Source organism: Microbacterium sp. Ag1 (assembly GCF_001005635.1).
Classification (GTDB): domain Bacteria; phylum Actinomycetota; class Actinomycetes; order Actinomycetales; family Microbacteriaceae; genus Microbacterium; species Microbacterium oxydans.
On record NZ_LBCR01000020.1, the window covers coordinates 1 to 57,671 of the forward strand.

Below are 57,671 nucleotides of genomic sequence, written 5' to 3' on the forward strand. Positions count from 1 at the left end.
CTGCTCGCGCCTCTGTCGTTCCCGGACTGATCAGGCCCGGTGATGTCTGGGGGCTACCCCCGGCCGAACTGCGCCACTGCCGGGCAGTCGAAGGGATCGGCTCCGGCGGAGAGACCGACCCGGTTCAGGTACTCGATGACGATCATGTAGGACCGACCGAGGCTGGTCTCCGTGTAGGGCACGTCGTTCGCCGCGCAGTAGTCGCGAACGATCTCCCGCGCCTTCGCGAGGTGCGGTCGCGGCATGCTCGGGAAGAGGTGGTGCTCCACCTGGTAGTTGAGGCCGCCCATGAGCCAGGTCGTCCACCATCCACCGCTGATGTTACGGGAGGTGCGCACCTGCTTGGTGAAGAAGTCGAGACGGGCGCCGGGCTCGATGATCGGCATCCCCTTGTGGTTAGGCGCGAACGCGGCCCCCATGTAGACGCCGAAGACCGCGAACTGCACCCCCATGAAGGCGAAAGCCATACCGAGGGGGAGCATCATGAACACGGGCACCAGGATGAGGCCGAACCGAAGCGCAATGATGCTCAGCTCGGTCCAGCGTCCCTTGACGTTCTTCGTCGTCATGAGGTACTTCAGGCCGAGGAAGTGGAGGTTCAGCCCCTCGAGGGTGAGGAGCGGGAAGAAGAGCCAGCCCTGCTTGCGGGTGATCAGCTTGATCAGGCCCTTGGACTTGGCGGCATCCTCCTCGAGGAACGAGATCGTGTCGACTTCGATATCGGGGTCCTTGCCGACCTGGTTCGGGTTCCCGTGGTGCTTGGTGTGCTTCGAGTCCCACCACGAGTAGCTCATGCCGATGCTGGCGATCACGATGCGGGCGAGCTTGAAGTTCGCCGGCCCGGTGGAGAGGATCTGGCGGTGCGCGGCCTCATGCCCGAGGAACGCGATCTGCGTCAGGACGATGCCGAGCCCTGCGGCGATGAGCAGCTGGAACCAGCTGTCGCCGAGCAGGATGAAGCCGGTGATGAGACCGCCGAGCGCGACAGCGATGCCGGTGGCCACGAAGATGTAGAACCACTGGGTCCGCTGCAGCAGCCCGGTCTCCTTGACCACCTGCGAAACCTGCTTGTACGCCTTCGCCATGGGAGGGAAGTCTGCGTTGCCGGAATACGTCTGACGAATCGGACCCAGCGTTGCCGCGGTCGGTTCGATCTGTGTGAGGGAGATGATCTTCTCCTGACGATCGGAGCCCTTGAGCTGTGAAAGCCCAAGGCAGCTGCCCAACGCTTACCTCACAGTAGCCCTAGCTCTATACGCGTCAGGGAATACATCGGAACCTCTCGCCGACCCTTCAGCCGAGCCCGGCTGCGGATGTCCGAGGCGGCTCAGGCCCGCGCGCGTCGGGTCCGGCGTCGCCACGCTCGCGGAAGGATCGAGGGGAAGTCGGGGGTCGACCGAGAGGGTCGGTTCGCGTCTTCGAGGGCGCGGAAGGCGGCATCGAGCGAATCGAAGACTCCGAGTTCGGTGCCGTGATTGTCGCGCACGAGGTGCGCGCTGCCGTCGAACTCGACGAAGCCGGCGAACTCGCCGCCGCGCGTCGCGACGTGCACATCGACGTCGGCCTGTTTCCAGGTCAACGGGTCGGAAGGGGGAAGTGTGGTGCTGCTCATGGTCATACTCATTGCTGTGTGGCGGACACGCGTGGCGCTCCGCAAGATGTGAGACCGAGGGCGGATTCCGCACGCATCGATGTGCGCGGTCCGTGATGGCCCTGATCAGTGGCGACGTGGCGGCCGAGAGGGGCGATGCACACACGTTGCTCGACAAGCATAGCAGATCTCCCCTCTCGACCTCAGGAGCCCCGATGTGGCTCAGCTCGACGGCCGGCCGCCGCCTGGCCCGCCCTGACCTCCGCCCGCGGCGGGAGCTGTCTCGGTATCGATGCCGACCACGAGCGTCGCCGTATACCCGCCCTGCACGCCGCCCGTGACCGTGGCCAGTTGCAGCGCTCCGGAATCGTCGCCGAAGACGTTGTCGCTCGCCAGCGTGATCTGCGACAGATTCCTCGCGGATCCGTCGTAGGCCGACTCGGCGTAGACGTCCGCGCATGCCGCTTCCGGAAGTGCCAGCTGCGAGGTGGCGATGGCCGCCGTCGAGTCGGTGATCGAGCCGACATCCGGATACACCTCGAAGTGGATGTGCGGCCAGCGGCCCGAGTAGCACCCGGGGAACACAGAGGTGAACGAGACCCTGCCGTCGGCGTCCGCCACCTGCACACCCCTCAGGTAGGTGACGTCCTCCAGCCCCGAGGAATACATCGAGTACTCTCCCTGGGCGGTGCAGTGCCACGCGTAGACGGCGACACCGGCGAAAGGCAGGCCTCCGTTCGCCAGATCGATGACCCGCAGCTCGAAGGTGAGGGGCACTCCCTCCGCCGTCGCTCCGCCGTCGATCGAGGACCGGATGTCCTGACGCACGATGCCGGCGTCCTCGAGCACATCGGGCCCGTTCGACCCGTCCCCCGGATACGGCCCCGCCGTCTCGTCGGGGATCTCATCGACGCTCACGGACTCGCCATCCGATGTCGACGTCGTGCTGGGCATCGGTGTCGACGTCGCAGCTCCGACCGAGTCGGACGGCGTGCAGGCCGCGAGGACCACGGCTCCGATACCGAGCCCCGCGAGGCCGAGCACACCGCGCCGGCTCAGCAGGGTGCGGATGTCGAAGGCCGCCCCCTGGTCGACGACCTCCTCGTCGACACGATCGAGCAGCCTCCCCTCGTACGCGGGACCATCGGGGGTCTGGGTGGGTTCCGGAATGCTCATGATGCTCTCCTCCTCGACGAACTGTTGGTGATGACCACCAGCGTCGCGGAGCTTCCGATCAGGCGCTCCTGCGCCCGCTATGCCTTCTCTATGTGTGAGGAATCGACCGGCGGACGCAGCACCAGCACCACCACGACTCCGACGAGGATGAGGGCGGTGAGCGTCACCGGAACCGGCAGCACGGGGTCGAGCAGCACCAGCACCGCCGCGACCGGGACGACCGTGTTCACGACACGATCCGCGTTCTCACGGATGGCGATCCACCAGATGCCCACCAGGAAGATCGCGATCGGGATGGTGACCGTGAACGATGCGGCGATGTTCGACAGATGGCTCTTCCCGGTCAGGACGTCGAGCTCCACCTCGATGCCCGCCGAGAAGGCGGCCGCCGCCGCGAAGACGAAGTAGTGCGTGTATCCGTAGCGCAGCGACCGCGCGAAGCTCGAGATGGCACGGTGATGCGGCGGCCAGAAATAGATCCACCAGAGAGACGCCGTCACGACGAGCGTCAACACCGAGATCGCGATCAGCGGCCCGAGACTCTCGACCTTGTCGAGTGCATCGATGATCGCGTTCGCCGAGGCCAGCAGGCTCTCGCCGAGCACGATCAGCGTGAAGAGTCCGTAGCGCTCGGTGATGTGATGCGGATGCCACGGATTCTGCTTGCGGAACTCGGCGAACACCGGGACGCTGATCTCGATCAGGGCGAACAGCACGAACGCGGCGAGCTGCAGGGGGCCGGTCGGTATGAGGAGGAACAGGATCCACAGCACCTGGACGGCAGCGATGCCGAACGCGTACCGTCGCGCCACCGACCGCAGCTGACCGGCCGACCGCGACGCCCGCAGCCACTGCGCCACCATCGCCACGCGCATCACAACGTACCCGAGCACGGGAACGGTGAAGTCCCCCTCGTTGAACGCTCGGGGGATGCCGGCGGCGAAGACGAGGACGCCGCCCATCTGCACGAAGGTCGTGACGCGGTAGAGCCAGTCGTCCGTGTCGAACGATGTGGCGAACCAGGTGAAGTTCATCCAGGCCCACCAGATCGCGAAGAACAGCATCGCGTAGGAGGTGATGCCGTGCAGGAACTCTCCTTCGCTGAGGGCGTGGTGCAGCTGAGCGGAGGCGATGCTCACCGCCACCACGAAGACGAGGTCGAAGAAGAGCTCGAGCGGACTAGCGGTGCGATGCGGCTGCGCCGGGTCGCGCGGCAGCATGGTTCGAAGCTGGAAGCGTGGACGGTCGATGTTCGCGGTCACCGCGACAGGATAGCCCTCCGGCGGCCGCCTCCCGCAGCCGCCGTTCATCCAATCAACAGAATTACCTTCCGGTGGAGCCCGTGTTCCGCTAGACTAGCTCGAGTCTGCAGTGCCTGCTGTCAGCGATCACCGTGTGGGACGGTGAGAACGCACTCCGTGATGTGGGAATCATGGGGAGTCTCAGCAGGACCCGAGGGGTCGGGACGCAGACGAAAGCCGTGAACGTGGGGTTCATGGTCTGGGGAAACTGGGGAAACACATGTCGCACTGGGGATTTCTGCGTACATTCACGGCTCATGGGGCCTCGGCATGACTTCCGTCGAGGATGCCCTGAGCATCGCTCGTACGGGCTTCGTGCCGGTCGCGGCTCCGCGAGCCACGAAGTCGGTGACGCGCACGGTGGTCACGCCGCGCGCTTCGGCGACTCTGGAACGGCGCCGTCAGTGGGAACGTCGCTATCGGATGCAGCTGCGGATCACGGATGCGGCCGTCATCCTGTTCGCACTCGGTCTGACAGCAACGATCCAGCTGGCGAACGGCGTCTCCGGGCCTGAGGTCCTGCGCGACGGCATTCCGCTCGCCGCGCTGTGGTACCTCCTGCTGAGCGCGCTACACACGCGGGACGCCGCGTTGTTCCGCGCCAGCGCCACCGAGTACCGCGGCGTCGTGCACGCCACGGGACTCGCGTTCGGGATCATCGCCATCGTGGCGGTGCTGCTCGCCTGGAAGACGATGCAACTGACGCTGCTGCTGGGGCTGCCCGTCGGTGTGCTGACTCTCCTGGTGACCAGGTGGCTGTGGCGTCACTGGCTGCAGAAGCAGCGATCCCAGGGAAGGTTCGCCTCCCGCACCCTCGTCGTCGGCAATAGGGACGACGTGGAGTATGTGGTCCGGACGCTGCACCCGATCGGCGCATCCGGCTACCAGGTGGTCGGCGCGACGCTGCTCGACGGCAACGCTCGCGACATCGTGATCGACGACACGCGGTTCCCGGTCCTGGGGAACGTGAACTCCGTGTCGTCGGTCGCGGCCGAGGTCGGTGCCGACACGATCATCGTGGCGAGCCGCCCCGAGGGCGAGCCCGAGTTCGTGAAGCAGCTCAGCTGGCAGCTGGAAGGGACCGCCGCCGAGCTCGTGCTCTCGAGTCGCCTCACCGACGTCGCGGGTCCGCGGATCTCCTTCGCGCCGGTGGAGGGACTGCCACTGATCCAGGTGCAGATCCCCACCTATGAAGGTGGCCAGCACCTGCTCAAGCGCGCCCTCGACATCGCCGTGGCCACGGTCGCGCTGATTCCGATCGCGCTGCTGGCTCCCGTGCTCGCGCTGCTGATCAAGCTGGACTCCCCCGGTCCGGTCTTCTTCTTCCAGGAGCGGGTCGGCCGCGACGGTCGACGGTTCAAGATGGTCAAGTTCCGGTCGATGAAGACGGACGCCGAGCAGCAGCTCGCCCTGCTCAAGGAGCAGAACCAGGGCGCCGGACTCCTGTTCAAGATGAAGGACGACCCCCGCGTCACCCGGGTCGGCCGAGTGCTGCGCAAGCTCTCTCTCGACGAGCTGCCGCAGTTCTGGAACGTCCTCATCGGCGACATGAGCGTGGTGGGGCCTCGGCCGCCGCTGCCCAGCGAGGTCACCGCCTACGACGGCACCGTCTTCCGTCGCCTGTACATCAAGCCGGGGATCACGGGGCTGTGGCAGGTCTCCGGTCGGAGCGACCTCTCCTGGGACGAGAGTGTCCGGCTCGACCTGCGCTACGTCGAGAACTGGTCCGTGATGAACGACCTGCAGATCATGTGGCGCACCGCCAAGGTCATGGTGCAGCCCAGCGGGGCATACTGATCGGATGAGCAATTCGAACCGCCTCACCATCGCGATGGTGGGGACCAGAGGAGTGCCCGCAGCATACGGCGGCTTCGAGACCGCCATCGAAGAGGTCGGACGCCGTCTCGCCGACCGCGGACACGATGTCGTCGTGTACACCCGCGGCTCCGAGCGGCGCGAGAAGGAGTACCTCGGTATGAGGGTCGTGCACCTTCCCGCGATCCCGGTGAAGCAGATCGAGACGCTGAGCCACACGGGGCTGTCGGCTCTGCACCTCATGTTCCGGCGGCGGCCGGATGCGACCTTCGTCTTCAACGCGGCGAACTCCCCGTTCCTGCCCCTGCTGCGATTGCGCCGCGCGCCGGTCGCCCTGCACATGGATGGACTGGAATGGCGACGCTCGAAGTGGGGTCCGCGCGGCAAGGCGTACTACCGCTGGGCTGAGCAGTTCGGGGTGCGCACGGCCGATGCGCTGATCGCGGATGCGCCCGGAATCGCCGACTACTACCGGCACCAGTTCGACGTTCCGACCGAGCTCATCCGCTACGGCGCCCCGATCCTCGACCAGCTCCCGGAACGTGGCGTCGCCGAGATGGACCTCACTCCTGAGGGGTATCACCTGGTCGTCGCACGGTTCGAACCGGAGAACCATGTGCTCGAGATCGTCCGGGGTTACCGCGACAGCGACGCGAAGCTCCCGCTCGTCGTCGTCGGCTCGGCGCCCTACAGTGCGGGTTACACCCAGGAGATCCAGCGTGTGGCGGACGGCGACGACCGCATCCGTCTCGTGGGGGGCGTCTACGACCAAGAGCTGCTCGATGCGCTCTATGCGAATGCGCTCGCGTATCTGCACGGCCACTCTGTGGGCGGCACCAACCCCTCGCTCCTGCGCGCCATGGGGGCCGGGACCGCTGTCATCGGCTTCGACGTCCCCTTCAACCGCGAGGTACTCGACGGCAACGGGTGGTTCTTCGCGGATGCCGCCCAGGTCGCCGAGCAGGTGATGGCCGCCGAGTCCGACCCGGCAGCGACCGCGGCCAAGGGCACCGCCGTGCAGGAGATCGCCCGCACCCGCTTCCGCTGGGATGATGTCGCGGACGAGTACGAGGCACTCGCGCAGCGGATCTCCGAAGGCGCGACCATTCACCCCTCCGCCAGGCGGGCACGCCGACGGTCGACGGACTGGGCGCCCGTTCGCGCCGAATCGAGCACTTCGTGAGCAACGAGTCGAAGCGACCGACCGTCCTCCTCGTCCACCCCGGCGCCGAGATGTTCGGGTCCGATCGCATGCTCCTGGAGAGTGCCATCGGCCTCGTCGAATCGGGCGCGCGCGTCATCGTCGCTCTGCCGAGTTCCGGCCTTCTCGTGAACGAGTTGCGTGCGGCCGGCGCAGAGGTCGTCATCCTGCCGATGCTCGTGCTCCGCAAAGTGCTGCTCACCCCGCGCGGACTGCCGAGGCTGTTCCGAGACACGTTCCGAGGGCTGGGCGCTGCCTGGCGGCTGATCGGCCGGCTGCGTCCCGACGTCGTGTACGTCTCGACGATCATCATCCCCGAGTGGCCGCTGATCGCCCGGCTGCGCGGAGTCCGCACCGTGAGCCACGTGCATGAAGCCGAGGCCTCGGGCAACAGGATCGTCAATGCTCTCCTCTACTCCCCCCATCTGGCCTCCCATCAGACCCTCGTGAACAGCCGGTTCAGTCTGGACACCATCCGCACCGCGCTCCCCGCCCTGGCCCGGCGCTCGCACGTGGTGTACAACGGCGTCGCTTCTCCCCCGCACCCGCTGTCTCCCCGTCCCCGCACAGAGGGCCCCCTCCGCGTGCTCTACATCGGGCGTCTCTCCCCCCGCAAGGGCCCCGATCTCGTGATCGCAGCGGCCTCACGACTCCACTCCGCCGGGCGCGCAGTGGAGGTCACCCTCCTCGGCGCGGTGTTCGAGGGCTACGAGTGGTTCGAACGCGACCTTCGTGCGCAGGCGTCCGAGGCCGGGGTCACCGTCGACTTCGCCGGATTCCACACCGACATCTGGCCGTTCCTCGAGAAGGCCGATGTGCTGCTCGTGCCATCGCGCGTCGACGAACCCTTCGGGAACACCGCCGTCGAAGGCGTCCTCGCCCTGCGACCGGTGATCGCGAGCGACAGCAGCGGACTCCGGGAAGCAGCAGGCGGTTACGGCACGGCGAGGCTGGTCGCGGCCGGCGACGCGGAGGCGATCGCTTCCGCGCTGACCGACATCGACGCCCGGTGGGATGAGATCGTCTCGACCGTCGCAGACAGCCGCGCCGAGGCCCTGCGCAGGCACGCGCCTCAGGTCTACCGCTCGAGCATCTCGACGCATCTCCTGGGCTGACCCGCACCCCGGTCTGCCACACCCGCCGGCGGGTCAGCGCTCTCGCTACACCTGTTCCAGCTCGCCCACGGTGAGCCGCTTCTTGTTCCGGACGATGTAGATCGAGAACGGGATCAGCTGGCACACCACGAGGGCGAAGGCGACGCCGATCAGGGGTCCGGCGATGCCCAGCACAGGAGTGAGCACGAACGAGAGGGTGATGCCCACGGCCGCCATGCTGAGCGTGGGGATCACCTGGAAGCGGATTCCCGGCTTGTCCATGATGAACATCCCCAGGGGGTACACGGCCGCAGTCATCATGATCATCAGACCGAAGGCGAAGATCGTGCTCGTGCGCACCGTCAGCTCACCCTGGGTGATGAACCCGAACAGCCACGGGCCGACGAGCCACACCATCACAGTCGCGACGCCGATCGCCGCAGCGAACAAGACCGACAGCAGGAACGGCCCACGCCGGAGGTCACCGTCGTGGCGGCTCTTCGCGAAGTGCGGCCAGAGCGCGAGTCCACCGGCCATCACGAGTCCGTTGAGGGCGAAGAACACCTGGCCCGCCACGCCGTACTCGGCGACGTCGGTGGGTCCGCCCAGCTGAGCGATCACGTAGCGCTGCGAGCCGACGGCGATCGGATACGTCACCATCTGGGCGAGCATCGGCCACCCGACGTCCATCACCCGCACGCCCGGGTAGCGGCGAGGATGCAGGACCATCCGGGCGGCCGAGGGGATCAGCGGCGAAGTCGTGCGAGCCGTGATGAGGATGCCGAGCACGGATACCAGGAAAGACGCGCCGAAGGAGGCGATCGCCACGAAGGAATGGAGATTCTCGCCACCGAAGGTGAGCATCAGCCAGACGCCCGTCATCGTGAGCGGCGAGATCAGCCCCTGGAGGAGGATCACGATGTGGTTGCGACGCTGGCCCAGCATGATCCGCGCCCACACCCCGAGCGGGATGCCGAGACAGAAGATCGTGACGCAGTAGAAAGCGGCCAACGAGGCACCCGGTCGCCCTCCGGCTTCACCGAACACCAGCTCCCAGGCACCCGTGAGCACGAGCACCGTGTTGATCGCCATCGCCGTGGCGGCGAAGGTGAGCAGCACCCGGCCGACGGAGGTGAGCTGGTACCGCAGCTTCTCGTCGGTGCGCACGTTCGTGCTGGTCGCGACAGCGTTGACGAGGACCGCGCCGCTGCCGAGGTCTGTGAACGTCAGCAGCGAGGGGATGGTCGTCAACAACGTGTACAGGGCGAAGCTGTCGACGCCGGCGCCGCCGATGATCATCCGGGTCGTGATGACGCCGCAGACAAGCGCGATGACCATCGTCAGCGCACGCGCGCCGACAGCGAGAAGAGAACCCATGTTTACATCGTCACCGGGGCAGGGCTCCCAGTGTCGTGCTGCTGCCGGGGAGTCGCGATACTGAGGCGATGTCGGACGGCACCGGCACCGCCACCGACGCCTGCGTCGCGGCGAACTGCGGCAGCAGGGCGAAGCCGGCGTCGACCACCGGGGCTCCCTCGACGAACTGCGACCGTCGATCCTGCCCCGTGGCCGCGGTGAACGCGGCCAGCGTATCCGTCACCGCGGGGTCTCTCGAGACGGAGCCCTTCGACCACGCGGAGAACCAGCGGGGGGTGCCCGGTGACGTGCGGTGATAGAGGTTTCCGTTGACGCTCGACATCATCTGCGAACCCGTGTACTGCAAGGAGAAGTCCTGGACGCAGACCAGGCAGTTGCCCGCGCTCTCGGCCACGATGTTGTTCGATGCCACGATGTTCCTCGTGATCCAGGACGCCTCGGGTGCGTACCGCGTCTGCGGGTCGTGCCCCGGCGTGTTCGGGTCGGAGGCGCGGCGGGCGTCCATCGCGATGCTGATGTTCCGGTTCCCGTTGCCGACCAGCGTGTTGTTCCAGATCTTGACGCTGCCGGAGTTCAGCACCCACAGGCCGAACTCTCCGTTTCGGGCGATGACGTTGTCGGCGATGACCGCACGTTCCGACAGCTCCACCATCACGCCATGCCCGGTGTTGCCGATCACATCGTTCCCGGTGAACGCGATATCGAGGACGGACTCGTCGAACCATGGTCCGCGGCCGTCGTTCCCGGTGAACGCGCTGTCCGTGACGGTCACCCCCCTGGTGCGGGTGACCTTGAACGCGCCGGACACCGGTGCGTCGTTGAAGTGCTCCATGTTGTTGCCCACGGAGAGCATCTGCGTCACGGTCAGTCCGTCGGCCTGCGATGCGCCGCCGCCCAGCAGACCGTTGCCGATCAGGGAGACACGGGTCAGCGTGGTCGCCGGCGCCCACGAGTAGAAGCCTGTGGTCGAGTTGTCGCGGATCGTCACATCGGTGAGCGACACGTGCGGTGCAGCGGCGATGACCGTGCCCATCTGCGGGACACTGGTGGCGTATCGGCGCACTCCGATCCCGCGCACCTCGGTCCCTGCGGAGCGGATGGAGAGCGCCTGCGTGAGCACGCTCGCCTCGACCGACTTGCCCGAGGGGTTCGTTCCGATCACCAGACGCTTGGCGGAATCGTCGACGAAGAAAGTGCCTTCCGCGACCTGGGCGACGGATGCGACCTCGCGCAGCTGGACTCCTGCCACCCAGACCTGATCCGGGTGCGCGGCCATCGGGTGCGCCGGATCGACGAATCTCCACTCCGCCGCCGTGTTGTCGGGCGCGCCCTTCGTGTAGGTCGGACTCGCATCGAGGGCTGTGTTCCAGCCGTCGACGAACCAGGTGCTTCCCGAGGCCTTCCAGCCGGTGACCGGCTCGGCGCCGTCGAACCACACGGACTCGTTGGGTGCCGGCTGGATGGTGACCCGCTTCTGCGCGGGCACCACGACCTCTTCGTGGTACGAGCCGCCACGCAGGACGATCGTCCCCCCGTTAGGGACGATGCGGAGCGCGGCAGCGACCGACTTGACCGGTGCGTTCCTGGTGCCGGAGGCTCCGTCGAACCCTGCGGGTGAGACGTAGACGGCCGTCGCCGGAGCTTCGTACACGAGCGTCCCTGGGGCTTTGGCCCCTGGTTCGCCGCGCAGGCCCTCAGGCGTCACGGGAGGTACCGGCTCGGGTTCAGGGGCCGGGGTCGGGGTGGGCTCCGGAGACGGGGTCGGTGTGGGCTCGGGAGCCGGCGTGGGCTCAGGTGACGGCGTCGGGGTCGGCTCCGGAGACGGGTTCGGGGTCGGGGTGGGCTCCGGATCCGGAGTGGGCTCGGGGGTCGGAGTGGGCTCAGGAGCCGGAGTGGGCTCCGGTGTGGGCTCCGGGGACGGCGCGAGCGCGGTCACCGCGAAGTCGTCGATTCCGACCGGAACAGCAGCCCTGGCCCCGGAGGACGTGTAGAGCGCGAAGCCGTATCCGCCTGCGGACTGAATCCGCGCGTTCGAGTCGTCGGAGTACGTCACCTGCCAATCCGCCGGCTCCGCGGCGTTCGATTCCCAGGCCTTGGCCGCCAGTGCCACCGGACTCGTGCCGGCGACGCTGAACGCCACCGTCAGCGTGTCACCGCCCGTCACGGTGAGGGGAAGCCGACGCTCGGCCAGATGCTGCACGCGCATGAGGTCGGTGAGCCGCACGACCGATACGTAGGCCGAGCCGTCGGGGTGGACGCGCACGCGCACCCCGTACGAGTCGGCGCCGGACACCCGGACCGCCTGGGAGAGGTAGAGCGGCCCTCCCACGGGCAGCTCGGGAACGGTCAGCGAGAACCGGCTGTCCACATCAGCGGCGACGGCACCGTCGATGGTGGCCCTGGCGGTGATACCCGGCTTGCGACTCGCGAGCAGCGCCTGCTCGCCGGTCACGCTCGCCGTCGCTTCCACGACACGCCATGGGCCGTCGGGCGAAGACCCCCACCCCGAGTCGACCGTGCGATCCATGTCGTCGGCGATGACAGGAGCGTCCGTGGCATCCGCGGACTGTGCGAGGAGCGGAGCGTCGTCGGCCAGTGCCGACGCAGGAACGGCTGTCAGCGCCGTCGTGAGCGCGACGGCAGCTGTCAGCGCTCCTGCGAGCATCGTGCGGGTGCGTCGCCGGGGCGGACTCGAAGTCTCGCGTGAGGTGCGGTCGAGGAGCGGAGTGGGCACGGTGTCACCGTCTTCTGGGGCAGATTCATGATCACCCCGCAGCTCCGCCGCAGTTTCAACCCCGGGCAGCAAAGTGCGAGTCCCCCTCGCAACTCATGAAGAATACCCCGGCCATCCCGGCGAAGACAAACGAAAACGGCGAGGCACCGATATACTCCGCCGCATCCGCGACCCGAGGGGCCGTCGGATGTCGCCTCAGTCGCTGTAGTACTCGCTGCGGTGACGATCCGGCCGGGCGCGGTTCAGAACCGTGCCGAGGATGCGGGCACCGCCCGACTCGAGCGACTTGATGCTCTTGGCGAGCGCGGCGCGGCGCGTCTTCGTCGCGTCGACCACGAGGATCACGCCGTCGGTCTGGGTGGCGAAGAGGTTGGCGTCGGCCACGCTGAGGATCGGCGGGGAATCGATGACCACGTAGTCGTACTCCGCTGCGGCGAAGTCGAGGAGCTGGTTCATGCGCGCCGACGTCAGGAGCTCCGCCGGATTCGGCGGGATGGTACCTGCGGGCAGGATGTCGAGCGTGCTGTCGGCGACACTGTGCTTGGCGACCTCGAACTCGACTTCGTCCAGCAGCACGCTGGTCAGACCGATCGAGCCGTCGATGCCCGCGTGCTCGTGCGCCCGCGGCCGCCGCATGTCGGCGTCGATCAGCAGCACCGAGTTGCGCAGACCGGCCAGGGTCATGGCCAGGTTGACCGAGATGGTCGACTTGCCCTCCGCCGGCATGCCCGACGTCACCAGCAGCACCTTCACCCGCGAGGAGACGTTCGCGTAGGCCAGAGCCGAACGGATACGGCGGAACTCCTCCGAGGTGTGGCCGAGCGGCTCCTGCGCGACGGCGATGCCCCGCATGGCCAGGAGAGGCGACTTCGAGACGACGCCCAGAACAGGGTCGCCGCCCGCCTCCGTCAGCGTCTCCTCGTTGCGCATACGGGTGTCGAGCACTCCGATGAGCACCGCGATGGCGAGGCCCAGGACGCCCCCGAGGAAGCCTCCGAGAAGGGCATCGCGCGGCTTGCTCGGCGTGAACTGGAACTCAGGCACGACAGCGTCGTCGATGACCTGCGCCGTGATCGTCGATTCGCCCTGCGGGTCCTTGGGCGCCACGTCCTTGACCACGATGATGAGCTGGTCCGCCACGGCATCGGCCAGCTCGGCCGCTGCCTTCGGATCGTCCGTGATCCCCGTGATCCGCAACGTGACCGTGCTCTGGGGGATCGTGACCTCGATGTCCCTTGCGAGGGCTCGCGGAGTCGTGTCGAGCCCCAGCTCCTCGATGACGGGGTCGAGCACCCGCGAACTGGTCGCCAACTGGGCGAACGACAGCATCTGGCTCTGCGTGTACACAGAGCCCTGGTTGAGGTCAGAGGCGCTGGTTCCCTGGTTCAGGGCGAAGTACAACGAGGTCGTCGCCTGGAACAGGGGGGTCTGCAACGAGGCGTACCCGAAGGACCCTGCAGCCCCGACGACGGCGCAGAGCACGATCGCCCACCAGAACTTGCGCAACGAGCTGGCGATCACGCGCAGACTCACCCGGCTCTCGCCCATGACTCCCCATTCCCCCTGAGACTTCGATTCTAGAGGTGTTCGTTCCTGCGACCTCATGATTGTGCAGGGGGCTTCCCGACGAGGCGCTGCCGGTGCACGGGTCCGAGCGCGTCTTGGAGTGCTTCCTCTGACTGCTGCTTCCCTCTGCCGATCACGTCCGCGTCGCGCGCCCACGTGATCGCCAGGCCCACGCAGAACCAGAGGAACATGCTGTACTGCGTGATCAACGCCACCACCACGAGGCTCGGCAGCTGTCCGACGACGGCGATCGACGCCGGGCTCCTGGTCGAGCGTCGTACGGTCATGATCGCCGCGCAGACCAGGGCGGCCATGATCAGCAGTGTGGGGACGTACCCGTACCGGAGCAGAGTGAGGACGAGCGCGTTGTCGACGGAGCGCGCGAAGTAGCCGAGGTAGTAGTCCCCCGAGACGAGCGAGTGCCAGTCCCCCGGGTTGCCGAAGAGCTGCACCTGCTGGAGGAGCACCAGGAGATCGGTCCGGTAGTCCGCGCTGCCGCCCGCCTCGTCACCCGCCGCCCCGAAGACGGAGTCGATGATCGGGATGGCGATCGCGGTGCCGATGACACCGGCCGTGACGACGGCGACCCGGAACCGCGTGGACACCCCGACGATGAGGAACGTGGACAGCACCAGCGTGAGCACGAGGGTGAGCTGTCCGGCGCGGCTGAACGTCAGCACCGTCGCCACCGCGACGATCACCACGCCGCCGATCTTCGGGATCAGCCGCCACTTCGTCGCCACGATGAACGCCGACGACATCGCCAGCGCCGCTCCAAGGGCGATCGAGTGGCCGAACGCGCCCTCGACCCTCAGCACCCCGCCGCGTTCCTGGAGAGGACTCCAGGTGTCGTAGACCACGCCGGATCCGGGGATCAGGACGAAGGGATTGAAGGAGGTGAAGAACTCGATGATGCCGAGGACGGCTGCCACGATGGCGACGACCGCGATCGTCGACGTGACCCATTCCGGCGCGACCCGGGCGAGCACCACGCGTCCCCAGAGATAGGGGATGACCCATTCGAGCAGAGCGGCGACGAGCGACGGGAGATCGACCGTTCCGAAGCCGTACAGCCCGACGATCACGATGACGAATGCCACGACCCAGGCGTCTGCGGCGCGCAGCGGGACGACCGACCAGTTGACGATGATCATCAGGGCGGTCAGCAGCGTGATCGCGGCCCAGTAGAAGCCGATGTTGACGCCGACCCAGAGCGGCACGAAGAAGAGGACGCAGGCCCAGCCCACGAACGCCGTGCGCGGCAGCAGCCTGAGCACGAAAACGACGATGGCCACTGCTGCGATTCCTCCGACGGCGAGGAGCGCGATCGGAACAGCAGTGGCCATGCGTCAGGATCTTACTGGGGCGCGGTGACGCGGAACGAATCGAACGAGACGTTCAGGGGCGCCGTGGAGCTGCCCGACCGGTTGCCGCTGAGACCGACGGAACCCGCAGCGAGCGGAGTCGTGTCCGTCGCGTTGATCTGCCAGTTCGCGGGCTCTGTCGTGCCGGTCGCCCAGATCTTAGCCGAGATGGCGGTGGAGGCCGATCCGGTGACGGAGACCTTGAGGCTGTACGACGTGTTCGCCGCCCACACGAGTCCGGGTACCGCCTGCGTCAGCAGCACCGTTCCCTCGCGGTGGACCACGAGCCAGACGGTTCCGTCAGGACGGAGCCACGCACGGGCGAAGTACTTCCCGGCAGCGGTCTGCCTCGCGATCACGCCGACGTAGGCGCCGCCAGCGGCAGGAGCCTGGTCGACGCGGAACTGCGTCTCGAGGATCGCGTCGCCGATCGAGGTCGAGTTGAGCGTGGCGTGGCGGGTGTCCCCCGCGACCAGACTCAGCTTGCCCTGGCCGTCGGCGACGGTCGCCGCCGCCTGCGAACCGCCGGCGATCGTCCACGCTCCGCCCGTGACCGCGGTTCCCCAGCCGGGCCCCGCCGTGCGGTCGAACTCATCGCTCGCGAGCGCGGCCGGGTTGGGCTGAGGCTGCGGGTCGACCGGCGGTGCCGTGACCGTGACCTGCTGGGTCGCGGTGTGGGTGGCCCCCTTGTCGTCCGTCACCGTGAGGGTCACCGTGTAGGTGCCCGCCGCGGTGTACGCCCGGGAGCTGGTCGCCCCCGTGCCCGTCGATCCGTCTCCGAAGTCCCAGGCATAGGACGCGATGGTGCCGTCCGAGTCGGTCGATGCCCCACCGTTGACGTTCACGGTCAGCCCGGTGGTCGACGCCGTGAAGGTCGCGGTCGGCGGCACGTTCGGCTGCGGCTGCGGCTCCGGCTGCGGCTGCGGCTCGGGCTGCGGTGTCGCCGCCCCGAGGTTCTTCAGCGTGAAGTCGTCGAAGCTCGCCAGGTTGGTGCCGGTCGCGCTGCCTGCGCGGTAGGAGAAGACCGTCGGCGCTCCCGCGACCTGCAAGGCGGGCGTCGTGTCCGTCGTGGAGAGCTGCCAGTTGGCGGGCTCCGCAGCTCCGGCAGCCCACAGCTTCGCGCGGATGGTCGTCGTTCCGGACCCCGTCGTCTCCATGGCGAGGTTGAACGTGCTTCCCGCGGTCCAGGTGAGACCGGCGACGGCGGTGCTGGCGATCGCGGTTCCGTTGCGGTGGATCACGAGCCACGTGGTCCCGTCCGCCCGGTGCCACGCGAGTGCGCGGTACCCGTTGGAGCCGGAGCGACGTGCACCGAGTCCTTCGTAGGCCACACCCGTCGACGGGCCGGAGGCCAGCGTGTAGGTGATGCGCGCGGACGTGTCGAGGAGAGACGTTCCCTGCAGCAGCATCTCGCGCGTCTCACCCGGCGTGAGGTTCACCTTGCCGACGCCGTCTCCGACGGAGGTGACGGCGGCCGAACCGCTCATCGGCGCCCAGGTGCCGCCGATGTCGGCCGCGCCCCATCCGCTCGACACGACACGACCGAAGGAGTCGGACGCGGCGAACACCTGAGCCTGGACGGTCACGGACTTCGTGACGCTGGCCGATCCGCCGAGGCTGTCGGTCACCGTGAGCGTGATGTCGTGCGCACCGGGCTGGGCGTAGGTGTGACCGGCGGTCGCACCGCTGCCTGCGGCCGTGCCGTCACCCCAGTTCCAGGAGTACGACAGCGTCGCGCCGTCGGAGGCGCTCGAGCCCGCGGCCGAGACGTCCACGTTCATCCCCGACGCCGTCGCGGTGAAGGTGGCGACCGGGTTCGCGTGGGTCGTGACGGACTCCCGCGTCGTCGTCGCCGTGCCACCGCGGTTGTCGGTGACCGTCAAAGTGACCGTGCGCGTGCCCGCCGAGGCGTACACGTGGCTGGCGACCTGGCCGGAGGACGTCGAACCGTCGCCCCAGTTCCAGTCGTACGAGGCGATCGTGCCGTCCGAATCGGTCGATGCCGAGGCGTCGGCCGAGACCGAGAGCCCGGTGCCCGACAGCTCGAAGGACGCGGTCGGAAGGACGTTGGCCGCCTGCACCGTGACGGGGTTCTCCGTCGTGGTGGCCAGGCCGTTGCTGTCGGTCACGGTGAGCTTGACGGTGTACGTGCCCGCCGCCGTGTAGGTGTGCGACACCGTCTTACCCGTCGCGGTGGCCGAGTCGTCCCCGAAGTCCCAGCGGTAGCCGGTGATCGTGGCCGAGCCGGTCGGCGCGGACGTGCTGGCGTCGAATGCCACGGCGAGATCCGTCGGCGTCGAGGTGAAGGCCGCGGTCGGCGGCTGGAAGCCCTTGCCGATGCCGTAGTGGGTCTGCACCTGCGCGGCGGTGAGCGCGTAGGGGTACACCGCGACCTCGTCGAGAGCTCCCTTGAAGTTGCTCGAGCTCGGGGCGGAGGGCCAGCTGTTGATGTTGTCCCCGCCGACACGCCAGTACCCGACGTAGTTCTCGGCGGTGGTCGCGCCGGCCGCGGACGAGACGAGCACGCCGTCGATGTACAGCTTCATGCCGTCAGCGCTCTGCGTGGCCACCGCATGGTGCCAGGCGTTGTTGTTCAGCGCCGTGGTGTTCTGGATCGTCTGTGTGCTGCCGTTGTAGGTGCCGAACACAAGACGCCCGTTGTTCGTCATGTAAAGATGACGGTCGTAGCTCGTGGAGTCACCCGAGGCCGCCGACCCGTAGCCGAGCAGCTTGCCACCGGTGGTGGTGTTGGTCTTGAACCACAGCTCCGTGGAGAACTCCGTCGATGCGGCGATCTTGTCGGTCGAAGAGGCTCGCCCCGACGAGGTTCCGCTGAACGTCGATGCGCCGGTCGCGGTGTTCTCCACGCCCGAAGCCGACGACGTCACGCCGGAGCCGAACACGGGAGGGTTCGCGCCCGCCCAGTCCTGCGCCGCGGTGCCCAGCGGGTAGTAGAGCTGCGGGTTGTCGGCCGAGATCGCGTTCGTGTAGCTCGAGACCGTTCCCGATGCGACCGTGACGCTCATGGCCTGGCTGCTGACGGTGTTTCCCGCGCTGTCCTTGGCGCTGACCGTGTACTCCTGCTGCGATCCCGGTGTCGCCGTCTTGTCCTCGAGGGTGACGGACGGCCGGTTCCACCACGTGCCGTTGGCTGTGGTCGTGGCGACCGGCGTGGCCGTGCCGGTGCGACGGAGCTCGTACGTGAGCGTCAGATCGTCGCGGTCCCAGTTGGCCGGGATCGACACCCGGACGCGACCGGGGATGAACGACTGCGCCGTGCCGGTCCAGTTCGCCGCCGCGAGACGGGGACCGTCCTTGGCTCCGCCAGGGGGGTTCGTCGAGAAGCGCACGAGTCCCTCGAAGCGGCCGTTGTTCACGGACCGGAACTCACCGCCGATCGAGATCATGTTGCCTGCGCCCGTGATCGACAGACCGGCCTGTCCCATGCCCGTCGTCACACCGACGGCCCAGTCGGGCGTCCAGGCGTAGGGCGACGGTGCAGGAGTGCCCGCCCAGTTCTTGTAGGTGCCGCCGGCTGCGGGCTGGTTGCCCAGCGAGCCGCGAGCATCCGCCGTGTACGCCTCCGAGTAGCGGTGCGTGCGCGGGTTCTGCTCCGGGTGCAGGCTCATCGTGCCGCACGCGTGCGTGTGGCTGGTCGTATAGACGACCTTGCCGGTGGAGTACACGCCGTAGTGGTCACCGAGGCAGTCGGCGATCCAGCGGACCTGGCCCGTCCCTGCTTCTGCCGCGAAGGTCCCCTCCAGGTTTCCCGTGGCGGCGTCGGCGTAGACCCAGCCGGTGCCGTACACGGCCTTGTCGTCGGCCGCGAGACCGAAGATGCCGGCCTTGCCGGAGTTCGAGCCCGTGTTCGAGCCGTTCTTTACCGTCTGCGGGAGTGCCCAGGACGTGTCGACCGCGCCGGTCGCCTTGTCCAGTGCCACGGTTCCGCGCATCGTCAGGTCGCCGTTGACCTGCGAGAAGCGCCCGGCGGCGATGACGTTCTGCCCCGCGGGGTCCATGACCATCGCGTCGACCTGGAGGTCGGTCTGCGGCGCCCAGCTCAACAGGGCTCCGTTGGCGGCGTTGAAGCCGGCGAGGTTCTTGCGGGCGGTGCCGTTGCCCTGCGTGAACAGCCCGCCCACGTAGACGCTGGTGCCGGAGGTTGCGAGGGCGTAGACACCGCTGCCGCCGATCGACGGGTTGAAGCCGGCCACGAGCTGGCCGGTCACGGCATCGAGGGCCGCGAAGTTCCAGCGGGCCTGACCGTTGACGGAGTTGAACGATCCGCCGATGTAGATGCGGCTGCCGTCCGGCGACGCGGCGACGGCCTTGATCACACCGTTCACCTGCGGCGCGAACGAGAGCAGCTGACCCGTGTTGATGTCGTAGGCGAGCACGTTGGAGCGGGCCGTCAGGCTCGTTCCCGGCGTGGCGAGCGGGGCCCTGGCGTTGTCGAACTTGCCGACCGCATAGACGGTCGACCCGATCATCGTCTGCGCCCAGACGTAGCCGTTGTCGATCTGCACCGTCGGAATCGGATCCGAGGTGACGACGTTGTCGTCACGCTGCAGCAGAGGCGGTGGGGTCGAGGGGACGTCTGCTGACGCCGCCTGCGCTCCCAGTGTCGTCATGCCTGCGACGAGCAACGCCGCCGTCACGACAGACGCGAGTGCGCTCAGCGCTCGCCTCGTGGTCGATGTGTTCCCCATAGTGACTCCCCAGCCGCCAGTTTTCTTCTTCGAAAATGAGTTAGTGCAAATGAAAAACGAGAGTGATGCGAGTGATTACGCGCGCGTCAGGACAGCTGGCCGGCGAAGGTGGCCACCGGCTCGCCTGCGGCGTAGTTGACGCTGATCTTCACCGAGCGCCCCTGCGTCGGATCGAGCATGAAGACGTAGGTGCCGGTGGTCTTCGCGCCCGCGGCGACCTCACCCTGCAGGGGTTCGTTCGGGCCGGCGGTCGTGGAGACCCCGATGTCGCCGTCGTCCGTGACGAGACTGACGACCGCGGAGTCGACGCTCTGCGCACGCTTCGAGTCGTTGGCCACGGTCAGCGTGACGACCACCGCGGGTCCGGCGTACTCGCCGGGCGTCTCGGGCTTGATCGTCGTGGTCGAGATCTTGTCGATCGTGACGACCATGTCGGTGGAGAGGGAGATGGGCGCGTCGAGCGCTCCGTTCTCCTCTGTGAGCGCCGGGCCTTCCGTGGGCCCCTGGGCCTCGGTGTCGGCGGGCGGCGTCCAGTCGGTGGTGCTGGTGCCTGCCGGCGCCGGCGATTCCGAAGCGCTCGGCGCGGCAGCGGTGCAACCGGCCGTCACGAGTGCCAGCGCAACCAGAGGCGCGACGAAGATCGCGCGTCGTGAGCGCGAAGTGCCGTCCCCAGAACGGCATGATGAAACGTTGAACACTGCAGCTCCCCAGAACCCAGATTCCTCAATCCCGAAGCCCCCTCGGCTTCAGGTCCCCTTCAACCGCGCGGAACGCGGCGTCGGCTAATCATAGTGTGAGGTCTGGAAAACCACAAGTGCCCGGTCAGGACGCGTGTCGACGATGGCCCGTGAGCTGTGCGAGGACCGTCGCGATGGCGGCATCGACCTCGTGGATCGTCTCCAGGTGACCGCGACTCCCGTGCCGATCGGCGATGCTCGTCGGATCGACGGTCCCCCGGGCCTGGAACAGCTGACGCAGGCGTGCCCCGGGGCCCCCAGGCGGTGTCAGCGGGACGGCGCGGGAACGTGCACGGTCGAGGTGCGCCACGTACTCCACCACGCGGTCGGAGGCGGAGGACGAGAAGCCCTCCCCCAGATGGGCGGCTTCCTTGATCGTGAACATCCAGTCACGCGAACGCGGTGCCATCCTCACCAGTTCGCCACGGATGTCGCGCGATGCGGTCAGCACGATGCTCGCCTGCTCGACCTGCTCGATCGTCACCGGCTGCGCCCGATGCTCCTGCGCCCAGGCCTGCCATTCCTCGTCCTCATGGACCGAGGCCACCGCCGCGCAGATCGGGTCGCCGGCGTTCGCCCGCACACCGGCACTGCTCACGGTGATGGGGGAATCCGCGCCGAGCCCGCGACGAAGAGCCAGCTCGGCCAACGGCGACCGGCACACGTTAGCCGCGCACACGACCAGGATCTTCTCGTCCCTCATGCGGAGGCACCGAGCCTTCCGATCTCGCGGAACCACTTCACCGCGGCGAGCGCGAGGAACAGGACAGCGGCCAGGCACAGAGCGCCGTAGCCGACGAGGAATGCCGGCGTCCATCCCCACAGCACGAACACGAGGCACACCAGCCCGAAGTCCGTCGGCAGCAGGATGAGCGAGCGCAGCAGGGTCCCGCCTCCTCGCTCGTGGGTCGACGCCACCGCGTGCTTGCCCTTGAGTAGATCGTTCAGGAGCATTCCCGAGAACGTGGTCGTGGCGACGATGCTGAACACGATCGGGATCAGCAGGAGAAGAGGCGTGTCGGGAAGCACCCGATAGAGCCCGATCAGCACGGCGAGGTGGAGGGAGGCGATCTTGAGCGTGTCGATGAAGTGATCGAGCCACTCGCCCTGGGGGCTTCCCCCGCCGCGCAGACGCGCCACCTGACCGTCGGCCGAGTCCCAGGCGTAGCCGAGCACCAGCAGCAGAGCGATCAGGAGGCCCATGGGCACGTTCACGGGGCCGAACGCGATGAGGCCGATCGCGATGAAGGAGTGCACCGCGCTGATGATCGACACCTGGTTCGGGGTGAGACCGATCCGATACGCGACGGCGGCGAGCACCCGACCGATGCGCCGATTGACGTACACCGAGTAGGCGGGCGCCCCACGAGCGTGCCCCTTCTGCGCGCGTGCGAGACGGTGATAGGCGTCTACGACCATTTCCTGCCCTTCTGGCCCGAGGTGTGCGTCCGCGCGATCCGTCGGGCTTCGCGCACACCGCGAAGATAGGCCCGGATCGGAGCGGGCGACTGGATCAGCTGTCGTCGGCCACCGCGGAGGATGACCTCCCTGGCGGTGCGCGGGATGGACCGGCGCCAGCGCTGCACAGCCTCGTCATCGAGATGGCGCACGGCGTAGAGCATCCGATTGCGGATGTTGTAGTAGTAGTAGCCCTCGGACTTGGCGCGTGAGGTCTCGGGCTCCGCGCGCTGCGTGCCTCCCTCGTCGTGCACGGCCCTGGCGTCCTCGACGAGGGCCAGCGATCCGCCGGCCGACACGACACGACGCGAGAAGTCGACGTCCTCCCAGTAGAGGAAGTAATCGTCGTCGAACCCGCCGGCGAGATCCCAGACCTCGCGCGTGATCCACAGGCAGGCCCCACTCAACCATGGTTCGAACGGCTGGGTGTCCCCGGCGTCGCGCTTGCGGCGTGCGCGCATGGTGCCGTCGGCGAGCAGGAGATCGATCCCGGCGAACCAGGTCTTGCCGTCCGAGTCCGTGATGACCGGCGAGGCGAGGGTCGTGCGCTCGGCGTCGGTGGCTGCGGCCAGTCGGCGCAGCGACGCGCGATCGATGTGCGCGTCCGGATTGATCACGAGGACGTCGGTGGCACCCTCGGCGAGCGCGCGCGTCACCCCGATGTTGACCCCGCCGCCGAAGCCCGAGTTGGATCGCGGTTCGATCAGGAGCCAGCCCTGCGCGTCGGCGATCGTCGCGGCAGCGCGCCGTTCTTCGGCGTTCGACCAGTTGTCGACGACGATGACGAGCGCATGCTGATCGATCGCGCGCGCCTCGCGCTCCACCATCACCAGGTTGCGCTCGAGCAACCCCGCCGAGGCGTAGTTGACCACGACCACGGCAAGCCGTCCGTGCTCGATTGACACGCGATCCTCCCCCCGGATCCGGATCACGGATCGCCTCGGGTCGCCGGTCGAATTCCCCAGAGTCGCGACCGACGTCGACTCCCAGGTGAACGACTATACGCGAGAGCTTCCTCGACGAGCGGCTTCAGGGGTTCACGATACGATGAGCCGGCGTCGGAGTCGAGGCGCGTTACTGCCATGGGGATGGGGCGGATGACCAGGGGACCGGAATCGAACGACATGATCAGGGTGACGATCGGCGTACCCACGTACCGGAGGCCGGAGCTGCTCCGAGCGCTGCTGCGCACGCTTCCCGAGCGGATCGCCGAGTGCGCAGACCTCGGGGTCACGGTGGACGTGCTGGTGGTGGACAACGATCCCGCCGGCTCCGCCAGGGAGGTGGCCGAGGGTGCGAGCGTCCCGGTCCGCTACGTCGTCGAACCCGAGCCGGGGATCGTCGCCGCTCGCAACCGCCTCCTGGACGAGTGCGCCGACTGCGACCTGCTGGCCTTCATCGACGACGACGAGGTCCCGCGAGAGCGGTGGCTCTCCGCGCTCATCGAGGTGTGGCGCGAACACGGCGCCGATGCCGTGATGGGGCGTGTGATCTCCGTCTTCGACGAGGACGTCGACCCGTGGCTCCTCGCATCCGGCACCTTCCGACGGCCGCCAAGGCAGACGGGCACCGTGCTCCAGGTGGCAGCTGCGGGCAACCTGCTGCTGGACCTCCGCTCCATCCGGCGGCTCGGTCTGCGGTTCGACCCTTCGCTCGGTCTCGGCGGCGGCGAGGACACACTCTTCTCCCGGCAGCTCGCCAGCCGAGGCGGCTTGATCGTGTGGTGCAACGAGTCCGAGACGGAAGACCTCGTCGTCGCCGCGCGCCTGAGCCGCGCCTGGGCGGCACAGCGTGCCTTCAGCTCGGCGAACGCGGGCACCCGCATCCAGCTCCAGCTCACCGACGGGAAGATCCGCCGCGGGGTGCTGCGACTGCGGGCGCTGGTCGGAGGCGTGGCCCGTATCGTCGTCGGCGCCCTGCGGAGAGCCTTCGGCGCCCTGACCTCGAGCATCACCCATCACGCCAGGGGAACCCGGCTCATGCACCGCGGACGGGGCACGATCGCCGCCGCCCTCGGTCGACGCTACGACGAGTACCGACGCCCATCGGAGGATGACGCCACCATGACCGTTCCCGGATCGACCATCCGCGTGATGCAGTCGTTGGGCGCTCCCCGTCCGACGACGAACCCGTACAACAAGATGCTCGACGAAGCACTGGGCTCGACCGAGGGCCTCACGCGTCTGCGGTTCTCGTGGGGCACGGCGCTGTTCGGGCGCTACGATGCCTTCCACTGGCACTGGCCGGAGGCGAAGCTGCACGGATCCACCTGGTGGAAGTCCACGGGCAAGTATCTGCTCACCGCCGCGCTCGTCTTCCGTCACCGCCTGTCGCGTCGGATCGCCGTGGTGCGCACGGTGCACAACATCGAGCTGCCGGACGACAACGCGCCGCGCCTGTGGCTGCTGCGTTTCATCGACCGCCACACCGACTACCGGATCGTCATCAACGAGACCACCCCGCTCGCGCCCGGCACGCCGCACAGCTTGATCCTGCACGGCGACTACCGCGGCTGGTACGCGAAGTTCCCCGCTGCGGAGAAGGTTCGGGGCCAGCTCGGCTCCTTCGGCGGGATCCGCCGCTACAAGGGCCTCGAGGGGTTCATCGACGCCTATGCGGAGGCCGTCGCGGTGGAACCGGCTTTGAGCCTGCGGATCGGCGGACGCCCGTCCACCCTCGAGCTCGGCGATGACCTCCGTGCACGGACGGCAGACCTCCCCGGAGTGAGCCTGCACCTCGACTTCCTGAGCGATGCCGAGCTCGTGCAGCTCGCGACGTCTTCCGACCTCATCGTGCTGGCCTACCGGTTCATGCACAACTCGGGCAGCGTGCTCGCCGCCCTGTCGATGGACCGACCCGTGCTCGTGCCCCGCAACGAGGCGAACGAAGCGCTCGGACGCGAAGTCGGTCAGGAGTGGGTGCTCATGTACGACGGAGACCTCGATGCTCCGACCGTGGTGGAGGCGTGGCGGGCGGCGACCACGCTGACGGGTTCGCCCGACCTCTCCCGAAGGGACTGGGCCGATGCAGGCCGTGCCCACGCCGACGCGTTCCGCGCGGCCGTGCGAGTGAAGCGACGCGGCGCGAAGCGCTAGACGACGGTGGGCCGCGACGCGGTCACCTCGGGGTCAGCAGCCCCCGCACCAGGGCGGCGACCATCACTTGCGTGGTGAACTGCCGCTCGACCTCGATGCGCCCGTTCCGCCCGAGCTCGGCGGCGCGCTCGGGGTGATCGAGAAGACGGAGCAGCGCGAGGGCGAGCTCGGCGGGATCCTCAGCGGGAACGAGGTGACCGGTACGCCCCTCACCGACGTACTGGCGCATCCCCGGGGTATCGGAGACCACGACCGGACGGGCCGTCGCGAGGGCTTCGAGCGCGACAGTCATCCCGGATGCGTGGAGGTTCTCCCTGGTCGGAACGACCACGACGCTCGCCGTGGCATAGAGGTCACGCAGCTCGGCGTGCGGCAGATGGCGGACGACCCGCACCCCCTCCGGCGGGTCGAGGTCCGAACGGGTCTGCACGACCACGTCCGTCTCCGGACGGATGGCGAGCACACGCGCGAGCGCCGCGAAGAGAGTCGCCGGGTCGCGGTCTCTGTCGTTGCCGGCGCTGACGATGCACGGCCGCGCCGGGTAGGGCCTCGCGACGAAGAAGGAGGTGTCGATGCCGAAGGGCACCGCGAACACCCGCGTCTCCGTTCCCTCCAGCATCGTGCGCAGCGGCTCGACCTGCGCCTCGCTGAGCACCCAGGCGGCCTCCGCCCTGCGCAGCATCGCCAGCATCCGCTCCGGTGCTCCGTCTGTCTCGGCCATGTCGGTGAGCCAGATCACGCCGGTGGCGAAGCGATCCCGCGGGTGCGTGGTCTGCATCCGATAGGCCGTGTTCTCATCCCAGGTGAGCGCAAGACCGCGGGCGGGACGCGGCCCCAGGGAGAGTCGCGAGCGAGCCCGTGCGATTCTGCTCGGCGGGGCGAGGTCGACCACCTCCACGGCCGCGTGGTCGCGTAGCGCATCGAAGCCGTACGGCCAGACACTGGGCACCTCTCCCCTGGCGTGGCTCTGCTCCCAGGCGCGCGCCGACTGTTCGGCTCGATGCGCCCAGGTGAGAGTCAGGGAGGGACCGCCCTCGGATTCCACGAGCCAACTATGGACCTCGCCGCGGATCCTGGCAAGAGAGAAGTTCCGGAGATCGCTTCGCTCTGCCTTCGAGCCCCGCCTTCACGCTCCGGCGCTAGAGCTCGCCGGGCTTCATCACCTCGGCGTCGATCGCCCTGATCACGCGTTGCGCCGCGGTGTCGGTGGGTGGCTCGGCGCCGACCGCATGGTCCTTGCTCCGACGCTTCGGCGCGTACACGACGAGCGAGTGGAACAGGAACCGGGCGAAGAACGCCACGATGAGCGAGAGGCCTGTCGCGACGACGCTCGAGATGTGCCACGACTCGACCATCAGCGCCATCACCGGGATGCGCAGAGCCGCCTCGACGTTGTTGAAGGCGAAGGAGCTGGCGAAGCGGATACCGAGACCGCGGGCATCCGTGCGCATGTCGGCGAACACGAACCGCTCCTGCAGCAGGAAGTTGCCGATGATCGTGACCTCGGCTCCGATGATCGCCGCCCAGATGTACGGCACGCCCGCGGCCGTCAGCACCCACATGATGCCGAGGTTCGCTGCTGCTCCGATCACGCCGATCAGTGCGAACAGCGACATCTTGCCGAAGCGCAGTCGCGCGAGGTGCTCGAGGAACATCGTCCCCTGACGCAGGCTCGCCTTCGAGGTGCCGTGGCGACGCTCGGCGAACTCCATCGGCACCTCGGCGATGCGCATGTCGTTGCGGGCCAGGATCTCCAAGAGGATCTTGAAACCGCGAGGCTGGAGCGTGGAGAGGTCGAGACGCGCGCGGTCGACGAGGAAGAAACCGGTCATCGGGTCGGTGCTGTGGGCCAGGCGGATCGGGAACATGGCCCTGGTGAGCCAGGTCGCCACGCGGGAGACGCCGAAGCGCACCGCCGTGCCGAGACCGCTCGTATCCCCTCCGCCGACGTAGCGCGACGCGGCGACGACATCGGCGTCCCCCTGCGCATACCGGGCGAGGAGGGCGGGGAGGAGCTCGGGCGGATGCTGGAGATCGCCGTCCATCACGATGCAGACGTCGGCCGCGGCAGCCCCGAGCCCGACGACGACCGCGCCGCCCAGACCCCCGGTGTTCTCGGAGCGGTGGAGCACGCGCACGGGGATCGGCGCGTCCGCCGCGACCCTGGCGATCTCGACTGCCGTATCGTCCGTGCTGTCGTCGACGAACAGGATCTCCGCGTCCCACCCGTCGAGCGCTGCGGCCGTGCGCGCCACGAGCTCGGCGACGTTGTCGCGCTCGTTGAACGTCGGCACGATGACCGTGACCCGTGCCCCCACGTCCGCCCCCTGTCCCTCACGCGCATCGCGTGCGGCCTCCATCGTTCCACGGGTTCCTATGCGGAAGGAAACCCGAACCTGCTAGACTCTCGAACCGCGGCTGTGGGAGTCGCGGAGCGGATGGGGATCCGCTTACTGGGGAATTACTGATCTGGGGAGATCATGGGGACGCGTATCGGCTATGCCGTTGGTGCTTTCGACCTGTTTCACGTCGGGCATCTGAATCTACTTCGTCACGCCAAGCAGCACTGCGACATTCTGATCGCCGGTGTCGTCAGCGACGAGATGCTGCGTCAGGTGAAGGGCATCGAGCCCGTCATCCCGACCGCGGAGCGTGCGGAGATCGTGAAGCACATCTCGTTCGTCGACGACGTCTACGTCGAGACGACGCCTTCGAAGATGGACTCGTGGCGCGACGTGCAGTTCACGCACTTCTTCAAGGGCGACGACTGGCGCGGCACCGACAAGGGCCTGCGCTTGGAGCGCGAGTTCGCCGAGGTCGGGGTCGAGGTCGTGTACTTCCCGTACACGGCGCACACGTCGAGTTCGTCGCTGCGCCGCGCCCTCGACGCGATCACCGCCGGGGCGAACGCTCCCGCCGTCGCCTCGGTGCGCTGAGCGCCTGAGCGGTCACCGGGGTCACCCGGACGATCCGCCTGGTCTGCCTTCGCGCGGCTCTGTCGGCCCTCGCGCAGCTCAATTGGCCCTCGCGCAGCTCAATTGGCGACGCCGAGGAGGCTCCGCGCCATGCGGGCCACGTGCGGTGGCGTGTGCGGCCCGAGCCAGACCGTCCACTGCGAAGGCGGCTCGCTGCAGGCCCATTCGACACACCAGGCATGCACCGCGTTCGCAAGCCTCTCTCCTCGCGTGTGGGCCCTGGTACCGTCTCCGCGAACCAGCCACCGCACCGACACCCCGTCAGGGACGTCGATGTGTCGGAACTGGATACGCGCCGCCGCCTCGAGGATGACGACCCCCTGGGCGTCCCACGGCAGCCGCGCGGCGATGCGTGCGATGAACCCGGCATCGGCCGCATCGCCGGCGATGAGCACGGCACCCTCGATGTCGTCCCAGTCGGGGTCTTCCAGGTGTTCGCATGCGCCCATGCCCCCAGTGTAAGTAAGGGCACCCTTACTTACAAGAGATGGATCCGATGCGGCGCTCCGTCTCGGCGCTAGCGCGCTCTCCCTCACCTCGTCAACCACCTGTGCCGTGGCGCTCAGCGGGAGCATCCTGCTGGCGTGAACAGACCATCGTCACGCCGCGAACGCTTCCAGCCGCGGGCGGCCTCGATCCTCGGCGCCCTGCTCCTGGCGACCTCGCTCAGCGGCTGCGGCGTCACCGTGCCCGCCGACCCGGACGGAACGCTGAGCACCGTGTCGGGCGGCGAACTGCGCGTCGGAACCGCGCCGGACGGCGACCTCGTCCATGTCGACGGGGGTGCGCCGAGCGGGAGCATCGTCGACCTGGTGGATGAGTTCGCCTCGAGCATCGACGCAGAGACCGACTGGACGGTCGCCTCGGAGGAGACGCTGGTGTCGATGCTCGAGGACGGCGAGCTCGACCTCATCGCCGGAGGTATCACCTCAGACACCCCGTGGGTGGACAAGGCCGGCGTGAGCCGTGGATACACGCAGATCCAGGGGGCGAACGGTCGCGAGATCGTCATGCTCGTCCCGCTCGGCGAGAACGCGTTCCTGACGAAGCTCGAGACCTTCCTCGACGAGGAGGTCGGCGGATGACCGAGACCGGGCAGTTCGGGCGCACCACCCTGCCGCCGAAGCAGCAGCGCGCGCTCCGCAGCGCGGTGAAGTGGGAGATCTTCACGATCGTCTACACGTCGATCACGATCGCCGTCATCGCTCTCGTGGTCGGGGAGTCGCAGGCGATGCGGACCGCGTGGATCGAGGACATGCTGTCGCTGATCCCGCAGATCGCGTTCCTCACGGCTCTGCTCCTCGTGCGGCGTCGACCGACAGGGAAACACCCGTACGGCCTGCATCGCGCCATGGGCGTCGGCCACCTCGTCGCGGGTGTCGCGCTCCTGGCCGTCGGTCTGAACCTCGCCGTCGAGGCCATCACCGGACTGGTCGCCGCCGAGCACCCGACGATCGGCACGGTGCAGTTGTTCGGGCAGACCGTCTGGCTGGGTTGGCTCATGGTCGCCGTGATGGTCGTCGTCATCATCGGCCCCGTGTTCATGTACGGCCCGGCCAAGTCGAAGCTCGCCCCCGTGCTGCACAACAAACTCCTCTTCGCCGACGCCGACATGGCGAAGGCCGACTGGCAGACCACGGTGGCATCGATCGTCGGGGTGCTCGGCGTGGGTGTCGGGCTCTGGTGGCTGGACGGCGTGGCGGCGCTCTTCATCTCGCTCGGGATCATCTGGGACGGCTTCCGCAACACGAGGACGGCCGTGGTCGATCTGATGGATCAGCGCGCGCGCACCTACGACAGCAAGCACCCGCATCCCCTCGCCGCCGACATCGTGTCGTATCTGCGCAGTCGCCCGTGGATCGCCGAGGCAGGGGTGCGCATGCGCGATCAGGGTCAGGTCTTCCACATCGAGGCCTTCGTCGTGCCGCACCGACGCAAGGTCGCGCTGCATGATCTGACCGCGGTCGCCGAGGGGATCACCGACATCGACTGGAAGATGCAGGACGTCGTGGTGGTGCCGGTGGAGAGACTGCCCGACGAAGCGGACACCGGTCGATGAACGCCCAGCCGCCACTCAGCGCCAGCCCCTCCGGGCGGCCGTAGGCTGGGTGCATGACTTCTCCTGCCTCCGACACCATCACGATGTTCGGCGCCGACTGGTGCCGCGACTGCATCCGCACCAAGAAGCAGCTCGACGCGCTCGGGGTGGAGTACACGTACGTCGACCTCGTCGCCGAGCCCGCGGCCGCAGACGTCGCGAAGGAGATCTCGGGCCGTACCAACATCCCCGTCGTCGTGTACCCCGATGCCTCGCACCACGTGGAGCCGTCGAACGCCGACGTCGAGTCGAAGCTGCGCGAGCTCTCGCTGATCTGATCCGGGCGCATCGCGCCGCTACACTGGCGCGATGAGCACCGAGGCTCGGCCCGAACGAGCATCAGTCCGCCTGTCTCCCCGCACGATCGTGCTGTACGCGATCGGCTCGCTCGGCACCGGCGGCTATGCCACGTTGCCCGGGCTGGTGCTGACCTACTTCCTCACGGACAACCTCGGCGTCGCCGCGCTCGCTGCGGGGATGATCGTGACGGCCGCGAAGATCTGGGATGTGCTGATCGATCCGCTGATCGGCGCCGCATCCGACCGTCAGCTCGCCCGCACCGGATCGCGTCGCGGTTTCATGGTCACCGGCGCGCTCGCACTCCCCGTCTTCTTCGCCCTCACGTTCGCGGTACCGCCGTCGTGGGGTCCGACCGCCGGAGCGATCAGCGTACTGCCGGCCTTCCTCGCGACCGCGACGGCCTTCAGCCTCTTCCAGGTGCCGTACGTCGCTCTGCCGGCTGAACTGACCGGCGATTACGACGAGCGCACACGTCTGCTCGGGTGGCGCGTGGTCGTGCTCACGGCGGCCATCCTGCTGTTCGGCGCCGGCGGCCCGGCGTTGCGCAACGCCGGTGACGACCCCGTCATGGGCTACCTCCTGATGGGCATCGCCTCCGGGCTCGTGATCGGCATCGGGATGCTCATCGCCTCCCGCACAGCGGGCGTCGCCGCCGAACGCGGCGCGGTCACGCCCGGCGCGGCCGTCGCCGCATCCACATGGCGTGATCAGTACATGTCGGGCTTCCGGGCACTCGGACGCAGCCAGCCCTTCCGCGCGCTGCTGGGCACCTTCGTCCTGCAGGCCCTCGCGACCGGGACGATGCTCGCCGGCGCGCAGTACGTCGCCACGTGGGTGCTGCGCTCGGAGGATGCGGTGACGTTCGTGTTCGTCGCGCTCGTGGGCCCGGCGCTGCTCGCGACCCCGGGGTGGACGGTCATCGCCCGACGCGTGGGCAAGGAGCGGGCCTTCGCGATGGCCAGCGCGCTGTTCACGGCTGCTGCCGCATCGCTCGTCGTGGCCGTGTGGTCGCCCGGCCTCTGGATCTACGCCTCGGTCGCCGTCGCCGGCATCGCGTACGCGGGGCTGCAGTCGCTGCCGATGGCGATGCTTCCCGATGTGATCTCGCACGACGAGCGTACGAGCGGGGCAGGGCAGGCCGGCACGTTCACCGGCATCTGGACCGCCGGGGAGACGGTGGGGTTCGCCCTGGGCGCGACGGCGGTGTCCCTGACCCTTGCAGCGACCGGCTACGTCTCGACCGTCGCCGGCACCACCGTCGAGCAACCGGCGGCCGCGGTGACGGGCATCGTCCTCAGCTTCAGCATCCTGCCCGCCGTGTTGATGGCCGGCAGCCTGGTGACGCTCCGCCGCTACCGACTGCGCCGCGCGGACATCGATGCCCTCGAGACCTCCGACGCCTAAGCTGGGATCCCGTCCGAAGGAGACGTCGATGACTTCTGCGAGCACAACCGCCACCTCCCCAGCGGCCGCCGCTGCCACGTCGAAGGGTGCGCCGAAGGGTGCGCCGAAGAACGAAGCGCCGGGGCTGGGCGAAGGCGAACGGGAGCGGCTCGACACCGCTGTCGACGCCCTCCAGGTCGGAGCGCGCACGTGGTCGGCGCTCACGGTCGCCCAGCGGGTGACGCTGCTGCGGGCGGTTCGGACGAGCGTGGCCTCGGCGGCGGAGGACTGGGCGAATACGGCCGCGTCCTCGAAGGGCCTGGACGCGCGCCATCCCCTCCGCGGCGAGGAGTGGCTGAGCGGTCCCTACAGTGTGCTCGGCGCTCTCGACGCCTACATCGAGACGCTCTCCCGCCTCGCGAACGGCGCCAACCCCCTCGACGGGATCTCCATCGATCGCGCACCGGGCGGACGCACCCGCGTACACGCCTTCCCCCTCACCGGCATCGACAGGTTCCTACTGTCCGGATTCACGGGCGAGGTCTGGCTGGAACCGGGGATCACCCCGGGAGCGGCACGCGCATCAGCCGGTCTCGCGCAGCGCACGCCCACCGAGTCGGGCGGCGTCGGCCTCGTGCTCGGCGCGGGGAACGTGACCTCGATCCCGGTGCTCGACGTGCTCTACGAACTGCTCGCCCACAACCGCACGGCACTGCTCAAGGTGAATCCCACGCAGGATGCGCTGGTGCCCGTGTACAAGCGTGCGCTCGCGCCCCTCATCGAGCCCGGCTTCCTGCGCATCGTCCGCGGCGGGCCCGCCACCGGCTCGTATCTCACCGGTCATCCAGGCCTCGTACACGTGCACATCACCGGCTCGGCGGCGACGTTCGACACCATCGTCTGGGGCCCGTCGAAGGGTGACGGCGCATCGGCGACGAAGCGACGCCGGCGTGAGAACCGTCCGCTGCTGAAGAAGCCGATCACGGCAGAGCTGGGCGGCGTCTCGCCGATCATCGTGGTGCCTGGCGCGTGGACCGACGCCGACCTCACCTACCAGGCCGAGCACATCGTGACGATGCGCCTGCAGAACTGCGGTCACAACTGCATCGCGGGCCAGGTCGTGATCATGTCGTCCGACTGGGACCAGGCCGACGCCTTCCGCGCAGCCCTGCGACGTGCGTACGCGAACGCCCCCGAGCGCCCGATCTGGTACCCGGGATCACCCTCGCGGATGGAGCTCGCGACCGACGCCTACCCCGATGCTCTCGTGCTCGGCGACCGACTGCTCGTCGAGATCGATGCAGACGACGACCCGACCGCCCTGGAGAACACCGAGTACTTCGCACCGGTGCTGGGCGTCGTCACCGTGCCTGGCACGGGTCAGGAATTCCTCGACGCCGCTGTCGCCCACGCGAACGACAGACTGCAGGGGACCCTCGGCGCGAACCTGCTGATCGACCCCGCGACCGAGAAGTCGCTCGGCACCGGCTTCGAACGGGCCATCGCCGCGCTCCACTACGGCTCCATCGCGATCAACGGCTGGACCGCATTCGGGTTCATCACCCCTACCCTCACCTGGGGCGCGTTCCCCGGCGGCACGATCGACGGCGTCGGGAGCGGCATCGGCGTCGTGCACAACGCCCTCCTGCTCGACGGGGTCGAGCGCTCCGTGCTGCGTGGCCCCTTCCGCCCGTTCCCGCGGTCGCTCCCGATCGCGAACGGGGGCGGACGCCTCACCATCCTGCCGAAGCCGCCGTGGTTCGTCTCCTCGCGGACCGGCGCCGCAGTGAGCGAAGGGCTGACCCGCTATCGGGTGGACGGCCGCATCAGCGGACTCGTGAAGACCCTGATGAAGGCGCTGCGGGCCTGACGGTCAGCGCTCCGCGCGGGCGAATCGGTCCGTCGCCGCCCGGAGCGCCTTCTGCGTGCCGGGTTCCGTGGCCGCGTGGCCGGCGTCGTCGACCACGACGAACTCCGCCTCCGGCCAGGCACGGTGCAGATCCCACGCGGTCATCATCGGCGTCGCGACATCGTGGCGCCCCTGCACGATCACCGTCGGGATGTGCCGGATGGCGTCGACTCCGGCGATCAACTGGCCCTCTTCCCACCAGCCCCGGTGGACGAAGAAGTGGTTCTCGATGCGGGCGAATGCCGTGGCCTTGTCGGGATCGGCCATCGCCTCGATCTGCGCCTCGTTCGGCGTCAGGGTGACGGTCGCCGCTTCCCAGGTCGACCAGGCGATCGCTGCCGGGACGTGCACAGCGGGATCGGGATCGAACAGACGGCGGTGGTAGGCCTCGATCATGTGCGAGCGCTCCAGCACCGGGATGGGCTCGATGAACTGCTCCCAGAGATCGGGGAAGAGCGCCGCTGCTCCGCCCTCGTAGAACCACTCGAGCTCGACGCGACGCAGCGTGAAGATGCCCCGGAGCACCAGCTCGGTCACGGCTTCGGGGTGCGCCTGCGCGTAGGCGAGGGCCAGCGCACTTCCCCACGATCCGCCGAACACCTGCCACCTCTCGATGCCGAGGTTCTTACGCAGCAGCTCGATGTCGGCGATCAGGTGGGCCGTCGTGATGTAGCGGAGGTCGGCGTCGGGAGCACTCGCATGCGGGGTGCTGCGTCCGCAGCCGCGCTGGTCGAACAGCACGATCCGGTAGCGCTTCGGGTCGAAGAACCGCCGCTGCCAGGGGGACGTCCCGCTGCCGGGGCCGCCGTGGAGGAAGACCACGGGCTTGCCGTCAGGATTGCCGCTGACCTCCCAGTAGACGCGGTGGCCGTCGCCGACGAGCAGCTCCCCGGTCTCGTACGGCTCTATCGGTGGATACAGTGCATCCGTCTTCTTCATCATCGGTCCCCCGGCCGGTCGTGCTGACTACATCGTCAACGGTAGCGGACGTTCTCGCACCTGTCCGATATCACGGATCCAGCTGATCGGCGGGCAGGGTCAGAACCTGCGCGCACACACCCAGACCGTTCTGGTAGCCCTCGGCGAACCATCGCTTCCTCTGTTCGCTGGAGCCGTGCGTCCAGGTCTCCGGATTCGAGAAGCCGGACTGCTCCTGGATGTGGTCGTCGCCCACGGCCTCTGCCGCGTTCAGCGCGTCCTCGATCTGCTGCTCCGTCGGCTTCTCCAGGTACGGATTGCCTTCGGCGTCCTTCTGCTCCGTCATCCGCCCGAGCCACCCGCCGGCGTAGCAGTCGGCCTGCAGCTCGATGCGCACTCCGTTGCTGCCGGGGCCCGTTCCGTTGTTCGGGTAACGGTCCATGTCGCCCGTGATGTTCTGGATGTGGTGCCCCCACTCGTGGCCCACGATGTAGAGCTGGGCGAGATCACCGGCCGAAGCTCCGAACTGCTGCTGCATGAGCTGGAAGAACGTGGGGTCGACGTACACCTTCTCCTCCGGTGGGCAGTAGAACGGCCCGACGGCGTTGGAGGCGGTGCCGCACTGCGTCGTGGTCGCCCCGTCGACGACGATCATCTCCGGCGCGCGGTAGCCCTCGACATTGTCGCTCCAGAACGCATCGAGGGCGACCTGCGCACCCGCCATGCGGCAGTCGACGTTCGCGTTGGCATCCGCCCCCGTGTCGCAGTTCTCGATGGCCGATCCGCCGGCCGGCTCGCTGCCTCCGCTCGGAGCGCCGCCGCCGACCAACCCGCTGAGGTCGATGCCGAGCAGAGGACCGGCGATGAGCGCGATGAGCGCGAGCACTCCCACGCCGGAACCGCCGGCGATGGCCGCTGTGCGGCCGCGTCGACGCGTGGTGTTGCCCGAGATGTCGGCATCGGGATTGAAGGTCATGCGTCGAGATTACTCCGAGCAGAAGCATGTCGAACGGACGTAGGCTCGGGGCATGACGACCACGATCACCATCACCGGCGCGGGCGGACAGATCGGCTACGCACTCCTCTTCCGCATCGCGGCCGGAGACCTGCTCGGGCCGGACGAGAAGGTGCGGCTGCGACTGCTGGAGATCCCGCAGGGACTCGGTGCGGCGGAGGGCGCAGCACTGGAGTTGCAGGACGGTGCGTTCGGGTTGCTCGAGCACGTCGAGGTGACGGATGACGCGGCGGTGGGCTTCGATGGCGCCGACCTCGCGCTGCTCGTCGGCGCACGTCCGCGCGGGCCCGGCATGGAGCGCGCCGATCTGCTCGCCGCCAACGGCGGCATCTTCGGCCCCCAGGGTGCAGCCATCGCCGCGAACGCGGCCTCCGGTGTCCGGGTCACGGTCGTGGGCAACCCCGCCAACACCAACGCCCTGATCGCCGCAGCCTCCGCCGACGGCGTGCCCGCCGAGCGGTTCACGGCTCTGACGCGCCTCGACGAGAACCGCGCGCGGGCCCAGCTCGCGCTGACCCTCGGCGTGCCGGTGCACACGGTTCGGCGGGTTCCCATCTGGGGCAACCACTCGGCGACGCAGTTCCCCGACATCTCGCATGCGACGGTCGGGGGGCGCCCCGTGCTCGAGCCGCTCGAGCAGATCGTGGGCGACGTGACAACCTGGCTCGACGAGACGTTCATCCCTCGCGTCGCCAAGCGCGGAGCCGAGATCATCCAGGTGCGGGGGTCCTCGTCCGTGGCGTCGGCTGCGAGCGCGACGATCGACCACGTGCGCGACTGGGTGCGCGGCACCGACGACTGGACCTCGGCCGGCGTCGTCTCCCACGGCGAATACGGGGTTCCCGAAGGCCTCATCTCGTCGTTCCCGGTGCGTTCTGTCGACGGCGAGTGGCAGATCGTCGAAGGGCTGGAACCGACGGACTGGGCACGTGCCAGGATCGATGTCTCCGTCGCGGAGCTGGTCGAGGAGCGTGAGGCAGTTCAGGCGCTCGGCCTCTTGTGAATCCGGTCACCGCGACGCACGACGACAGGGCAGAATGGATGCCGGAGGTGCGCGATGAGCGAGACGATTGATCCCACGAAGACCACGGCATCGGTCGATGCGGCTCTCACGAGCCCCCTGCACCTGCCGCATGATGCCGCAGCGTGCCCGAAGTGCTTCACCGAGCTGCAGCAGAACCGCAATTTCTGGACGGCACGGCCCGACGGTTCGCGCCTGGTAGGCCTCGTCGTGTCGCGAGAGGGCATGCCGTCGGTCGTCCAGCAGCGCGAGGACCTCACTCGCTTCGGCGTGCCGATCGAGGGTTTCCGCCACCCGGCACCCGACATCCTGGAGAGCTGGAACGACCGCCTCGCCCGCCTCATCTCAACGCTGCGCACGGGCGACGTCGTCGTGGTCGTGAACATCAAGGCGCTCGGCCTCGACGCCGACGAGGGCGCACGCACCGTCGCCGAGCTGCGCAAGCACGGCATCATCGTCAAAGTGCTGAACCACGACGCCCGGCACCTGGCCGACGCGGCCGCCGTGCACACCTCGACGCACTGAGGCGCCGCCCGAGTACTGCCCTCAGTCGCCGTAGGGCGCGATGGGGAAGTCGGTCGTCGTCGGCTGGGGTTCGATGGGAGTTCCGTCTTCGTTGTAGTACACCGGGCTCCCCTCTTCGGGGAAGTAGAACCGCGGCTGCCAGTCGGGGCCCTCGAACGCGGGGAAACGCAGCGAAGCCCCGTCATAGGCGAGCTCCCCGCCGAAGACCATGTCGGAGAGCGCTGCAGCATCGCCGCGGATACAGCCCGGCGTCGCCGTCGCGGAGATCTGGTTCCGACCGGGACGGATCGTCACGACTCCGCGGCCCACGTCGCCGCCCGTGCCGATGACGTTCACCTCCTGCCGATCCCCCTCGCCGAATCGTGTCGTGCTCGCCTCCACTCCGGCATCCTCGAAAGCCGACGTCGCAGCGGCGACCACCGCGTCCACGTCGATCTCCTCGGTCGGCTCGAGCACCCGCGCCCAGGAGAACGTGTATCCCGCCACGTCGCCGTCGATGCGGCACGGAATCGGAGAGGCGCCGAACGAGCCCTGATCCACGGCCCAGTCACCCTCGTGGACCGCCATGATCACATCGTGCATGACCGTGGAGTAGGCGATGTAGTTCTTCTCGCCCTCGCGATACAGTGCATCGCCTTCCGGCGCCGGCGTGGTTCCGCAGCTCGTCATCGTCATCACCAATCCGACGGCCGCTGCCGCCATCATCCCGCGCTGCCATCTCCCGCGCATTCGCCGTTCCATTCGCTCAGAAGTCGATGAGGGCATACTCATCGCTGATCCACCAGTTGCCCGCATCCCAGAAGCCCTGCGTACTGCCCTCGCCTCCGCGTACAGTACCGGGCTCCCCGGTCTGGATGATCTCCGACACGTTGTAGAACGACTCCGATCCCGGCTCGAGGTATGCGCCGGGTCCGAGAGCATCGTGTCCGGTCGCGGACGGGAGGCTCTCACCCGATGCGCTCACGCCGCCATCGCTGTCGAACACGGTCGTCCCCGGCAGACGCTCCGGGCTGACCGGATGCCCGGGAGCCGTGGCCCGACCGACACGAGCGATGGCGTCGTCTTCCGAGATCGTCGCGTAGATCTGCGGTGGCTCGCCGTTCGTCAGGTTCTCCACCACGGCCGCGTCGTTGGGGAATCCGGCGGAGCCGACCGCGATGAACGATGTGACACCGAGCCCATCCGGCTGCGAGCCGATCGCGAGCGCCGCCGTCGTACTGCCGTACGAGTGCGCGATCACGTTGACATCGGCACTGGGCGAGAGCGCGCGGACGGCGAGCAGATACGAGCGCAACGAGGCCGCACCGTCCTCGGCTCGGTCCATCGCAGGCTCCTCCAGGAGCTCCGGTGTGTCGTAGCCGAACCAGACGACGGTCGCCGATCCGGGACCCACGGAGGAGTTCAGCGCCTTCGCCGACTCTCCCCATGACTGCAGGTCATGCACGTTGCCCTTCATCCCGGGGACGAGCGTGTTGATCTCGGAAGCCGTCGACAGGTCTCCGTAGGCGATCGCCGCGGTCACCTGCTCCGAGCCGTCCGGGTCGAAGCTGATGAGGTTCGGAGCCGGAGTGCCGCCGGTGTTGAGCGCCCGCGCGATCGCTTCGAGGTCGTCACGGTGCGGGCCCGCCGGTTCGGTCTCGAGCAACTGATCCAGCCGCGCGGCGTTGACGGCCGCCCGCACATCCCAGGGCACCCCGTCGAGGTTGCCGACGATGGCGGGGTGGTTGTCGATGAGCTCCTGCTGCAGCTCGGGATTCTCCGCCCAGAGTCGAGCGACCTCTTCGGGCCCCGCGGCCGCGAGCAGGTCGGCAAGCAGGTCGCGTGCCTCGTTCGTCAGAGCGACACCTGTGCCTCCGGCGAGTTCGGCGAGGGCCGCATCGTAGGCGGCATCCCAGTCGCCGTAAAGCCGCTCGTACTGGCTCCAGAGCTCGTCGAGGACGTCTTCGGCCGCATCACGATCGCCGATCGCCTCGTTCACGGCGTCGGTCGTACTGTCGATCTCGGACTGATCGTCACCGTAGGCGGCAGCCATGGCGGCGCGACCGGCCCGGTCAGCGGCGATGTCGAGCCGGGACCACTCGGCGTGCGCGGTCTCGATGTCGTCGATCAGATCGTTGGCCGCCTTGGCGTGCGCGTCGAACGCGTCGGCATAGCGCTGCAAGACGCCGGCGAGGAGCTGCGCCTCGGCGATGTCGCCGGGCAGCGACGCCGCGATGCCGTCGGCGTCGGCACGCACTGCCGTGACAGCGTGGCCGACCCCGGGGAGCTCCTGGGCGGAGTGCACCGCCGTGCGGAGGTCGCCCAACCGCTCGGCCACGCGGGTGAACAGGGTGCTCCAATACGCCATCGAGCCGCTGCTGCCCTCGAGGCGTTCGAGCGGATACCCGCGATTGGGCGATGTGAGGCTCATGGTCGGTTCCCGCCGGTGAGTTCGACATCCAGGTCGGAGTACTTGCTCGCAATGGCAGAGATCGCCGCAGCGAGAGATCCCGCCGATTCGATGCGATCGTACGCGCGGTCGTGCAGCGCGGTCAGCCGTCGGTGCATCTCGAGCCGCAGTGCTGAGCGGTGCGCCGGGTTCTCGACGCCGGTCTCCTCACCCTGCAGATTCGCCGCTTGTGTCAGGACCTCGGAGGTCGCGTTCGTCAGCCCGCTCGCGGCATCGTTCAACTCCGCGTAGAAGATCTCGACATCTGACATGGCCACCCCCCGGTTCCGCCGAACTCACCCTACCCCGGGCGTGCGCGATGAGCCGATGGGGAGAACTGCCCATCGGCTCAGGTCTCGGGACCCGGGACACGAAGAAGGGGCCGACGGCGAACCGTCGACCCCTTCTCGAGACCGTATCAGCGGGTGGCGCTGTGTGTCAGCTGCCGGCGAGCTGCTGGTCCAGATCCTGGATCGCCCGCATCATCCCCAGCAGCGACTCCGACATGTCATTGATGCCATCGACCGCCGTCTTCAGACCCGTCGTCAACTCCGTGTACCCCTCACCGAACTTCCCCGACGCATGCTGCGTCTTGAAGTCATCACCCAGAAGAGTGTCCACCTGACCCTTCAGCGTGTCCAGCTGACCCTGAATGTCATCACGAGCCTGCGACAGCGAACCCGCCACCTGCTCCATCTCCGCATAAGACGCACCGAAATCGGCCATCGTCCACACCTCCGCAAATCGAGAGAACCGGACCCCTCCGGCCCGAATAACCCCACCCTACGCGGCGGCCACGAACACCGTCGATGGGGACAACTCCCCATCCAGGCGCACGATCAGCCGCGGTCTGCCTGCTCCTCAGCGGTCGCCGGCACCGCGGGCTCCTCGGCCAGCTGCTCCCAGGCGAAGGTCGAGATCATGGCGTCGCTGAGCAGCTCGATGCCGTCGAGCACCTCCGCGGGGATCACGTCGCCGTCGGGGATCACGATGGTCGACGTGAACACGAGCGCCTTGCGACGCAGCGTTCCCGGCACCGGGATGATGTAGGTCAGGGTGCGCCCGCTCACACCGTCGATCGCCTGTGCGCCGGCCGGACGCTTCGTCTCGGCCGACCACCTGACGATGTGCTTGAGGTTCTCGTCGAGGAACACCGCCCCGCGCGCGCGGAACGCCTCCGTCACCCAGGCGTCGAGGTTCTCGCCGTCGGGCGCGTCGAGAGCGGATGCCGTGATCGACAGCGGCAGCAGCTCCTCCATCGGCACGTCCTCCTGACGATAGATGGCGAACACCTTGGTGCGCCGCATGCCCTGGTTGGCCTGGGCCATCATCGTGCGGAACTCCGCATCCAGGTCGGGGCGTCCCGCCTGCATGAAGATCGCACTCGCCTTGCGCACGTCCTCCTGCTGTCCCGCGTTCGTCGGGAGGTGCGCCTTCCACCCCGGGGGCAGCACGAGCCGGAAGGCCGGGATGCCGAAGCGGAATTCCACGCCGAGGTCGTTCATCTCGTTCATCGTTGCTGCGCTATCTTCTTCATTCGCGCTTTGACCTCTGGATTTCCCTGCAGTGTCAGCGTGCTGAGGCGTGCTGTCCCCAGTCCGGAGCGCTTCCACCCCTTGGCCAGCGATCGGGCGATCGGGCGATGGTCGTGCGATGCCGCGGCGGCGAGCTCGCGCCAGGTCGTCAACATCCCGTCGAAGATCTCCTTGCGCGCTGAGCGGTTCAGCCGAGCGAGTTGACGTTGGGCCTTCCGCCGTTCATGCTCGAACAAGGCCCAGGTGTCGCCGTCGCGCGTGAGTTCGAGTTGCGCCAGACGATCGACCAGCACATCGAACAGCTCATCGAGCTCGCGGTGAAGCTCCGGCACGCGGGGGAGAATCCTGTCCTCTTCCGCCATCCACGCCGCTGTGATTGCTTCGGCGCAGACGTAGCAGGTCTGTTTGGGGAGCACCCCCGTGCGCGCATACCCGCATGTGCACTTGTCGTCGATCGCAGCGAGCATCTGGTCCAAGGTCGCCAGCTCGCCCACGGTCGCCCCGGCCTCGGGCACCGCCTCAAGAGCGTCTAGCAGCGACGCCGCCCCCGGCGCGTCCACTTCACCGAGAAGCGCATCGTAAGCACTCAGCTTCAGCGCATCCCTCACGCTGATCCACCGGGCTACATCGTCGGCCTGCACAATGCCGCGCACGGACGCGGCATACCCTGCCACCGCTGAGCGCTGTATCGAGCCCAGGTGTTGGGCGAAGGCCTCCGCATCCGCATCGCCTACCGCGTCACGCCGCTCGATCAGATCCCGAATCCGCTCGGCCCCCGCGCGCGCCGCCGCCGTATGCCGGTCGGCCAGGGCCGGGTACTGCGCCATTAGCTGCTGCTCGATTCCGACGAGTTCCGCGCGTGCCACCATCAGGCGTCCGCGGCTTGTGGGACACGGATTCCCAGGATCAGACGCATCAACTGCTCCTCGAACAAGATGAAGGCGGGAAGGGTCGTCCCCAGCGTATCGACAAGGATGCTCCACGTGCCGTCGTTCAGTCGCACAGTCCATTGCGTGATAAAGAGCGGCTGGTCCCCCTCCAACTGAGTGGATCGACGGACGATGAAGCCGCTGCCGTGGGTCTCGGTCTGCAGCGGGACCACGTCGAATCCTGCCGACAGCCGTGCACCGTCGAAGACATTCACCGTTGCGTCACTCCCCGGTCCCGACGCCCGCGACACGCTGATCGTGACGAGGAGATCGCTGTACATGCTCTGCGGAGCGAACCACAATCGGGTGACGCCTTCTTCGGCCTGCGCCAGCAGTGCGCCTGCGGTAGCCCGCAGCAGCTCGGCGCTCTGCGGATCGGACGTCGCAGTGCGCGGGAGCCTCGCGAGCGCTGCTTCCGTCCACCTCTCGGCCTCCTCCGCACCGATCCGGCTCGCATCCGTCCGGGGCAGGGGAACGAACCAGGCGGCATCGAAGTCGAGGTCCCAGATGAACGCGTCACCCTCTGCCATCAGAACAGCCCGTTCACGAGCCCAGCCGGCGACAACCCGCCAGAAGGCTTCCCGCCCCCGGAGAGCCCCACTGCGCGGTCCGCCCACTTGTAGGTGTTCCACGCGGCTTCGAACATCGAATTCGTCGGAGCGGTGGCGATCGCCTCGAGTCCCTTCGGCATCGCTCCGCGAAGCACCTCTTGGAACCGTGGCCCCGTCGAGGAGACGGCATCACTGAATGCGACACCGAACGACCTGTTCGCACCGAAGAAGAAGCGCTCACCCATACCGCCTAGCAGGTTGTTCCCGAACTGGCGGACACCGGAAACGCGCGATGCGTACGCCCCGAAGTTCTGGGACACGATGCCGCGCCACGGCGTCACCGTGCCCGCCAAGCCTCGCAAGCCCCTCATCTGCTGCACAGGATTACGGAACTGCCCCACGAACTCCTCCACGAACTTCGTCTTCCCGGAGAAGATCTTGCCGAGTTTGCCGACGGGGAGGATTCCGATGATGGCCCAACCGAGATCACCCCAGCCCTTCCGTCCGTCGAACATCAGGGCGACGGTCAGAGCGAGCGCGATGACGCCGACCACGAGTGCCGCGATCGCGAAGAAGGGTCCGCCGATGATGAGTCCGAGCACGGCGATCGCGAGCCCGATCCAACTCACCCATTCGGCCACGACCGCGAGGACACCCGCGATGTTCTCCCACGTGGAGTCCTCGCCGATCTTGTTGGCATCGGTGAGGCCCGACACAGCGGTCTCATAAGCGGTGTGCCAGGTGTCGTACTCGCCGTCGAACGCATCGAGGTTGTCGTTGTGCGTGGTCTCCGCGGTGCTCAGGGTCGATGCCGCACCGGAGGCGGCGTTCGCGAGATTCGTGCCGGCTGTCGTGTTCGCCGCCGCGTCCTCTTCCGCCGGCGGGTTCAGCCGCGTCGACGTGTTGTGCGCCTGAAGCGCGTCGGCGGCGTCGGCGGCGTTCGACTGCGCGGTCTGCAGCTCGGTGAGGCTGGTCTGGCAGTCGGCCACGATGGTGCGCATGCGGCTCTGCGCGGTCTCGAGCGCCGTGGCGTAGTTGCTCAGCGTCGTGCCTGCGGGCTTGTAGCGGCGACCCGCCTCGTCGAGATCCTTGTGGACGTCGTCGACGACGTCCTTGATCTTGTCCATCGCGTAGCCCTCGCCGTCGATGGAGCCGTCCTTGATCCCCTTGAGCGTCGCGGCGGCACTGACCATGCTGTCGCCCAGTTCGACGATCTTCGTTCCCCGGTCGGCGATCGCCACGGCATCCCCGGCCACGACCTCGACGTCACGCCCCTTGTTCGTCTGCATCTGCTTCTCTCCCCTAGACCGCTGCCGGCTGACGTCCGGCGCCCGGCGCGCTACCCGAACCCGACTGCTCCATCGACGTCGCCATCTCGGTGTCGAGGCTCATGACCTCGTCAACCGTTCCCTTGACGCGATCGGCGACCTCTTTGAGCTTGGTGAGCAGCTTGTCGCGACTGTCGTTCCAGCTGCCCTCGAAGTCGTGGCAGCGATCCTTGAGCCGTCCGTCGCCGTAGGGCCTGCCGACGGCGTTCTCGACGTCGTCCTGCTTCGCCGCGGCGGACTCCAGCTCGGCCACGATCGCCGTGAGCTTCTCGCTGGTCGTCTGCAGATCACTGATCGGCACGAGCATGCGTTCGCCTGCCATGGTCCCCCTCCTTCTTTCCCGGACGCTACGACGTTACTGGGAAGGGCGGCACGACGCGATGGGGAGTACTCCCCATCTGCCCGCGCCTCACACCCACCAGCTGCTGTTCTTGCGCTTCTCCAGGATGCGCTCGGCGATCTTGATCGTGTCGGCGATCGACAGGAGGGAGAGTTCCGTGAGCGCCGCTGCACCGAGACCGCGCTTCTGCGCCTCGGCGGCGGTGGTCCGGACCGCAGGGCGCGCCTCCCGCGAAAGCATCTCGGCGAAGCTCGACCAACGGCGGAGGTCGAGCGTCGCCAGCTCGACGCGGTGGGCGCGGCGGAGACGCGCGAGTCGACGTCCGCCAGCTCTGCGCGTCGCGCTCGCCTCGTCGGCCGTGTAGTCGCCACGGCTCTGGGCCACTTTGGCCTGCTTCTGCGCAGTCGCCTCGATTACCTGCGTGACCTCCTCCGCGTACTCGGGCATCGACCGCAGCAGTCGCCGCTCCTCGGCCACCCAGCGCCGCAGGAGCACATCCCCGCACTCCGGACACAGCTTCTCCGGCATGACACCGTCGACCGCATAGCCGCATGCGCAGTCGATACCGCCGCGCTGCTGCGCCCGATGCGGACGTCCGCCAAGCCTCGCCCGCAGGAGTGAGGCTCCCACCGCGCTGCGCCCGAGCTCATCCGCCAGGAACCCCTCGCCGCTTCTGCGCTGCATGTCGGCGACCAGCAGCTCCCAGCGCTCCTGGTCAGCCGGCCGGATCAGCGGGCGGGCGGAGTTCGCGTACTCGTCCAGCACCGCAGCGATCTCCGCTTCCTGCGCGGCCCGCTTCAACGCGGTCGCGGAGGTGGCTCCCGGCCAGGACGGGAACGCGATGTGGGCCGCGAGTTCCCGCATCCGCGCATCACCCGAGACTCCCGCTGCCTCATGCAGCGCGGCCAGGGGCGCATTCGCCTCCAGCACACCACGTTCGGACTCCTCGACAGCCTCAGACGCACTCATGCTCCCAGGCTAGACGCCCCCATGCGACGAAGAGGGCCGACCGTCATGGTCGACCCTCTTCGTGAAACGCCGCTGTGCCAGCGGGTGGCGCTGTGTGTCAGCTGCCGGCGAGCTGCTGGTCCAGATCCTGGATCGCCCGCATCATCCCCAGCAGCGACTCCGACATGTCATTGATGCCATCGACCGCCGTCTTCAGACCCGTCGTCAACTCCGTGTACCCCTCACCGAACTTCCCCGACGCATGCTGCGTCTTGAAGTCATCACCCAGAAGAGTGTCCACCTGACCCTTCAGCGTGTCCAGCTGACCCTGAATGTCATCACGAGCCTGCGACAGCGAACCCGCCACCTGCTCCATCTCCGCATAAGACGCACCGAAATCGGCCATCGTCCACACCTCCGCAAATCGAGAGAACCGGACCCCTCCGGCCCGAATAACACCACCCTACGCGGCGGCCACGAACACCGTCGATGGGGACAACTCCCCATCCACGCGCACGATCAGTGCACCACTTCGATCGAGGTGAAGAGCGCCGAGATATCGTGCTGCGCCTCGTGGAGCGCACCGCCGTCATCGACGAACACATCGAGCATGAGCAGCATCCGCGCCGTCCGCCCGAGAAGACGCCTCAGCGCGATGGTCGAGTCCTCGACTGCGACGAGCAACACGCAGTCCAGTGCCGTATCGAACGCCGTTCCCTCGACCTCGATGATGTTCTGGATCATGCCTCCGGCACCGAGGAAGACGAAGGACTCCAGGGGCTGTGCGCCCAGCGACTCGTCGAGTTCGACGGCCGTCAGGTGAGCGACGACCACCGATCCGCCGATCGAGGGGAGCCACCAGAATCGCTCCTGCACCCCCGGAAGCGGCGGCTCGGCGCGCACGAGAGTGAGCGCGCTCTCGGCGATCGCCGTGCGGACGGCCGCAGGCGCCTCGGCGACTGCTCGGTCATCTGCAACTTCGGCGGCCCAGGAGACGTCATCGACGAAGTCTTTCCACGGGAACTCGAGCGGAAGTGTCAGCCAGGCGGCTTGGTCTGGCAGCACCCGGTAGCCGGTCACGCACGCCACCGGAACGTCTCGACGATCGTGTCGCTGAGCTCGATCAGCCCCTGCACCAGATCAGGTGCCGTGTCGTCGAGCGTGGTGATGGAGGTCGAGACGATCATGCCGCGACGGTCGCGCGGGTTCGGAAGCGCGATGCCGTAGTCGATCTGCCGCCCGATCACCTCCGCGAGCTCGTCTGTGCCGCGGCGCTCGCTGTGGGTCCGCAGAATCCGACCGATCGACGTGTCGAAAGCTTCGACGGTCCCCTTCGCCATGTCGCGGAACGCCGACTCGAAATCGGCTCCGGGACGAGCGACGTATTGGATCAGCGCGAACGACATCGGCAGAGGTGTCGAGTCGTCCCCCATCGCGTCCGGAAGGTAGACCGCACCGACACTCCGCGCCTGCATCTGCTTCCATTGCTGGCTGATCAGCATCCGCGCCTCGACATCGAGATCGGGGCGACCGAGCGCTCGAATCTGCGACGACATCCGCATGGTCAGGGCTTTTCGCCCCTCATCATCGATGAAGTACCGAGTCCATCCCGGCGGGAACAGGATGCTGAATCCGCCGGGCTCGTCTTCGGCCATCAGCTTTCCTGACCGGGGGTCCATATCGGGCGTCCTTCACGCTGACGAGCACGGTCATCCCGGACGGCGAGGATCAGCGCTGCGATCATCAGAAGCAGGGTAGCGGCCCCGTCGACACCGGCCGCTGCCCACCGCAACGTCGCCTCGGTCGCCTCCTCCGAAGGGAGCATCCAGGCGAACATCGCCGATGACGCGGCGGCCGCACCCGTCGCCGCGAACGCTCCACCCACTCGACCGGAATCCTTCACACGCGCGGTAGCCAGAACAGCGACGGCCAGGAGGAGACCGATGACGGACACAGTGAGCGATAGCAGCCCTGGAAAAGAGAACAGGGGGTAGTCGATGGCAACGCCCCACATCGGCGCACGACCTGCGGCGATCTGTCCTCCGGTGAGAAGCAAAGACCCGACCAGATAGACGATCAGCGCCGCCGCCTGCATCATCCGTAGGAGGAGGTAGATCGTCGTCATCCGCTTGTGCACGGAGGCGCGAGGGGAGGTCATGAGAATCAAGCGTAGGCCTTCACCAGGGCGCCGTGATCGACCCGTAGACGCTCAGACTCGTCGATCCGAGCCAGTTCACCGCGTTGAGCCGCGATACCAGGCTGGAGGGGAAGTGCGACGCGGTCGCCGCGATGAACTGCTGCACGGCCGGATTCGTCCCCCACTGCGAGTTGTGCATCGTCGTGAGGAATCGCTGCATCTGCTGCACCTCGGGGCCGCCGTTGACGATCGTCCGCAACGGGTTGACGAAGAGACCCGGTCTGGGCAGGTTCGACATCGAACGGATAGGGGCTGCGAGCCACTGGAACGGCGTCGCCCAGGTGGACGGATGAAAGAGCCGCACGCGCGGCAGGCCCGCGCGGATCACCGAGGTGACCACACCCCGTCCGCCGCTGAGAACGGCACCGAGCGCAGGCACGCCCTTCGAGAGCACCCTCCCGATCCCGAACGGCAGCAGGCCGAGCGCGGCGAGCCCGACATCGCCCAGCGTCGCACGACCGTCGAGGTACTTGAGCGCCGTGAGACCGAGGCTGAGGAGGGTGAGTCCGAGGAGCACCCCCGCCAACAGCCCAGTGAACGGGGCGCCGATGATCAGCGCGACGATCGTGAGAACAATCAGGACGACGGAGATGACGGTGAGGAGGTCGTCGACGAATCCCCAGAATCCGTCGCCGTTGTCGGCCGTGTCCATGGCCTTCTGAACGCCCTCGACGGCATCGTCATACGCATCGGACCACGCCCCGAAGACATGGTCGAAACTGCGCCACTGGGCGTCGCGATCCGCCTTCGCTCCGGTGAGCGAGGTGTTCGCCGCGTCGACAGCACCGGACGCTGCTTCCTTGTCGGCCTGCGTCGGCTCGTCTTCCCACGGCCACTGATGATCGACCGAGGCCTGGTTCCGGTCGGCGGTTTCCTTCTCATCGAGCGCGCTCTGATAGTCCCTCTCCGCGCGCTCGACCTCGTCGAGGTGAAGGTCGAGCCAGTTCTGCGCGGTCCTCAACGCATCCGCATAGGTGCGCAGCGCCGTGCCCGTCCCCTCGTAGCGCACCGCAGCATCCGACAGGTCGCTCGACGACTCCCGCGCCATGTCGCCGAGTTTGTCCGTGCCTTTGCTCTTGTGCACGCTGGAGTCGCCGATCTCGGTGAGCAGCACCGCCGTCTCGGACATCGTGGCGGCGAGCTTCACGAATCCGTCGCCGTCATCCCAGATCACGGTCGGGTTCCCCTCGAGCGGTCGCAGTTCGTGCTGCGTGAACGGAGACCTCATCGTGGAGTGGCCTTTCCTACCGAGACGTCTGCTGTGCTCGTCGGGTTCTCGAATCCGTTCGCGGTCTCGGAGTCCCATTGCTCCCAACCATCGATGATCCCGGTCAGCTGCTTGAGGATCTCGTCGAGGTTCTTCTGCAGCTTGCCACGGTTCGACTTCCAGTCGTCCTCGAAGTCGGAGACCTTCTGCCGCAGCTCGGAACGTCCGTCCGGCTTTCCGACGGCGCTCTCCAGCGCATCGTTGGTCTGAGCCGCCGATTCGAAGGCATCTACCGAGGATGTCAGGCCGGTCTTCGTCAGTCGGAGCCGGTCCAGATCGAGCATGATGTCCATCGCGAACGTCCTCTCCAGCGGGGGCGGTGAGAAGGGGCCGACGGATCCCGTCGACCCCTTCGATCTAGGGTGCTGTGTCAGCTGCCGGCGAGCTGCTGGTCCAGATCCTGGATCGCCCGCATCATCCCGAGCAGCGACTCCGACATGTCATTGATGCCATCGACCGCCGTCTTCAGACCCGTCGTCAACTCCGTGTACCCCTCACCGAACTTCCCCGACGCATGCTGCGTCTTGAAGTCGTCACCCAGAAGAGTGTCCACCTGACCCTTCAGCGTGTCCAGCTGACCCTGAATGTCATCACGAGCCTGCGACAGCGAACCCGCCACCTGCTCCATCTCCGCATAAGACGCACCGAAATCGGCCATCGTCCACACCTCCGCAAATCGAGAGAACCGGACCCCTCCGGCCCGAATAACAACACCCTATGGAAATATCCGCGCCTCCGTCGATGGGGACAACTCCCCATCGACGATTGCGGCCGTCGTCTACCCCTCGACGAGCGGCAGCTGCACCGTGACCTGGCGTCCGGCCTGCACGAAGATGCCTCGCCCCTCGGGGAAGTCGGTGCGCTTGACCTTCGGGAACGGCACCTTGAACACCGCGTCGCCGTCGAAGGAATCGGGCTTGAGGATGATGCCCTTGCGCCCGGCCTTGAAGTCGCCGATGAACCCGAAGCCGCTCGTGACCTGCGTGACGTCGGCATCGCCGATGAGCAGGTGGTCGCTGCGGTTGATCGCCTGGAAGAGGGCCTTCATCTCGCGCTCGGCCGGGCTGTCGGCGAACTGGGGCACGTCTTCGACCACGATGAGCACTCTCGTCGGGAGCGAGTCGTCGGCGATCAGCTCGGTGATCTCCTTGGCGAGCTCCTTCGCGTCCTCCGGCGTCACGGCGCTGCGCGTCCAGCTCGTGTAGTCCTTGAGCTGGGCACGACGGCCTCCGAAGTGGAACAGCACGGTCGCCGGGTCGAGTCGCCGCATCGAGGTGATGAGCGACTTGAGGGCGTTGGTCTTGCCCGACGACGGCGGACCGGCCACGACGAACGTGCCGACCGAGTCGAAGTCGCGCGCCGCCAGGGTGTCCTCCGCGACACCGAGCACCGGGAACTCGCCCAGGCGATCGGGCAGGTCGCGCACCGACAGGCGGGTGGGCAGCGCGCCGATCTCCGGCACCTCCCTCGCTCCCGCCGCACGCAGCCTCTCCGCGAGCCCCTCGAGCAGCTTGGTCTGCTCCGCCACGTTCGGGGTCCCGCCCAGCGTCGCGATCTGCGTCTCGCGGCCGTCGACGATGGCGCGACCGGGCGCGGAACGCTCGTCCAGCACATCCTTGGGCGCGTTGAGCATCGCATAACCGGACTCATCCGAGAGGCGCAGCACCACGCGCCGCGAGACGTTCGCGCTGACCGCTGTGGGCACGGAGCCGGAACGGTCGGCGCTCGCGATCACGTGCACGCCCAGCGGGCGACCCTCGCCGAGGATGCGCATGAAGGTCTGGTAGAACGGCATCCGCGCGGTGGTCGACTCCCACTCGCTGCGGAACTGCGGGAAGCCGTCGATCAGCAGCAGGATGCGCGCCTCGTCCCGACCGGTGAGCTCGCGGTACTCGGTGAGGCTCGAGGCGTTGGCAGCGCTGAAGCGCTTGCCGCGGTCATCCAGCACCGCAGCCAGCGAGCGCAGCACGCGCTGCACGCGCTCGGAGTCGTCGCCCGAGATGATCGAGCCGACGTGCGGGAGCATCTCCAGGCTCTTGAGCGAGCCGGAACCGAAGTCGAGTCCGTACACCTCGACGTTCGAATGCGCGGGGTCGAAGCCCGCCGCGATCGCGATGGTGCGTAGCACGGTCGACTTGCCCGACCCGCTCGTTCCGTAGACGAGGAGCGAACCGTCCTTGTCGGGATGGAAGTACGCCGGCTCCTGCAGCTGCCGCTCCGGCACGTCCATCTTGCCGAGCAGCACCTGTCCGTCGCCGAGCACCGGGAGGTCGCGCATGTCGACGGCCCCCTCGAGGTCGTCCAGCCACGGACGTCGGGGCGCGGGGATACGAGCCGCACGTGCCGCGTTCACGAGCGTCGCTACGATGCGCTTCTGGTCGTTGGGTCCGAGATCCTCGTCGTGGGACTCGGACTCCGGAGCCTGCTCGGCCTCCCAGGTCTGGATGGAGCCGAACCGGAGTTCCGCCACCTTCACCTCGGCGACCTGCGCCTCGTCCGTCGTCCATCCGCCGGCGTAGGCCGACTGGAACGGCACGAGGCGTCCCGGACCGGTCTTCGCGATGCCGCGCCCCGGCAGCGAGGGCGGGAACGTCGCCGCCACCGGATCGTCGACGACATCCTTCGAATCGGATTCGTCCGCCATGCGCAGCGCGACGCGCAGGTTCGTGTTCGCCCGCAGGTTGTCCTTGATGACACCGGCCGGTCGCTGCGTCGCCATGATCAGGTGGATGCCGAGGGAGCGACCGCGCTGGGCGATGTCGACGACGCCGTCGACGAACTCCGGCACCTCTCCGGCGAGCGCGGCGAACTCGTCGATCACAAGCACGAGCGCTGGCGGAGTCTCCGGGTCACGCCGCTTCTCGAGTTCGAGCAGGTCCTTGGCCTTCTTGCGGTTGAAGAGGTGCTCGCGGTGGTGCAGCTCGGCGCGCAGGCTGGTGAGGGCGCGACGCACCAGGTGCGGGCTCAGGTCGGTGACCAGGCCCACCGTGTGCGGCAGGTCGACGCAGTCGGCGAACGCGGAGCCGCCCTTGTAGTCGACGAAGAGGAAGGTGACGCGATCCGGGCTGTGGGCGGCTGCCATGCCGAGCACCCAGGCCTGCAGGAACTCGCTCTTACCGGCACCGGTCGTCCCGCCGACAAGGGCGTGCGGACCCTGGGTGCGCAGGTCGAGGGTCATCGCGTCGGTCTGCGACTGCCCGATGATGGCGCGCAGGTTCCCCGCCTTCTTCAGCCGGGCCTGCGGGGCGCCGGAGCGGTCGATGATCGTGTTGTTCTGGCGCCAGCGGTCGATCACCGCGTTCGCGTCCTCCGCGACCTCGGTGCCCACCAGGGAGAGGAAGCTGACCGAGTTCGGGATGTCGGAGGAGTCCTCGATCACGGTGCTGGAGTCGACGACGGGGGCCAGCCGCTTGGCGAACATGGTCATGTAGGCGTGCGAGACGCCCTCGACCTGCACTCCGCGATAGTCCACGCCGCTGCGGACCGTGCCGACCACCGCATCGCCGAGCCCTGCGCTCACGTCGACGAACGTGCGGCACGCGGCGGGCAGCGCCTCGACCACGGGAGCGACGAACAGGGCGTACACGCCGACGTCGGCACCGCGTTCCAGGATCTGGGTCAGCCGGGCGCGATCGACAGGAGCATCGTTCGTGATGATCACGAGGATCGCCGTCTGGCCGGGGAATGTCGCGTCCTCGGCGGCGCGCTTGACGTCGGTGCCGTAGCGCATCGGGTCCCAGTCGGCGCCGTACGGGGGCCGGGCGGACTTCGACTCCCGCGAGCGACGCAGGACGATCTCCTCCAGGCCGCTGAGCAGTGCCGTGCCGGTCGAGGCGGAGTCTGCCAGAGGCATCTCCTTGAACGGGTTGCGCTCACTGGAGGTGTGGGGCAACCACTTGAGCCAGTCGAGCTCGTTGGCCCAGCCCGGCTCGGTCAGCGCGACCGTCACCAGCTCGTTCGGCGAATGCGTGCCGAACAGCTGCACGGCGACGCCGCGGAGCGCGTCGCTCGCCAGCGATGTGGGACCGGCGACACCGATCGACCCGACGCTCTGGAGCGACTCCAGGATCGGCACGTCGTCGATCATCCGGTAGCGCTCCTCGAGGCGGTCGACGCGCTCGACGTACTCGACGAGCGCGTCAGGGCTCTCGGTGCGCTTGATGCGCGTGCGCGCCTCGCTCTCGCAGACGCCCAGGCGCATCGCGAGGAAGTTCCAGTGCTCGGGGCGTCGCGTCCACAGCAGGGGTCCGAGCCGCATCGCCTCGTCGAACACGACGGCGACGGCCGGTACCTCGTTCTGCCGCACCTCCCGCTCCCTCGGGTGGGAGTGGTAGAGCGTCTCCTCCAGGCGTTCGAACTGCTCCTCGAACGACTCCGCCTCCTTGCGCAGACGCTGACCGAGGTTGGTCTTCTGCGAGATGAAGTTCCCGAACATCATCATCGGCGACGCGGCCGCGATCAGGAGGGACGCCGGACGCTGCGTGATGCTGAACATCGTGACGGCCAGCAGGATCGGCGCGACGAGCATGGGCCAGGGGAACAGCCGGGACGGCTGGTCGCGGGGGTAGCGGGGTTCGTCCAGTTCCTGCCCGGTGAAGCGCTCCTCGACCCGCGGGCTTCGGTTGAACATCAGAGCGCCTCCGCGCTCGAGCACCGGGTCGCCGCTGGCGGAGCCGTCGAAATCGCTCACCATGTGCACGACGAACTCGCAGTCGCCCAGCACGAAACTCTGTCCCGGGATGACCCGGAGCCGCTGCACGAGTCCGCCGTCGACGAGGATGCCGTTCGCGGAGTTCAGATCGACCAGTTCGACGAAGGTCGCCGCGACCTCGATGCGGGCGTGCCGCTTCGAGACCAGCGGGTCGGCGATGGTCACATCGTTCGCGGCATCGCGTCCGATCAGGAAGTGGCCGATCGGCAACGGGAACTCCTGGCCGGCGGCAGGACCGGCGACGACCGTGAGGACGGCGGCCGGGTGCGTGCCCGCCCCGCCCACCGACGCCCGATGGGATCCGACGTTGATCACCTCGGCGAGGAACCCGGAGCCGATCGGGGCATCGCCCACGAGCAGGTCGGGGTTGAGCATCGTGAGCTGCTCGCTGGTCGGCGGGGCGACAGACAGCGTGAGCACATCGCTGGGCGCCGCCATGATGCTGCGCGCGGGGTCTGTCGTGGCGATCTGCCGCGCCACGTCGGCGATCGTCGCCGTCGAGTCGGCCATCACGACCACGTCGGTCAGGGGTGCCGCGGGTCGACGCAGGGTCAGCTTGACTCTCATCGCTCGTCCTCACCGCGCCGAGGGCGCATCTCACTGCTCAGGGTCATACCCACTCCACCAGGAGGGACCGGTCGCCGAAGCGCACCGTGTCGCCGATCTGCAATTCCGCGGGGTGTCCCGCCGGCAGCGCTGTCTCAGAACCGCCTCGGACGATCGCGCTGCCATTCGTGGAGGCCCGGTCGACGACGAAGACGCCCCGTCGGGCCGGCATCACCGCGATGTGGGTCTTGGACACCGAGCGCGTGTCGTCGACGACCGGCACCAGGAGCGCCTCGCCCTCGCCAGCGGCGGCACTCGGGGACCGCCCGAACAGCGTCGTCCCCCGCACCTCGATGCGCTGCCCGGTGTCGAGCACCAGGAGCGCTCGTACTCCCATCGGCGCGGGGGAAGCGGCGGGTGCGGACGCGGGAGATGCGGCAGGTGCCGGTGCGTCCGGGGCTGCCGGCGTTTCCACAGCGGGTGCCGCTGCGGCGGCGACAGGAGCGGATGTCGGGGGCCGAACGGGCGCCGGTTCGGGGACAGAAGGAGCCGGAGCCGGTGTGGGAGCCGGAGCCGGTGCGGGAGCCGGAGCCGGAGCCGGAGCCGGAGCCGGAGCCGGAGCCGGAGCCGGAGCCGGAGCCGGAGCCGGAGCCGGAGCCGGAGCCGGAGAGAATGATGCCGGGCCGGGAGCACCCGTCGCCAGGGACGGGGGCACGGCCGACACCATGGATCCGACGCCCGGGGCCTCCTGCGGCTCCGGCGCGGTGCCCCCGGCGGATCGATGCGCGCCGATCACGCCGCCGGAGAACCGTGCACTCGGAACGTACTCCGCCGGGGCATCGCGATGTACCGGCGTGGCCAGGGACGGGAGCGGCGCCTTCTCCTCGTGCTCCGGCGTCTTCACCCGCTTGCGCGCGATGCGCATGCGCTTCTGGTCGTAGGGGTTCAAGCCGCCCCGCACGTCCACAAACCAGGTCGCGGCGGCCAGGTCGAGCCATCCACGGCCGCGCTTCTCGATGTCGAAGAGCGGCGAGAGCATGATCACCAGCACGGGGCCGACGATCGGCACGATGAACGAGGCGTACGCGACGAGGTACCGGACCACGGCACCGCGCCAGAATCCCGGGCGCTCGAGAGTGCGGACGTTCACCGAGCGGATGCCGCAGATCGCCTTGCCGAGCGTCACTCCCTTGCGTCCGTGCAGCACGAGCTGGACCACCACATACGCGATCATCAGCCCCTGCGAGACCGCGGCGGCGACGATGAGCCACACCAGGTCGCCCCGGGCGAAGAACGTCTCCGCGTCGAACTCCCCCGACACCGCCTGAGCGAGCACGGGAGTCAGCGCGATGATGGCCGGAAGCGCGATGAGCACGGCCACCGTCCACTCGATGAGAGCGGCGAGAACACGCGCTCCCCGTCCCGCCGGTCGCAGCCCCAGCGACGCCGCGTACGCGGGGTCGGGGCGTCCGTGCGCGTCGAGCCCTTCGACCTCGGGAGCGTGGTCGTCGATCTCCCAGATCACTCCTGCTCTCCCTCGGCCTCGTCGACGGCGTGCGCAGTGTCGAGCAGAGGCAGGTCGCTCTTGCCGACCAGGCGCGAGGCGATCACGTGTTCGACCAGCCGCGCGCGACGGTTGGTCGCGAAGCTGCGCTGCCCACCGCGCATGCCGGGCACACCGATCCGGTCGAACTTGTCGCACACGTTGTCGAGTTTGCGGTTGAAGCGGGTGACCGTCCACCCGAGTCGCTCCGCGGCCTTCGCCGAGGTCGGGATCTCGCTCATGCCCGTGCCGTCCCTGCGCAGCTGCGGCTCGGCCAGCGCGAGGATGAGGAGCTTCTGGCTGAGGGTCAGCGGTACGTCTCCGATCGTCGATGCGCCGCCGTCGTCGTGCTCGCGTCTGGTCGCACGGAACGTCGGCTCGGCCGCGTGCAGGGTGAGCTCGTACGTCGTCGGTCCTGCGCTGAACACGACCGTGGTGGTCTCGAAGACCAGCGGAAGACGGGCGCCGGGCGCGAGCCATGCCTGCACTCCGCCAGCCGAGTCGGTCACGGTCGCCGTGAGGCGCGTGCCGACGTTCGACAGCCACCACAGCCCGTCGGCGTCGGTGATCTCCAGGAAGTGCCGGTGCAGGAACAGATTGTCGTCGAGTTCGAGGTCGCCCTCGCGTCCGACGATGAACCGCCCGCCTCGACGGACCGGGAAGTACTCCCCCGCGAACTCGACGGTCACACCGCCCTCACCACTCACTCCACGCACCCCCGCACGGTCTCGGACGCGCGCCCGTCGTCGCGTCGCAGCATCACGTCGATGCACACGGTTCCCGCTGTGGCAGGAAGGGTAGCGGTCGGATCCGGCGTCTGCTGCGGATCGACCTCGCCCGACACGGCCACCGGGGTCCAGATGTACGAGTCGCCGTCGAGCGGGCTCGGGTTCGTCCAGGTGAAGACGACCTGTTCGCCCTGCCGCGTCCCGGCGAGCTCGGTCACCTTCGGCACCACATCCGTGCCGACATCCTTCGGGTCGACGGCCTCGGCCGTCTCCTGCGGTTCGGGTGTGATCCCGGCGACCAGCAGGTTCAGACCGACGATCCCGCCGATCACGATCACGACGCCGGCGGCGGCGAGCCCGATCCAGAGGCCCTTGCGGCTGCGCGGCGCTTCGGGTGCGGCCGGAGCTGCGACGGGCGTGCCGGGCACCATCGCCGGCGGCACGGCAGCGTCGGGGGCGACCACCTGCGGCGCTCGGGCGATCGTCCGGTCATCGGCGCTCGGGGGCAGCGGCTGCGGCGGAGCAGGAGTCGGAGTCGGAGCACGCAGCTGCGTCTGCTCGACGGACGGCACGGACGATGTCTCGGCGAGTGGCGCGTCGAAGCGCGGGATGCCGGGCAGCACGGCCGGAGGCTCTTTGCGCTGCGTCGTCGCCGACGGGCGGGTGAACGATGCCACGTCGGGGTCGATGCTGACGATCTCGCGCACCCGCGTGAGGCCGTCGCCGTCGTCGTCCAGATCCTCCGCCGGCGGGTGGTCGTCGACGATGTCGATCGGCGTCACCGAATGCGAGAGCTCGATCTGCACCTTCTGCAGTGCCCGCGCGAACGCCACGGCGCTCGGGAAACGATCGTCGGGGTTCTTCGCCATCGCGCGCTCGAGGAGGCGCTGCAGGCTCTCGGGCGAGTCCGGCCGCTTCAGCGAGGGGAGAGCTGCACGCTCGATGCGCTCGATGAGGTCGGCGCTCGAGTTGCGCTCCCCCGGACGCTCGAACGGCGAACGGCCGGCCAGAAGGGTGTACAGCGTCGCTCCGAGGGCCCATACATCCGTTCGGGGTCCGCTCTGCGGCGGCTCGGCGAACGATTCGGGGGGCGACCACGGGATCGACATCCCCGACGCCTCTCCCGTGGCTCCGGTGGTGGACGCGATGCCGAAGTCGGTGAGCGCCGGCCTGTTGTACTCGGTGACCAGGATGTTGGCGGGCTTGATGTCGCGGTGCAGCACACCGGCGCGGTGCGCTGTCTCGACGGCACCGGCCA

The 57,671-nt window shown here is 68.2% G+C and carries 51 protein-coding genes (1 of these 51 running past the window's edge); 12 read left to right on the forward strand and 39 right to left on the reverse strand.

From position 1 onward, the window contains the following. Positions 1–53 precede the first annotated feature (53 nt). The 4 genes from AAY78_RS01675 to AAY78_RS01690 form a co-directional block, all read right to left on the reverse strand. Positions 54–1,172 carry a fatty acid desaturase family protein gene (locus tag AAY78_RS01675; RefSeq protein ID WP_331454392.1) on the reverse strand — a complete coding sequence of 373 codons (1,119 nt, stop codon included), beginning with the start codon at positions 1,170–1,172 and terminating at the stop codon, positions 54–56. 155 nt (positions 1,173–1,327) lie between these two features. Next, positions 1,328–1,612 carry a hypothetical protein gene (locus AAY78_RS01680; protein WP_127011755.1) on the reverse strand — a complete coding sequence of 95 codons (285 nt, stop codon included), beginning with the start codon at positions 1,610–1,612 and terminating at the stop codon, positions 1,328–1,330. 201 nt (positions 1,613–1,813) lie between these two features. Then, the gene (locus AAY78_RS01685) at positions 1,814–2,767 is read right to left on the reverse strand and encodes an intradiol ring-cleavage dioxygenase (protein ID WP_046746647.1); all 954 of its coding nucleotides are present in this window, start codon (positions 2,765–2,767) and stop codon (positions 1,814–1,816) included. Positions 2,768–2,844: 77 nt separating this feature from the next. Continuing rightward, complete coding sequence (locus AAY78_RS01690; protein ID WP_046746684.1) at positions 2,845–3,987, reverse strand: low temperature requirement protein A; 1,143 nt, start codon at positions 3,985–3,987, stop codon at positions 2,845–2,847. Positions 3,988–4,338: 351 nt separating this feature from the next. On the opposite strand from AAY78_RS01690, the gene AAY78_RS01695 reads away from it, so the two are divergent. The 3 genes from AAY78_RS01695 to AAY78_RS01705 are packed head-to-tail and all read left to right on the forward strand — an operon-like array spanning position 4,339 to position 8,199. After that, complete coding sequence (locus AAY78_RS01695) at positions 4,339–5,865, forward strand: sugar transferase (RefSeq protein WP_046746648.1); 1,527 nt, start codon at positions 4,339–4,341, stop codon at positions 5,863–5,865. 4 nt (positions 5,866–5,869) lie between these two features. Next, entirely contained in the window at positions 5,870–7,066 is a 1,197-nt protein-coding gene (locus AAY78_RS01700; protein ID WP_046746649.1) for a glycosyltransferase, read from the forward strand. Next, positions 7,063–8,199 (forward strand): glycosyltransferase, encoded by a 1,137-nt coding sequence (locus AAY78_RS01705; protein WP_046746650.1) that lies wholly within the window; start codon positions 7,063–7,065, stop codon positions 8,197–8,199. Before AAY78_RS01700 ends, AAY78_RS01705 begins: the two co-directional genes overlap by 4 nt. A 45-nt stretch (positions 8,200–8,244) precedes the next feature. On the opposite strand, the gene AAY78_RS01710 is transcribed toward AAY78_RS01705, so the two are convergent. The 9 genes from AAY78_RS01710 to AAY78_RS01750 all read right to left on the reverse strand — a co-directional run bounded on the left by AAY78_RS01710 (position 8,245) and on the right by AAY78_RS01750 (position 23,028). After that, entirely contained in the window at positions 8,245–9,555 is a 1,311-nt protein-coding gene (locus AAY78_RS01710; RefSeq protein ID WP_046746651.1) for a lipopolysaccharide biosynthesis protein, read from the reverse strand. Between the two features lie 10 nt (positions 9,556–9,565). Beyond that, positions 9,566–12,289 (reverse strand): right-handed parallel beta-helix repeat-containing protein, encoded by a 2,724-nt coding sequence (locus AAY78_RS19655; RefSeq protein WP_156172591.1) that lies wholly within the window; start codon positions 12,287–12,289, stop codon positions 9,566–9,568. Positions 12,290–12,484: 195 nt separating this feature from the next. Continuing rightward, positions 12,485–13,837, reverse strand: coding sequence for a polysaccharide biosynthesis tyrosine autokinase (locus tag AAY78_RS01720; RefSeq protein ID WP_052748602.1), 1,353 nt, complete (start codon positions 13,835–13,837; stop codon positions 12,485–12,487). A gap of 53 nt (positions 13,838–13,890) precedes the next feature. After that, entirely contained in the window at positions 13,891–15,201 is a 1,311-nt protein-coding gene (locus AAY78_RS01725) for a hypothetical protein (RefSeq protein ID WP_052748603.1), read from the reverse strand. Positions 15,202–15,212: 11 nt separating this feature from the next. Further along, the gene (locus tag AAY78_RS01730) at positions 15,213–19,928 is read right to left on the reverse strand and encodes a PKD domain-containing protein (protein ID WP_046746652.1); all 4,716 of its coding nucleotides are present in this window, start codon (positions 19,926–19,928) and stop codon (positions 15,213–15,215) included. 86 nt (positions 19,929–20,014) lie between these two features. Beyond that, the gene (locus AAY78_RS01735) at positions 20,015–20,536 is read right to left on the reverse strand and encodes a DUF4352 domain-containing protein (protein ID WP_231589632.1); all 522 of its coding nucleotides are present in this window, start codon (positions 20,534–20,536) and stop codon (positions 20,015–20,017) included. Between the two features lie 214 nt (positions 20,537–20,750). Next, a complete protein-coding gene (locus tag AAY78_RS01740; RefSeq protein WP_052748604.1) occupies positions 20,751–21,368 on the reverse strand; it encodes an arsenate reductase/protein-tyrosine-phosphatase family protein in 618 nt (205 codons plus the stop codon). Next, positions 21,365–22,084 carry a CDP-alcohol phosphatidyltransferase family protein gene (locus AAY78_RS01745; protein WP_046746653.1) on the reverse strand — a complete coding sequence of 240 codons (720 nt, stop codon included), beginning with the start codon at positions 22,082–22,084 and terminating at the stop codon, positions 21,365–21,367. The genes AAY78_RS01740 and AAY78_RS01745 overlap by 4 nt, the downstream gene beginning before the upstream one ends. After that, positions 22,075–23,028 (reverse strand): glycosyltransferase family 2 protein, encoded by a 954-nt coding sequence (locus AAY78_RS01750; RefSeq protein WP_231589633.1) that lies wholly within the window; start codon positions 23,026–23,028, stop codon positions 22,075–22,077. Before AAY78_RS01750 ends, AAY78_RS01745 begins: the two co-directional genes overlap by 10 nt. Before the next feature lie 192 nt (positions 23,029–23,220). Between AAY78_RS01750 and AAY78_RS20015 the strand changes: the two genes are divergently transcribed. After that, positions 23,221–25,218, forward strand: coding sequence for a glycosyltransferase (locus AAY78_RS20015; protein WP_231589634.1), 1,998 nt, complete (start codon positions 23,221–23,223; stop codon positions 25,216–25,218). A gap of 22 nt (positions 25,219–25,240) precedes the next feature. On the opposite strand, the gene AAY78_RS01765 is transcribed toward AAY78_RS20015, so the two are convergent. Continuing rightward, positions 25,241–26,263 (reverse strand): glycosyltransferase family 4 protein, encoded by a 1,023-nt coding sequence (locus AAY78_RS01765; RefSeq protein ID WP_052748605.1) that lies wholly within the window; start codon positions 26,261–26,263, stop codon positions 25,241–25,243. A 94-nt stretch (positions 26,264–26,357) separates the two neighbouring features. Then, positions 26,358–27,578, reverse strand: a complete 1,221-nt coding sequence (locus tag AAY78_RS01770; RefSeq protein ID WP_046746654.1) for a glycosyltransferase — start codon at positions 27,576–27,578, stop codon at positions 26,358–26,360. A gap of 120 nt (positions 27,579–27,698) precedes the next feature. Here AAY78_RS01770 and AAY78_RS01775 point away from each other — a divergent pair, with 120 nt between their 5' ends. After that, on the forward strand, positions 27,699–28,154 hold the full coding sequence (locus AAY78_RS01775; RefSeq protein WP_046746655.1) for an adenylyltransferase/cytidyltransferase family protein: 456 nt from the start codon (positions 27,699–27,701) through the stop codon (positions 28,152–28,154). A gap of 98 nt (positions 28,155–28,252) precedes the next feature. Here AAY78_RS01775 and AAY78_RS01780 read toward each other — a convergent pair whose 3' ends face one another. Continuing rightward, positions 28,253–28,642, reverse strand: a complete 390-nt coding sequence (locus tag AAY78_RS01780; protein WP_046746656.1) for an SIP domain-containing protein — start codon at positions 28,640–28,642, stop codon at positions 28,253–28,255. A gap of 135 nt (positions 28,643–28,777) precedes the next feature. Between AAY78_RS01780 and AAY78_RS01785 the strand changes: the two genes are divergently transcribed. From AAY78_RS01785 to AAY78_RS01805, 5 genes are read left to right on the forward strand one after another with little or no spacing between them, the layout of a single operon-like run. After that, the gene (locus AAY78_RS01785; RefSeq protein WP_231589635.1) at positions 28,778–29,278 is read left to right on the forward strand and encodes a hypothetical protein; all 501 of its coding nucleotides are present in this window, start codon (positions 28,778–28,780) and stop codon (positions 29,276–29,278) included. Next, positions 29,275–30,252 (forward strand): cation transporter, encoded by a 978-nt coding sequence (locus AAY78_RS01790; RefSeq protein ID WP_046746657.1) that lies wholly within the window; start codon positions 29,275–29,277, stop codon positions 30,250–30,252. The genes AAY78_RS01785 and AAY78_RS01790 overlap by 4 nt, the downstream gene beginning before the upstream one ends. 53 nt (positions 30,253–30,305) lie before the next feature. Continuing rightward, positions 30,306–30,569 (forward strand): glutaredoxin family protein, encoded by a 264-nt coding sequence (locus AAY78_RS01795; RefSeq protein WP_017831447.1) that lies wholly within the window; start codon positions 30,306–30,308, stop codon positions 30,567–30,569. Positions 30,570–30,600: 31 nt separating this feature from the next. Beyond that, entirely contained in the window at positions 30,601–31,995 is a 1,395-nt protein-coding gene (locus tag AAY78_RS01800; protein ID WP_046746658.1) for an MFS transporter, read from the forward strand. Between the two features lie 28 nt (positions 31,996–32,023). After that, positions 32,024–33,844: an aldehyde dehydrogenase family protein gene (locus AAY78_RS01805; protein ID WP_197077661.1), complete on the forward strand. Its 1,821-nt coding sequence runs from the start codon at positions 32,024–32,026 to the stop codon at positions 33,842–33,844. Between the two features lie 3 nt (positions 33,845–33,847). Here the strand turns inward: AAY78_RS01805 and pip are convergent, their stop codons facing one another. Beyond that, the gene (pip, locus tag AAY78_RS01810) at positions 33,848–34,825 is read right to left on the reverse strand and encodes a prolyl aminopeptidase (protein WP_046746659.1); all 978 of its coding nucleotides are present in this window, start codon (positions 34,823–34,825) and stop codon (positions 33,848–33,850) included. A gap of 67 nt (positions 34,826–34,892) precedes the next feature. After that, positions 34,893–35,777: a KPN_02809 family neutral zinc metallopeptidase gene (gene ypfJ / locus AAY78_RS01815; RefSeq protein ID WP_046746660.1), complete on the reverse strand. Its 885-nt coding sequence runs from the start codon at positions 35,775–35,777 to the stop codon at positions 34,893–34,895. A 52-nt stretch (positions 35,778–35,829) separates the two neighbouring features. Here ypfJ and AAY78_RS01820 point away from each other — a divergent pair, with 52 nt between their 5' ends. Both AAY78_RS01820 and AAY78_RS01825 read left to right on the forward strand, forming a co-directional pair. Further along, positions 35,830–36,819, forward strand: a complete 990-nt coding sequence (locus AAY78_RS01820; protein WP_046746661.1) for a malate dehydrogenase — start codon at positions 35,830–35,832, stop codon at positions 36,817–36,819. Positions 36,820–36,873: 54 nt separating this feature from the next. Continuing rightward, entirely contained in the window at positions 36,874–37,362 is a 489-nt protein-coding gene (locus tag AAY78_RS01825) for a dehydrogenase (protein ID WP_052748606.1), read from the forward strand. A gap of 21 nt (positions 37,363–37,383) precedes the next feature. Here the strand turns inward: AAY78_RS01825 and AAY78_RS01830 are convergent, their stop codons facing one another. The 21 genes from AAY78_RS01830 to AAY78_RS01930 all read right to left on the reverse strand — a co-directional run. Further along, on the reverse strand, positions 37,384–38,091 hold the full coding sequence (locus AAY78_RS01830; RefSeq protein ID WP_127011746.1) for a hypothetical protein: 708 nt from the start codon (positions 38,089–38,091) through the stop codon (positions 37,384–37,386). 16 nt (positions 38,092–38,107) lie between these two features. Further along, positions 38,108–39,772 carry an alpha/beta hydrolase gene (locus AAY78_RS01835; RefSeq protein WP_046746663.1) on the reverse strand — a complete coding sequence of 555 codons (1,665 nt, stop codon included), beginning with the start codon at positions 39,770–39,772 and terminating at the stop codon, positions 38,108–38,110. Continuing rightward, positions 39,769–40,062: a hypothetical protein gene (locus AAY78_RS01840; RefSeq protein ID WP_046746664.1), complete on the reverse strand. Its 294-nt coding sequence runs from the start codon at positions 40,060–40,062 to the stop codon at positions 39,769–39,771. Before AAY78_RS01840 ends, AAY78_RS01835 begins: the two co-directional genes overlap by 4 nt. A 166-nt stretch (positions 40,063–40,228) precedes the next feature. Then, positions 40,229–40,516, reverse strand: a complete 288-nt coding sequence (locus AAY78_RS01845) for a WXG100 family type VII secretion target (protein ID WP_052748607.1) — start codon at positions 40,514–40,516, stop codon at positions 40,229–40,231. 113 nt (positions 40,517–40,629) lie between these two features. Beyond that, positions 40,630–41,304, reverse strand: a complete 675-nt coding sequence (locus AAY78_RS01850; RefSeq protein WP_046746665.1) for a hypothetical protein — start codon at positions 41,302–41,304, stop codon at positions 40,630–40,632. Next, positions 41,301–42,194 (reverse strand): hypothetical protein, encoded by an 894-nt coding sequence (locus tag AAY78_RS01855; protein ID WP_046746666.1) that lies wholly within the window; start codon positions 42,192–42,194, stop codon positions 41,301–41,303. Before AAY78_RS01855 ends, AAY78_RS01850 begins: the two co-directional genes overlap by 4 nt. Then, positions 42,194–42,784 carry a hypothetical protein gene (locus AAY78_RS01860; RefSeq protein WP_046746667.1) on the reverse strand — a complete coding sequence of 197 codons (591 nt, stop codon included), beginning with the start codon at positions 42,782–42,784 and terminating at the stop codon, positions 42,194–42,196. Before AAY78_RS01860 ends, AAY78_RS01855 begins: the two co-directional genes overlap by 1 nt. After that, complete coding sequence (locus tag AAY78_RS01865; RefSeq protein WP_046746668.1) at positions 42,784–44,094, reverse strand: hypothetical protein; 1,311 nt, start codon at positions 44,092–44,094, stop codon at positions 42,784–42,786. Before AAY78_RS01865 ends, AAY78_RS01860 begins: the two co-directional genes overlap by 1 nt. A 13-nt stretch (positions 44,095–44,107) precedes the next feature. Then, positions 44,108–44,455 carry a hypothetical protein gene (locus tag AAY78_RS01870; RefSeq protein WP_046746669.1) on the reverse strand — a complete coding sequence of 116 codons (348 nt, stop codon included), beginning with the start codon at positions 44,453–44,455 and terminating at the stop codon, positions 44,108–44,110. An 87-nt stretch (positions 44,456–44,542) separates the two neighbouring features. Beyond that, positions 44,543–45,442: a hypothetical protein gene (locus AAY78_RS01875; protein ID WP_046746670.1), complete on the reverse strand. Its 900-nt coding sequence runs from the start codon at positions 45,440–45,442 to the stop codon at positions 44,543–44,545. Positions 45,443–45,539: 97 nt separating this feature from the next. Continuing rightward, complete coding sequence (locus tag AAY78_RS01880) at positions 45,540–45,827, reverse strand: WXG100 family type VII secretion target (RefSeq protein ID WP_052748607.1); 288 nt, start codon at positions 45,825–45,827, stop codon at positions 45,540–45,542. A gap of 113 nt (positions 45,828–45,940) precedes the next feature. After that, positions 45,941–46,501: a hypothetical protein gene (locus AAY78_RS01885; protein ID WP_156172593.1), complete on the reverse strand. Its 561-nt coding sequence runs from the start codon at positions 46,499–46,501 to the stop codon at positions 45,941–45,943. Further along, positions 46,498–47,076, reverse strand: a complete 579-nt coding sequence (locus AAY78_RS01890; protein WP_046746672.1) for a hypothetical protein — start codon at positions 47,074–47,076, stop codon at positions 46,498–46,500. The genes AAY78_RS01885 and AAY78_RS01890 overlap by 4 nt, the downstream gene beginning before the upstream one ends. Continuing rightward, positions 47,076–47,579 (reverse strand): hypothetical protein, encoded by a 504-nt coding sequence (locus AAY78_RS01895; protein WP_046746673.1) that lies wholly within the window; start codon positions 47,577–47,579, stop codon positions 47,076–47,078. Before AAY78_RS01895 ends, AAY78_RS01890 begins: the two co-directional genes overlap by 1 nt. Positions 47,580–47,598: 19 nt before the next feature. Beyond that, complete coding sequence (locus tag AAY78_RS01900) at positions 47,599–48,846, reverse strand: hypothetical protein (protein ID WP_046746674.1); 1,248 nt, start codon at positions 48,844–48,846, stop codon at positions 47,599–47,601. Next, the gene (locus tag AAY78_RS01905; protein ID WP_046746675.1) at positions 48,843–49,178 is read right to left on the reverse strand and encodes a hypothetical protein; all 336 of its coding nucleotides are present in this window, start codon (positions 49,176–49,178) and stop codon (positions 48,843–48,845) included. Before AAY78_RS01905 ends, AAY78_RS01900 begins: the two co-directional genes overlap by 4 nt. A gap of 77 nt (positions 49,179–49,255) precedes the next feature. Further along, entirely contained in the window at positions 49,256–49,543 is a 288-nt protein-coding gene (locus tag AAY78_RS01910; protein ID WP_052748607.1) for a WXG100 family type VII secretion target, read from the reverse strand. 120 nt (positions 49,544–49,663) lie between these two features. Then, positions 49,664–54,163 (reverse strand): FtsK/SpoIIIE domain-containing protein, encoded by a 4,500-nt coding sequence (locus tag AAY78_RS01915; protein WP_046746676.1) that lies wholly within the window; start codon positions 54,161–54,163, stop codon positions 49,664–49,666. A gap of 43 nt (positions 54,164–54,206) precedes the next feature. After that, positions 54,207–55,667 carry an RDD family protein gene (locus AAY78_RS01920; protein WP_046746677.1) on the reverse strand — a complete coding sequence of 487 codons (1,461 nt, stop codon included), beginning with the start codon at positions 55,665–55,667 and terminating at the stop codon, positions 54,207–54,209. Beyond that, entirely contained in the window at positions 55,664–56,401 is a 738-nt protein-coding gene (locus AAY78_RS01925) for a hypothetical protein (RefSeq protein WP_046746678.1), read from the reverse strand. Before AAY78_RS01925 ends, AAY78_RS01920 begins: the two co-directional genes overlap by 4 nt. After that, positions 56,389–57,671 carry the 3' portion of a serine/threonine-protein kinase gene (locus AAY78_RS01930; RefSeq protein WP_046746679.1) on the reverse strand. 361 nt of this gene lie beyond the right edge of the window, so only the last 1,283 of its 1,644 coding nucleotides appear in the window; the start codon falls outside the window, past its right edge — the gene reads right to left on this strand; its stop codon occupies positions 56,389–56,391. Before AAY78_RS01930 ends, AAY78_RS01925 begins: the two co-directional genes overlap by 13 nt.

Excerpts from the sequence above, each read along its gene's own strand:
- AAY78_RS01835 (WP_046746663.1), bottom strand. The coding sequence starts at position 39,772 with ATGAGCCTCACATCGCCCAATCGCGGGTATCCGCTCGAACGCCTCGAG.
- AAY78_RS01905 (WP_046746675.1), bottom strand. The coding sequence starts at position 49,178 with ATGGACATCATGCTCGATCTGGACCGGCTCCGACTGACGAAGACCGGC.
- AAY78_RS01900 (WP_046746674.1), bottom strand. The coding sequence starts at position 48,846 with ATGAGGTCTCCGTTCACGCAGCACGAACTGCGACCGCTCGAGGGGAAC.
- AAY78_RS01860 (WP_046746667.1), bottom strand. The coding sequence starts at position 42,784 with ATGGCAGAGGGTGACGCGTTCATCTGGGACCTCGACTTCGATGCCGCC.
- AAY78_RS01685 (WP_046746647.1), bottom strand. The coding sequence starts at position 2,767 with ATGAGCATTCCGGAACCCACCCAGACCCCCGATGGTCCCGCGTACGAG.
- AAY78_RS01840 (WP_046746664.1), bottom strand. The coding sequence starts at position 40,062 with ATGTCAGATGTCGAGATCTTCTACGCGGAGTTGAACGATGCCGCGAGC.
- AAY78_RS01865 (WP_046746668.1), bottom strand. The coding sequence starts at position 44,094 with ATGCAGACGAACAAGGGGCGTGACGTCGAGGTCGTGGCCGGGGATGCC.
- AAY78_RS01895 (WP_046746673.1), bottom strand. The coding sequence starts at position 47,579 with ATGACCTCCCCTCGCGCCTCCGTGCACAAGCGGATGACGACGATCTAC.
- AAY78_RS01745 (WP_046746653.1), bottom strand. The coding sequence starts at position 22,084 with ATGGTCGTAGACGCCTATCACCGTCTCGCACGCGCGCAGAAGGGGCAC.
- AAY78_RS01695 (WP_046746648.1), top strand. The coding sequence starts at position 4,339 with ATGACTTCCGTCGAGGATGCCCTGAGCATCGCTCGTACGGGCTTCGTG.
- AAY78_RS01780 (WP_046746656.1), bottom strand. The coding sequence starts at position 28,642 with ATGGGCGCATGCGAACACCTGGAAGACCCCGACTGGGACGACATCGAG.
- AAY78_RS20015 (WP_231589634.1), top strand. The coding sequence starts at position 23,221 with ATGACCAGGGGACCGGAATCGAACGACATGATCAGGGTGACGATCGGC.
- AAY78_RS01720 (WP_052748602.1), bottom strand. The coding sequence starts at position 13,837 with ATGGGCGAGAGCCGGGTGAGTCTGCGCGTGATCGCCAGCTCGTTGCGC.
- AAY78_RS01830 (WP_127011746.1), bottom strand. The coding sequence starts at position 38,091 with ATGCGCGGGAGATGGCAGCGCGGGATGATGGCGGCAGCGGCCGTCGGA.
- AAY78_RS01795 (WP_017831447.1), top strand. The coding sequence starts at position 30,306 with ATGACTTCTCCTGCCTCCGACACCATCACGATGTTCGGCGCCGACTGG.
- AAY78_RS01680 (WP_127011755.1), bottom strand. The coding sequence starts at position 1,612 with ATGAGCAGCACCACACTTCCCCCTTCCGACCCGTTGACCTGGAAACAG.
- AAY78_RS01725 (WP_052748603.1), bottom strand. The coding sequence starts at position 15,201 with ATGGCCACTGCTGTTCCGATCGCGCTCCTCGCCGTCGGAGGAATCGCA.
- AAY78_RS01740 (WP_052748604.1), bottom strand. The coding sequence starts at position 21,368 with ATGAGGGACGAGAAGATCCTGGTCGTGTGCGCGGCTAACGTGTGCCGG.
- AAY78_RS01820 (WP_046746661.1), top strand. The coding sequence starts at position 35,830 with ATGACGACCACGATCACCATCACCGGCGCGGGCGGACAGATCGGCTAC.
- AAY78_RS01690 (WP_046746684.1), bottom strand. The coding sequence starts at position 3,987 with ATGCTGCCGCGCGACCCGGCGCAGCCGCATCGCACCGCTAGTCCGCTC.
- AAY78_RS01880 (WP_052748607.1), bottom strand. The coding sequence starts at position 45,827 with ATGGCCGATTTCGGTGCGTCTTATGCGGAGATGGAGCAGGTGGCGGGT.
- AAY78_RS01700 (WP_046746649.1), top strand. The coding sequence starts at position 5,870 with ATGAGCAATTCGAACCGCCTCACCATCGCGATGGTGGGGACCAGAGGA.
- AAY78_RS01775 (WP_046746655.1), top strand. The coding sequence starts at position 27,699 with ATGGGGACGCGTATCGGCTATGCCGTTGGTGCTTTCGACCTGTTTCAC.
- AAY78_RS01870 (WP_046746669.1), bottom strand. The coding sequence starts at position 44,455 with ATGGCAGGCGAACGCATGCTCGTGCCGATCAGTGATCTGCAGACGACC.
- AAY78_RS01790 (WP_046746657.1), top strand. The coding sequence starts at position 29,275 with ATGACCGAGACCGGGCAGTTCGGGCGCACCACCCTGCCGCCGAAGCAG.
- AAY78_RS01855 (WP_046746666.1), bottom strand. The coding sequence starts at position 42,194 with ATGGTGGCACGCGCGGAACTCGTCGGAATCGAGCAGCAGCTAATGGCG.
- ypfJ (WP_046746660.1), bottom strand. The coding sequence starts at position 35,777 with ATGACCTTCAATCCCGATGCCGACATCTCGGGCAACACCACGCGTCGA.
- pip (WP_046746659.1), bottom strand. The coding sequence starts at position 34,825 with ATGATGAAGAAGACGGATGCACTGTATCCACCGATAGAGCCGTACGAG.
- AAY78_RS01875 (WP_046746670.1), bottom strand. The coding sequence starts at position 45,442 with ATGAGTGCGTCTGAGGCTGTCGAGGAGTCCGAACGTGGTGTGCTGGAG.
- AAY78_RS01730 (WP_046746652.1), bottom strand. The coding sequence starts at position 19,928 with ATGGGGAACACATCGACCACGAGGCGAGCGCTGAGCGCACTCGCGTCT.
- AAY78_RS01805 (WP_197077661.1), top strand. The coding sequence starts at position 32,024 with ATGACTTCTGCGAGCACAACCGCCACCTCCCCAGCGGCCGCCGCTGCC.
- AAY78_RS01710 (WP_046746651.1), bottom strand. The coding sequence starts at position 9,555 with ATGGGTTCTCTTCTCGCTGTCGGCGCGCGTGCGCTGACGATGGTCATC.
- AAY78_RS01825 (WP_052748606.1), top strand. The coding sequence starts at position 36,874 with ATGAGCGAGACGATTGATCCCACGAAGACCACGGCATCGGTCGATGCG.
- AAY78_RS01850 (WP_046746665.1), bottom strand. The coding sequence starts at position 41,304 with ATGAACGAGATGAACGACCTCGGCGTGGAATTCCGCTTCGGCATCCCG.
- AAY78_RS01845 (WP_052748607.1), bottom strand. The coding sequence starts at position 40,516 with ATGGCCGATTTCGGTGCGTCTTATGCGGAGATGGAGCAGGTGGCGGGT.
- AAY78_RS01770 (WP_046746654.1), bottom strand. The coding sequence starts at position 27,578 with ATGGAGGCCGCACGCGATGCGCGTGAGGGACAGGGGGCGGACGTGGGG.
- AAY78_RS01910 (WP_052748607.1), bottom strand. The coding sequence starts at position 49,543 with ATGGCCGATTTCGGTGCGTCTTATGCGGAGATGGAGCAGGTGGCGGGT.
- AAY78_RS01800 (WP_046746658.1), top strand. The coding sequence starts at position 30,601 with ATGAGCACCGAGGCTCGGCCCGAACGAGCATCAGTCCGCCTGTCTCCC.
- AAY78_RS01890 (WP_046746672.1), bottom strand. The coding sequence starts at position 47,076 with ATGGCCGAAGACGAGCCCGGCGGATTCAGCATCCTGTTCCCGCCGGGA.
- AAY78_RS01915 (WP_046746676.1), bottom strand. The coding sequence starts at position 54,163 with ATGAGAGTCAAGCTGACCCTGCGTCGACCCGCGGCACCCCTGACCGAC.